A 49,481-nucleotide genomic window follows, 5' to 3' on the forward strand; every position below is an offset into this window, starting at 1 on the left:
GCAACTTGCTAAATAATGCTCGTTTACTGGGGGCAAACAAAAAGCAGTTGGCCAAACATGTTATTATTCCTTCCGCCTTAACATGGATATTATCAAGTCTCCACGCTAGTTTTGGCTTCGCCCTTGTGGGTGTTGTTGTCGGAGAATTTATCGGTTCGACAAAGGGGTTGGGATTTCTTATTGCTCAAGCCCAAGGTGCCTTTAATACAACCGGTGTTTTCGCTGGAATGGTGATTTTATCGATTACTTCCTTACTCGCCACATGGGGAGTCGGCAAACTAGAGAAACGGTTTGTTGCTTGGCGCTTTGTCCGCCAATAAGGAAATTTCTAAAGCTATAAAGCTTGTAGTTCCGTTTGTAAAACTTGAAAACTACTTTTAATTAAATGGGGGATTGTTAAATGTTAATGAAAAAATTTACACTATTAGGCACTTGTATTGTCCTTCTCCTTAGTCTATTTTTGGCTGGCTGCAGTAATACTGATAAAACAGCCGGAACTAAAAATACCGATGCTTCTTCTGAAAAGCTTCCAAAAGTGAAAATAATGGTGGGCGGCATGGAAAAGATCATTTACAGCCCAGCTAAATTAACGGAGAATTTAGGTTATTTTAAAGAAGAAGGACTTGACGTGGAGCTATCAAGTACAGCTTCTGGAGTCAATTCAGAGCAGGCCTTAATCGCTGGTGAGGTTCAAGGTGTGGTAGGCTATTATGATCACACCATCGATATTCAATCACAAGGAAAATATATTCAGACCGTCGTCCAATTTGGACTTGTTCCTGGTCAAAGATTAATGGTATCGAATAAGGTAAAGGATAAAATTAAAACGTTAGCCGACCTTAAAGGGAAAAATATTGGAGTTACTGGCCTAGGGGCATCAACAAACTTTTTAGCCAGTTATTTGGTGACAAAGGGAGGGAATAGTCCACAAGACTACGTTCCGGTACCAGTAGGATCGGGGAGCCCGTTAATTGCGGCAATGGAGCAGGGGACGATTCAATTAGCTGTTACCTCTCAGCCTACAATTGCCTTGTTAGAAGCAAAAGGCCTTGCCACTTCATTCAAGGATTTAGAAAGTCTCGATGGAACAAAGGAAACATTAGGCGGTACCTATCCAGCATCTAGTTTGTACATGAGCAGCGATTATGTAAAAAAGAATCCTGAAGTAGCGCAGCGTTTGGCGAACGCATTTGTAAAAACATTGAAATATATCAACACACACACTGCTGAAGAAATTGCTGATCAACTGCCAAAGGAGTATTATGCAGGAGACAAGGATTTATATTTGAAGGCGTTAGAGTCCAGTTTGTCGATGTTCTCTCCAGATGGAAAAATGCCTTCCGATGGACCGGATAAAGTGTACGAAATTTTAACAACGTTTAATCCAAAGCTAAAGGACGCCAACATCGATTTAAGCAAAACCTACACAAATAAATTCGTTGATAAAGTGAAATAAGAAAAAAGTGTCAGGCACCGTCCAAAAATTTGGAGGGTGCCTGACACTTTTTAGGTGAAATCTTTCGTTTGAAACAAAAAGTTGCATGCAGGCAAAAAATATTTACAAGTACAAGAAACCATGATACTATACTTGCATATATATAAATGAGCAAACTTCATTACTTAAAAAGTTGCACTAAGGAAACTGATTTAGTTTAATGCAATTTTTAAGGGGGGATGATTAATGAGTACTCAAACACAAACAAAACCTGTGTCAGAAGAGCAGGGTTGGTTAAAACAAAGCTCTAACAAAAGTTTAGAAGAAGTTAATAACACCGTGAGTGTTCCAAACAAAGGCGGATTTTGGCGTAAGCTATTGGCGTTTGCCGGGCCAGGGTCCTTAGTAGCGGTTGGCTACGTAGATCCAGGAAACTGGGCGACTTCGATTGCAGGTGGTGCCCGTTTTGGTTACACCCTGTTAATTGTCATTCTCCTTTCTAATTTAGTTGCCATGCTCTTGCAGGCGTTGTCAGCAAAACTTGGTATTGTGACGGGAAGGGACTTGGCACAGGCAACAAGAGATGCAACGGGAAAGAAAACGGGCTTTTTCCTTTGGATACTAACGGAACTTGCCATTATTGCAACCGACTTAGCAGAGGTTATCGGTTCAGCGATTGCCTTAAATTTATTGTTCGGTATTCCTTTATTATTAGGGATTGCGATTACTACCTTGGACGTATTGCTCCTGCTTTACTTACAAAAGAAAAGCTTTCGCATAATTGAATCGATTGTCATTGTGTTAATGGTAACAATTTTTGTCGTATTTGCCTTTGAGGTGATTGTCTCAAAACCAGAAATTTCGGCATTATTTGGGGGATTTGTTCCTAAAATGGAAATTGTCACAAACCCCAGCATGCTCTTTATCTCTCTTGGGATTTTAGGAGCAACGGTCATGCCGCATAATTTATATTTGCATTCTTCCATTGTTCAATCAAGACAATACAAAAGAACAATTGAAGGAAAAAGAGAGGCAATTAAATTTTCATTAATAGATTCCACATTTTCTTTAACAGGTGCTTTTTTCATCAATTCAGCAATCTTAATTCTTGGAGCAGCAGCTTTTTATGGAACAAATTTAGATGTATCAGAAATTGAAGCAGCTTATGCCTTATTAAGTCCAACATTAGGTGTAGGGATAGCGAGTACGTTATTTGCGGTTGCCTTACTTGCTTCTGGGCAAAATGCGACGATTACTGGAACAATTAGTGGGCAAATCGTCATGGAAGGATTTATTCATTTACGTATATCACCATGGCTTCGCCGCTTGATTACCCGGTTATTAGCAGTCGTTCCGGCCTTCGTTGTGACTTGGGTGGCGGGTTCTAAAGGAACTGGTGAACTACTGTTGTGGAGTCAAGTGGTTTTAAGCCTGGCACTCCCATTTGCCGTTATCCCTTTAGTGTTATTTACAAGTGATAAAAAGAAAATGGGGGAATTCGCCAATAAATTACCAGTAAAAATATTAGCATGGGTATGTACCGTGGTGATTGTGGCATTGAATATATTTTTAATTGGTTATATTATCGTTACCGGTCAAGAATTAGGGTAAATAGAAAAAAAGAAAGGCAAGACCGATTAACTCGGCTTGCCTTTCTTTTTTCTCTATGGTGATTGTGAAAAGAGGCTGCGGGGTTAACCGCGTCTTCCGCCTCTGCCGCCTCTTTTTGTTTCCGTGTTGCGCTTTAGGCTAGATAAATTTTCTTCACTTGCCTTTAAAAACTTAGCCATTTTATCCTCGAAATTTTCCTTCGGTTTGAAACTTCCTTTTGAACGGAAGTCTTTTGAACGGCTATCAGCTCTTCCTTGCCGCGGCGGGCGTTGTGAATAAGATGAGGGTTGTCCCTCTGGTCGATCTATTGCTTTTTTTATCGATAAGGCAGTTTTTCCGTCTTTCTCACTAATCACCTTTACCTCAATCAGATCGCCTACCTTGAGATGGTCATTAACATCTTTAACATAGCTATCTGCAACCTCACTGATATGGACAAGACCTGTGGAGCCTCCCGGTAATTCAACGAACGCTCCAAAATTAGTGATTCCTGTTACTTTTCCTTGTACTTTACTGCCGACTTCAACTGACATATTATTATTGTTCCCCCTCAATAAAGTTAACAACTTTAAATTATATCAAATTTTTTAAAAAAATCAATTCCTCATTTTTACTTTAAACTTAATTTGCATTACTATTTAATCTCTGTTATAGTAAGGGAGAATTATTTTTGTTTGTCGGTAGGATTATTAAGTTTTAAACTTTCTGTCTTGAAGAACTAAGCAAGGATAGTAACACAATGTGTGCCAAGCACACGAGGAGGAAACAACAATGGAACAAGGTAAAGTAAAATGGTTTAATGCAGAAAAAGGATTCGGATTCATCGAACGCGAAGCAGGAGACGATGTATTCGTACACTTCTCAGCTATCCAAAGCGAAGGTTTCAAATCTCTAGACGAAGGTCAAACAGTAACATTTGAAGTAGAACAAGGTCAACGTGGACCCCAAGCTACTAACGTTCGTAAAGCATAATAATAATAACCAATAGATAAAAAGACTCTCTTGCAGAGTCTTTTTTTGATTTATCTTCCATGGGTAAGAAAAGATGAGCAGGTACCAAAGTACCGCTCATCGGAGCTAACATTCATTCCTATTAATAGACCTTATCTCCGTTAAAGATGGAATTCTTAACGACGACATAATCGACATTACGGATGGATTCTAATTTGTTTCCTCCCGCATATGAAATAGAGGACTGCAAATCTTGTTCCATTTCAATCAGAGTATCGATTAATGAACCCCTGTACTCAACAAACATTTTTTTGCCTTCGACATTTTTCTTTTCACCCTTTTGAAATTCCGAAGCGGAACCAAAGTATTCTTTATAGAGTTTGCCATCTTTCTCAACGGTTTCTCCTGGCGATTCTTCATGACCAGCAAATAAGGAACCAATCATGACCATCGTGGCACCAAATCTGACGGATTTTGCGATATCCCCATGAGTCCGAATCCCGCCATCAGCAATAACAGGCTTACTAGCTGCCTTGGCACACCAACGCAGTGCCGCCAATTGCCAGCCGCCTGTTCCAAAGCCAGTTTTAATCTTGGTGATACATACCTTCCCCGGTCCAATACCCACTTTGGTCGCATCTGCACCAGCATGTTCTAATTCTCTTACTGCTTCTGGTGTTCCGACATTTCCAGCAATAACAAAGCTTTGCGGTAAATGCTTCTTAATATGCTTAATCATCTCAATCACAGCGTTGGAATGACCATGTGCGATATCAATGGTAATGAATTCCGGCGTAAGCTGTTCTTCCGCTAAGTGCTGGATAAATTGATATTCTTCCTCTTTCACACCAACACTAATCGAGGCGATTAATCCGCGGGATTTCATATCTTTAATAAAATCTTGGCGCTTCTCTGGTTCAAACCGATGCATCACATAAAAGTAGCCATTTTCGGCTAAATATACCGAAATCTTTTCGTCGATGATTGTCTGCATATTTGCAGGCACAACGGGTAATTTAAATTTATGGCCGCCTAAAGTAACAGTTGTATCACACTCAGATCGGCTATTTACTATACATTTTGCTGGAATCAACTGAATATCTTCGTAATCAAATACATTTTCCATAAAGAGCACCCCTAAACACGAATATTTAAGTTAATTATTATAAAAACGTTCGTACATTGGTAATGTACATTATTTTCTGCAGGATGTCAAAGAGAAAAGAGGGGAGGAGACAAAATAAAAAAGCCAAGTGGGCTTTTTTATTTTGATTGAAGAAAGTGAAAAGGGCTTAATTGTATTCTTTCACTATTTCTTTTGTACTTCTTACGGTATCAATCGGGCGGACCATTTTTTCGATTTGATTTCGTTTTGGTTCTAAAAATGGAGGGAGGGATAATTTTTCTCCAAGTGTTTCATACGGTTCATCTCCCATAAATCCGGGGCCGTCTGTCGCAAATTCAAATAAGATTTGCGGGGCAACTCTTACATATAATGATCCGAAGAAGAAACGGTCAATAAATCCAGAGGAACCAAACCCGAAGCCTTCAATCCGTTTTATCCATTCTTCCAAGACAGTACGGTCTTCAACACGGAAGGCTGCATGGTGAACGGTACCAAAACCTTGTTGGGAAGGAGGAAGAACTGTATTATATTCGACAACCACTTGGGCTCCATTACCGCCTTCACCCACTTCAAATAAATGAAAAGAACCTTCTTTTGCAATTTCTTTAAATAATAGAACTTTTTCCATCATTTCTTTAAAGTAATCAAAGTTTGCCACGCGAACAAAGATGGGTCCTAATCCAGTTATTGCAAATTCTAATGGAATCGGTCCATTTTGCCATGGCGTACCGCTCACAACCCCTTGATTGTTTTCATCTGAAATCAATTGGTATTGCTGGTCATCAAAATCAACAAAAGACAGCGTCTTTTTGCCAAAAAGTTCTTTGATACCTGTATGCTTAATTTCTAAACGGTCAAAGCGCTTTAGCCAATATTCGATGGCAGCATCACTTGGTACACGGAAAGAAGTTTTTGAAATCTCGTTCGTCCCATGGACACCTTTTGGAATGCCAGGAAAATCAAAGAAAGTCATATCAGTGCCAGGGCTGCCAGTATCATCGGCAAAAAATAAATGATAGGTCTGAATGTCATCTTGATTGACCGTTTTCTTTACTAAACGCATCCCTAAAACATACGTGAAAAATTGATAATTCTTTTCTGCGCTGCTGGTAATCGCTGTAACATGGTGAATTCCTTTTAATCCGTTCATTTTATCTCCTCCAATAATTCTCAATTTGTGTGTATCAATATGTTTCCATTTTAGCTGTTTTCCTACTCAGGAAAAAAGGCATCCTTAGAGGAATCAAACAGTTATATAATGAAAAATTGCATGATAACTGCCTTTAATTAAGATATCTCAAATTCAAGATAAATAATATCACGCTTTATTTTTGCTGTCAATGGATAGGGTAGGGACAAGGTGCGCGTCCCTATTCTTCGAGGATTGTCTGTATGTAAAAAGAAGGTATTGCAACCCCAATAATTTCTTTTGTTTCAACAGCAGGATCCTGTATTGTGGCGAAGATTACACCAATTACTTCTCCATGTTGATTTATAACTGGACTTCCACTATTTCCTTTATAGATGGGCGCATTTATCATCATAACCGGAGCATCGATGTCTTTTAACATGACTTTACCTACAATCGTGCCTTCATTTGCTATTTGGGTAAAGGCTAACGGGTTCCCAATAAAGGTAATTTTCTCGCCTACCTGCTTCTCCCACTCTTTTTCAACAGCAAGATGCAAAACTGGCAGGTTATTGGCCTCTATATCAACAATAGCAAGATCAAATTCCGGATGCTTTGTGATGACCTTACCTACAAAGGATTCTCCAGTATTTAAATGTACATTCACCCTATTTGTGTTTTCGACAACGTGTGCATTTGTTACGATTAATCCTTCGGAATCGACATTAAAGCCTGTTCCTTTTACTCCATTCCATTCAATGGTCACGACAGATTTCTTGTATTCACTTACTTCCGGTTTTTTCGAAAGTCTGTTTGACACCTCAATAAAACGGAAAGCGGGGAGATTAAAGACATCAAACCACATCCCTAATCCGCTTATTAACAGGGCAAAAACGAGCAGTGAACTAACTATTTTACCGATAACTATTTTCCGCTTTTTTCTTTGCGCTTTTTCTTTCTCCCATTCTTGGGGCTCTTCTCCTGCAAAAAAAACTTCCCAATCCATTTCTTCTTCCGACTGTTCTTGGTTATACTCTTTATTTTCCTTCTCCATTTATTACTCCTCTTTAGATGGTTGTATATTCCTATTATAACAATTTTTACAGATGGATTTAAATAAAGTGATTTAGACTGATTTTGGTTCCGTAAGCATTTAGGTTTGTTTCCTGTATTTCAATTGATACTATAGTAGTAATCTTTTTAATGAAAGGACAAATTCACATGGCAAACATTCATATACCTGTCTCTGTCTTAAATCTCGCCCCGGTACGGGAGGGACAGACTTCTAAGCAAGCCATTGAGGCAATGGTGGATCTTGCGCAGGCAGCAGAAAAAATGGGGTATCAACGATATTGGATTGCGGAGCATCATAATACTCCGACGCTCGTCAGTTCAGCAACGTCAATCTTAATTAAACATACATTAGAGCATACCAATCACATCCGTGTTGGATCGGGGGGGATTATGCTTCCTAACCATTCCCCGTTAGTGGTAGCTGAACAATTCGGAACGATGGCGACGATTTATCCGAATCGTGTGGACCTTGGTCTAGGCCGTGCACCTGGTACCGATATGATGACGGCAAATGCGCTAAGACGCTCGAAAAATGATTCTGTTTATACATTTCCAAATGATGTAAAGGCCTTGCTTACCTATTTTGGTCCGGAAGAACAGCAAGATTATGTGCGAGCCTATCCTGGTGTTGGCGCGAATATACCGATCTATATTCTCGGCTCTTCCACAGATTCCGCTTATTTGGCAGCTAGTCTGGGTCTTCCCTATGTATTTGCCTCCCATTTTGCCCCAAGATTCATGGAAGAAGCGATTTCGATTTATCGTGACCGCTTCAAGCCGTCAGAGTATTTAAACAAACCATATATGATGGTTTGTTTAAATGTCATTGCAGCGGAGACAGATGAAGAAGCCAACTGGTTATCAACAACGAAGCACCAATTTTTCCTGAATGTGGTCCGTGGTTCGCGGAATCCGTTACAGCCGCCCGTTGAAAACATGGATGAGCTTTGGAATCCGATGGAAAAAGAAATGGCCGCATCGATGTCAAGTGTGACGTTAATGGGAAGCCAAGAGACAGTCAGACAACAGTTGATCCGTTTTCAAGAAAAATATAACGTTGATGAAGTCATGGCAGTGTCCTATATTTACGATCCTAATAAACAAAAACGCTCGTATGAAATATTAAAAGCAGTGGTAGATGGGGAATGATGAAATAAAAATATACCAATGCTGAAGGAGAAAAAAGTGTCAGGCACCATCCAAAAATTGGATGGTGCCTTTGTTATTGTTATCCTAATATTAGCCATCACTATTCGTAGTTTATCGAACACCAAAACTATCAATCATAGTAAATTTTCATTCAAAATGCTAATGATTTGCTCGATAATTTTTTGTTGAAAAGGTGATTATGAACATTCGGTGACACATTCCATTTGGAGGTGTCCTTTCTAACGTTTTGGTATTAAGATATAGTCAAGAGTGTGATTTATATCACATATTAATCTAAAAATTGGTTTTCTAGAATAATAGAAAGGGGAATTACTATAAAATGAAATGGGCTTTATTGTCACTTCTTTTTACTATAGCCACTGTGCTAACGGGTTGTGAACCATTAAAGGTTTTGGATCCTAAAGGACCGCAGGCAGCCACACAAGCCAAGGACATTATGCTGTCAATCGGAATTATGTCGATTATTGTTCTGGCCGTTTTTGGTATCCTGATATTTATGCTGACAAAATATCGTGCATCGAAACAAAGTAAAGATTATGAGCCTCCCCATATTGAAGGGAGTTTGCTAGTTGAAACAATTTGTGTAGGAATTCCAGTACTAATTGTCATTTTCCTCTCAATTGTATCTGTTCAAAGTAACTATAAAGTTGAAGCGAAACCGGCGGGGTATGGTGATAAAGAACCATTAATAATTTACGCATCCTCCTCAAATTGGAAATGGCATTTTAGTTATCCGGAAGAAAACATTGAAACAGTTAATTATTTGTACATTCCAACAGACCGGCCAATTGAATTTAAGCTTTATTCCTATGGACCAATCACGAGTTTCTGGATTCCTCAGCTTGGAGGACAAAAATACGCGATGTCTGACATGGTCAACACGCTGCACTTAGCAGCAGATGTTCCAGGTGAATACATGGGGCGTAATGCGAACTTTAGCGGGAAGGGCTTTGCAGAAAATACGTTTAATGTAAAGGCTATGTCTGAGACTGAATTTGATAAATGGGTTAAAGAGGTTAAGAAAACCGCAAAACCTTTGACAGAAGACAAATTTACCGAATTACTTAAACCGGGTCATCTGGGGCAGTCCACGTACACTGGAACCCATTTAGGATTTTTGCCGCCGCCTGAAGGTGAACATGGTGGACACAACCATGGTTCAGGTCATTCTATGAACATGGAAAAAGATGAAAAAGCAAATGAAACTAGTTCAGAATCAGAACATCATCACCATTAATAGTTTTAATGTTTGAAACGATTGGAAAAAAATTCTCCTGAAAGGAGTCAAATTAGTATGGATTTCTTTGATCGCTTTGCCATCCCAAATCCAAGTCCTGTGATTTATGCCTCGATGGTTGCTATTGGTCTAACAGTTATCGCAATCATCGCCGGGGTAACTTATTTTAAAAAGTGGGGTTATCTATGGCAAGAATGGTTAACAACAGTTGACCATAAACGGATTGGGATTATGTATTTAATCTCTGCACTTTTAATGTTATTCCGCGGTGGGGTGGACGCAATTATGATGCGGGCACAGCTGGCTGTTCCGGATAACAAACTGCTAGATGCTCAGCACTATAATGAAATTTTCACTACACACGGAGTCGTCATGATTATCTTTATGGCGATGCCATTTATTATGGCATTAATGAACTTTGTTGTGCCATTACAAATAGGGGCGCGCGACGTAGCGTTCCCGCGTTTAAATGCCTTAAGTTTCTGGTTGTTTTTTATGGGTGCAATGCTCTTTAACATTTCTTTTGTTATCGGAGGCTCACCAGACGCCGGATGGACTTCGTATTTCCCGCTGGCAGGTACCGATTTTAGTGAATCGGTAGGGACGAATTATTATATGATTGCGATTCAAATTGCCGGTATTGGGACATTAATGACGGGGATCAATTTTATCACGACCATTCTAAAAATGAGAGCACCAGGGATGACATTGATGAAAATGCCGATGTTCACTTGGGCTTCATTAGTAACGAATGCGATCATCGTTTTTGCGTTCCCAGTATTAACCGTATTACTGGCAATGGGAACCATGGATCGATTATTTGGAATGCATTTCTTTACTACGACGAATGGCGGCATGGATATGCTTTGGGCGAACTTCTTCTGGGTTTGGGGACATCCCGAGGTGTATATCTTAATTTTACCGGCATTTGGGATTTACAGTGAGGTTATTTCAACCTTTGCTCGAAGAAACCTTTATGGTTATAAATCAATGGTCGGGTCAATGGTGATTATTTCACTTCTCTCATTCTTAGTTTGGACGCACCATTTCTTTACCATGGGTCAAGGGGCACTGACAAATAGTATCTTCTCGATTACCACTATGGCGATCGCTGTTCCGACAGGTGTAAAAATATTTAACTGGCTGTTTACACTTTGGAAAGGTAAAATTGAGATTACGACGCCAATGCTATATTCACTACTATTTATTCCGACCTTCACAATTGGCGGGGTAACAGGGGTTATGCTTGGTATGTCAGCTGCAGACTATCAATACCATAACACGATGTTCTTAGTTGCTCACTTCCACATGGTAATTATTCCTGGTGTTGTATTTGCGATGTTGGCTGGCCTTACGTACTATTGGCCAAAAATGTTTGGGTTTATGTTAAATGAAAAAATTGGTAAGTTGTCTGCATGGATTATTTCCATGAGTACCTTATTGGCATTTATCCCAATGTTTTTCTCTGGATTGGATGGGCAGGCACGCCGGATGTACACTTATTCCGAATCAACTGGATTTGGACCGTGGAATATGGTTTCGTTTATTGGTGCAGCAGGACTTGCTGTAGGGTTTGCGTTAATCGTATACAACATCTACTACAGCACTCGCTACGCTTCAAGGGATATTTCAGCAGATCCATGGGATGCACGTTCATTAGAATGGGCAACACATACTCCAGTCCCTTCATATAATTTTGCCATTTTGCCGCATGTGAAGTCATCTGAAGCATTATGGGATGCAAAGAAACATGGTCATGAATTGTTTCCAGGTGAATATGAAAAAATTCATATGCCAAATAATAGTGGTGTACCGTTTATCATGAGCTGTATTTTCTTTGTTTGGGGATTTTCCTTTGTATTCAGCTTATGGATACCACTTATTTTGACAACTATCGGAATCTTTGTATGTATGGGACTTCGTTCTTTTGAAAAAGATCATGGTCATTACATTTCCGTTGATGAAATCGAAGAGACAGAAAATAATTTGCGAGGTGCTTAACAAATGAAAATAGATAACTCGCTGCCACTTGAATATAGTACGGAAGAAAATAGTAATAAAATCTTGGGTTTTTGGATTTTCCTTGGAGCAGAAATTATGCTGTTTGCAACGCTTTTTTCAGCCTATTTCACATTAGTGGACCGTACAGGAACAGGTCCTTCAGGGGCAGAGATTTTCGAAATCACTCCCGTCCTAATTGAAACCATATTGCTGTTAACAAGTAGCTTTACCATTGGTCTTGGAATCCATGCGATGCGGATCGGGAATAAGAAAGCGATGCTAGCATTCTTTACAATTACATTGCTACTAGGTCTTGGATTTTTAAGTTTTGAAATCTTTGAGTTTGTTCATTATGTACACATTGGGGCAGGTCTGCAAACCAGTGCCTTCACTGCTGCACTATTAACGACATTAGGTACACATGGAGCGCACGTGACATTTGGCTTATTCTGGGGATTATTCATCATTTTGCAAGTGAAAAAGCGCGGGTTAACCCCTGAAACAGCGAATAAATCATTTATCTTTTCGCTTTACTGGCATTTCTTAGATGTCGTTTGGATCTTTATTTTCAGCTTCGTCTATCTGAAAGGAATGATGTAAACATGAAAGAATTATTCCCGATGAAGCAGGTGATGGGGTTTGTCTTTTCAATCCTCCTTACCACAATCGCAATGGCAGTATATTTTTTAGACATGAGCATAACAACTGGCATGACCATTCTCCTTGTGACAGCTTTCATTCAAGCTGCCGTACAGCTTGTTGTATTCATGCATGCTGGTGAAACGAAGGATAAGGGAGCTATATATACGAACGTCTATTACGGACTAATTATTGCTTTGGTCACCGTTTTCGGTACATTATTGTGCATGATTTGGGGTTATATTTAATAGAGCAACGAAAAAGGAGCGTCATTGTCATGACGCTCCTAATTTTTTTTAGTTGGTTCTAAATGAATGCCTTTATCTGATGTTTTCAGCATTTCTTCTGTTGCAACGAAAAACACGCCCATTAGAAAGATGAAAACGGCGCCCATAATAATCCCGATGGAAATACCAATTAAACTACTGGAACCGTTTGCAAATAAACTATAGAAAAAAGTTAACATTCCAATTGCTAGTAAAACACTTCCAGAAACCTTCACACTATTCAAGATTTTTGTATTTGATACCACATTTCTCATCCCCTTTCTATATATTATTCACTTTGTTCACAAAATTGTCAAAATTAATTTTTACGAATTATCAGAAAGAGAGTATATAAATGTTTGAGGATGCTTATCCTCATTTTTATGTACCTACAAACATGGGGGAATAAGCTAAGAAATTAGATTGATACTTTCGACAAAATCTGCAAGCGAACCCTCCTAAAGTATATTTCCTTTGTCCTAAATCTCCGAAGATTAATGGAAAAAAATACATTTTATACAATCCTTAAGTAGGTTATGCAGTTTTTCGCTGTCGAAAAAAGAAGATTGTCGAATTGATGATTTGCAATATAATGAAAATTAGAAAATAAAAAGGAGGTTTCTTTATGTCAATTAAAAAAGGAATTTTTGCAAGTGCACTTAGCTTATCGTTATGTGCATCTACGGTTTTTGCTAGTGGTGCAGGTGTAGGACATGCACAATCAGTTGAAAAGAAATACATAGTGGTTTTTAAAGATGAAGCTAAGCTGCCATCAGGTTATGAGGATTTACTAAAAAAAGCTGGCGGCCAGGTTCAAAATAGGCTGGAAAAACTAGGTGCTGTTGAGGTTTCCTCCAGTAATCCCAATTTTCTAAAGGAAGTTAATAAATCTTCAATCGTGTCCGAAGCTGGAGCAGAGAACAAAATTTATGCTGAGGCACCATCTGTTGAAGCAACGTTCTCCTATGAGGAAGCCACATCTGTTAAGCCAGATCTATATGAACAGAATCAATGGGATATTAAACAAGTAACCAATAATGGGGAATCATGGACCCTTCCTGGGGGGACTGGAAAGCCAGTTTCGGGGGAAGATATTGTCGTTGCGGTTATTGATACAGGCATTGACTATACCCACCCAGATTTAAAAGCAAATTATGCATATGGAAAATCATTTGTTCCAGGGTTTCCTGACCCTAAAGATGAGAATGGTCATGGAACACATGTGGCAGGTTCAATTGCCGCTAAGGGAAGAACACTGGGAGTAGGACCGGACCTTAAAGTAGCTTCTTACCGTGTTTTTGGCCCAAGCGGATCGGCATCAACCGCTGATATTGCTGAAGCTTTAATGACTGCTGCTGATGATAATGTCGATGTAGTCAATATGTCATTAGGCGGCTATGATTGGTTCCAAGATCCAGAGTATGCAACTAAAGATGTTGTAGCAGATGTACAAATGTTCAATCGCGCTATTAATTATGCCATCAAAAAAGGCGTTACGGTGGTTGGATCTGCGGGAAATAACGGTGTTGATATAAGCAGCCCAGGAAAACTTTCAGGTGATAATAAAGGTGCTACACACAGAAGCCCAAGCAATCAAAACATGATTAGGGTTTCCGCTGGCGGACAATTGAAGAATCTTGCATACTACTCAAACTATGGAGTTGGAAAAATTGATGTAATGGCTCCGGGTGGAGATTTAGGACCAAACTATAATCCACAAACTGGTGTAGGTAGAGATAATTCATACTTATGTTTGGCGACAATACCTGGCGGTTGGGGTTATAAAGCAGGAACTTCCATGGCATCTCCAAAAGTCGCAGCACTTGCAGGCGTCATTATTGCCCAGCACGGGAAGGATAAACTGAACCCAGCTCAAGTAAAACACATCATTTTGAAATCGGCTGAAGATGTATTCAAACCAGGATACGATGAAAAATCAGGCCAGGGATTAATTAATGCGGTTAGTGCATTGAAATAAATAGTAATAAACAAAGCTATCGGCAGTATTCCGGTAGCTTTGTTTTTTTTCCTCTGCAGAAGGATTGAAATTTACTATTCAAATGCGTTTTCTTTTGCCCACGACCCAATTCCCTGTTATCTTAGTAGAAAGAGTAAATTTCCCCTGGATGGCGATGATTCCAGCCTAACAAGTCAATACGAGGAGTGAGAGAATGATCAGCTTTGAAAACGTAACAAAGCGATACCAAGACGGCAACGCTGCGATTAAGTCCCTTGATCTGAAAATTAATGATGGGGAGTTTTTTGTGATTATTGGTCCTAGCGGCTGCGGAAAAACCACGCTGCTCAAAATGATGAACCGACTAATTGAATTAACTGACGGTACTATTTTTGTAGATGATAAAAAAATAAGTGACTATAACATCCACGAGCTTCGCTGGAACATGGGCTATGTCCTCCAGCAAATTGCGCTATTTCCCCATATGACGATTGCGGAAAATATTGCGGTAGTCCCAGAATTAAAAAAATGGAACAATGAGAAGATCCGGCAGCGAACCGATGAATTGCTGGAAATGGTGGGACTGTCGCCGGAAACATATCGGGGCCGGAAACCGAAAGAACTTTCTGGCGGCGAGCAGCAGCGAATAGGTGTGATCCGTGCACTTGCCTCGGATCCTGGAATTTTGTTAATGGACGAACCATTCAGTGCCCTTGACCCGATTAGCAGGGAAAAATTACAGGATGACATCCTTGAACTGCAGCGAAAAATTAATAAAACGATTGTTTTCGTTACCCATGATATGCAGGAAGCGATTAAGCTTGGGGACCGAATTTGCCTTATGAAGGATGGAGAAATCATTCAGGTTGGGACACCTAAAGAAATTATCGAGAACCCGGTCAATGATTTTGTACGAGATTTCGTCGGGACGCACTCAGCTGCTGTCCAGGAGAATATCCGCTTAGAAGACATCATCGAGCAGCTCATGACCAGCCATAGCGTGGCACCTTCCACTGTAATAATTCCAGTAACGGCGTCATTAAGAGAGGCACTTATGTTGTTAACTGAGTATGAACAATTGTCAGTAGAAAAAGAAGGTCAAATAATCGGTATAATCACAAGGCAAACAGCTTTACAATATATGGCGGAAGGTTTGCAGGAAGTAGGTCACGGCAATGGATAAATTTGCAGATGTTTTCAAAGAACGGCAATCGCAATTGTGGAGTGCCTTGCTCGAGCATATTGAACTTTCCCTGATTGCCTTATTTTTTGCCATCCTTATTGCGATTCCCCTCGGGATTTATTTGACAAAAAAGCAAAAGGTTGCCGAAGGGATGATTGGCATTACCGCCATTCTGCAAACAATCCCATCATTAGCCCTATTAGGTCTACTAATTCCTTTGTTTGGCATCGGAAAAGTGCCCGCCATCATTGCCTTAGTGATCTATGCACTGCTTCCCATTCTTAGAAATACATATACCGGTATCAAAGAGGTAGATTCCTCGCTTATCGAAGCAGCAAGAGCGATGGGGATGAACAGACGACAAAGACTAGTAAAAGTAGAACTCCCCCTCGCAACACCGGTGATAATGGCGGGAATACGAACGGCTATGGTGTTAATTGTCGGGACAGCAACATTGGCGGCACTGATTGGCGCTGGAGGATTAGGAGACATTATCCTTCTTGGGATTGACAGAAACAATTCAGCCCTTATTATTCTTGGTGCCATCCCAGCAGCTGCCCTCGCCATTTTGATTGACATTTGCTTGCGGCAATTTGAACGAATATCTTTCAAAAAGTCCTTGATTACTTTTGGTGTTGTTGGAGCAGCAGTAATCTTAATCATCGCAATTCCATCTATTGCAAACCCTGACCAGAAAAAAATTGTCATTGGCGGAAAACTGGGTTCAGAGCCGGAAATTTTGATTAATATGTATAAACTGCTAATCGAGGAAAATACAAATTTAACTGTTGAACTTAAACCTGGCCTAGGCAAAACTTCGTTTGTTTTCAATGCTTTAAAGTCTGGAAGTATTGATGTGTACCCTGAATTTACCGGAACGGCCATTTCGGAATTTTTAAAAGAAACGGCTGTAAGTACGGACAGAAGACAGGTGTATGACCAAGCACGGACTGGTATGTTAAAAAAGTATAATATGGAATTGTTGGAACCAATGAGTTACAACAACACGTATGCATTGGCGGTTCCACAGACGTTGGCTGATAGGGAAGCTTTAACGACGATGTCTGATTTGCAGAAAATGAGCGGCAACATCAAGGCCGGTTTTACTTTGGAGTTTGCCGATCGTGAGGATGGGTATCGCGGGATTCAAAACCTCTATGGTATCACATTTGCAAACGTCATTACGATGGAGCCGAAACTCCGTTACAATGCGATTAAATCCGGGGATATTGAGCTTGTGGATGCCTATTCAACAGATAGTGAATTAAGGCAATATAACCTTTTTGTTTTAGAGGATGATAAGCATCTTTTTCCTCCGTATCAAGGTGCACCACTATTAATGAAGGAAACAGTTGCTAAATATCCGGAAATTAAATCAGCTTTAAATAAGCTCGCTGGAAAAATAACGGACGATCAAATGCGCGAGATGAATTATCAAGTAAATGTCAACGGTAAAAGCGCCAAAGATGTTGCGAAGCAATTTTTACAAGAAGAGGGATTAATTAAATAACTATACTTATTCAAATAAAAGGTTAATTCCTTGCTTTCTACGTTAAATGATTTTAATCTAAGACAGAGAGTAAAAACACTTCAATGAAGCAGGAGCGAGAGAAAATGAAACAAGTCAAAACAGAACAAGAATATCGTGAGCAAATTACAAAGGATGAACTAACAGTGGGCATCTTTACCACCACATGGTGTCCGGACTGTAAACGGTTAGCGATGTTCATCGATGAAGTTATCGAAGAGAATCAAGACAAACAGTGGATAAAAGTTGACCGTGATGAGTTTCCGGAAATTTCTGAGGAACAAAATGTAATGGGGATTCCCTCATTATTAGTATTTAAAAATGGAGAAAAATTAGCTCATTTACATAGTGCTAACGCTAAAACACAAGACCAAGTCAGAGAATTCTTAAACAATTTTTAATTACATTTAAAAGTATTTCTTCAGAATTTTTGGAGATTATAATGGCGAGGTGATGGGATGTCCACGGCAAAAATCGGCGATGTGATTTCGTTTAATCGTGATGGAAAAACGCTCGAAGGTGTCGTTTCTGGCATTAGGGAAAATTCCGTTATAGTCCAATACGGTTATTCAAAAGCGAAAGATGAACCACTTACAACGATTGTTAACCATAAAAATTACAAAATAACCAAAAAATAACTTTGAACAATTGATGGTATCTCTATTACATAATTGTTCAACTTAAAAGGTTCCCCAGTGTCAGGCACTATCCATAAAATTGGATGGTGTCTTTCTTTTCAGCACTAAAATTCGCCGAGTTGTTAATGGATATGTTTTAATGAAATGGTGGTACAATGTAAAAAAATAAGACGGGGGCTATCAAATGTACAGCTTTAAGAACGATTATAGCGAAGGCGCACATCCTAGAATACTGAATGCTTTAGTGGAATCCAACTTCGAGCAGGAGGAGGGCTACGGGGAAGACCGATTTACCCGAAAAGCAGTTGAACTATTAAAGGAAAGAATCGGACGCGCTGATGTAGATATTCACCTTTTATCAGGCGGGACACAAACGAATCTTACCGCTATTTCAGCTTTCTTAAGACCTCATGAAGCGGCGATGGCTGCCAGTACCGGTCATATTCTGGGGCATGAAACGGGGGCAATCGAAGCAACAGGACATAAGATCCTTTCAATTGAAACAGAAGATGGGAAACTGACTCCTGCCCATTTGCGAGCTGTACTTGAGGCACATTCAGATGAACACATGGTGAAGCCGAAGCTTGTTTACATATCGAATTCCACAGAAATAGGTTCGATTTATAAGAAAAACGAACTGGTGCAATTAAGGAATTTCTGCGACGAAAACCAGCTAATTTTGTATATGGATGGTGCAAGACTAGGGTCAGCCCTTTGTTCGGCAGAAAATGACCTTATCTTGAGCGATATCGCGAGCCTTGTGGATGCGTTTTATATTGGCGGAACCAAAAATGGAGCACTCATAGGGGAAGCTTTAGTGATTTGTCGTGATTCTCTTCAAGAAGATTTTCGCTATCATTTAAAGCAAAAGGGTGCATTGCTTGCAAAAGGGAGACTGTTGGGGATTCAATTTCTTGAACTTTTCCGAGACAATCTATTCTTTGACTTGGCTGCGCATGCCAACAAGATGGCAGAAAAGCTTAGGACTGAATTAAGAAAAGCAAAAATTCCATTTCTGACCGAGTCTCCGTCAAACCAAATATTTCCAATTCTGCCGAATGGACTGATTACCGAACTTCAAGGGAAATATTCCTTTCATGTTTGGGAACAAGTTGATGCCGACCACTCGGCGATTCGCCTTGTAACCTCCTGGGCAACAAAAGAGGACAAGGTAGCTGCTTTTATTGAGGATTTGAAAAAGGTAATATGATATTGATCATATTATTGATTTCTTAGGGGGAAGCAAGATGAATAGGAAACCAATTATTGGCATAAGCGGTGCATATATTAATTATAACAAAAATAGCGAAGGGGTATATGTGCACCATGATTATCATCGAAGTGTTGCCGCAAATGGCGGTATACCCATTATCCTTCCTTTTATTAACCCGGACATGTCTTTGGAAACACTGCCAATGTGCGATGGAATTATCCTCAGTGGGGGAGAGGACGTCGATCCGGAATTTTTCAAGCAGGATCCACATCCCCATTTAGGTCAAGTCATTTTAGAGAGGGATTTGGTAGAGTTAGCCATTGTGGAATACGCTATAAAGAACAATATTCCTCTGCTTGCGATTTGCAGAGGTATTCAAATTTTGAATGTAGCCCTAGGTGGAACATTAATACAGGACATCCCGAGTCAAGTCAAAGTCTCCATCCAGCACACACAGAAAATAGATAGATACAGGGATTCCCATTGGGTAAGCATCGCCAAAGATAGCAAGCTATTTAAAATTATAGGTTCTGAACGAATACGAGTTAATAGTCTTCATCATCAAGCAATCGATACTGTAGCATCCGATTTACGAATCGTCGCAAAGTCATCCGATGGAATCATTGAAGCTGTAGAGTATATCAATCCGGCCACATTTATGATTGGAGTTCAGTGGCATCCTGAATCCATGGCAAGTACCAGCCAGGTCATGAATAATTTGTTTGCAGAATTTATTAAAAGCAGCTCAAAGGTTTCTGATTCGTAAAATTATTTGTGTCCGGGCTTCAAAAGAAAGCGTTTATTTATTTTTTTTCGGCAAAATGGTTTAAGATATGATTGGGAGTGATAGTATGCAGGATTTTATTTTTCAAAACAGTACGAAGATTATATTTGGCAAGGAAAAAGAGAAATTAGTCGGGCAAGAAGCCGTTGTTTACGGAAAAAAGCTTCTTCTGCATTACGGCGGTGGCCGCATTAAACAAAATGGCTTATATGACACGGTTGTGAAGTCATTGCAGGACCAGGGAATTGAAATAATTGAGTTAGGCGGAGTTCAGCCCAATCCTCGAGTAAGCCTAGTTCGAGAAGGTGTTGCCCTTTGTAAGGAGCATGATATCAACTTTATTCTCGCCATAGGCGGCGGGAGTGTGATTGATTCTGCCAAGGCGATTGCAGCCGGAACAAAGTATGACGGGGATGTATGGGACTTCTTTACCGGGAAAGCTGCAGTTACAGAGTGTTTGCCAATTGGAGTTGTGCTAACGATCCCTGCTGCTGGCAGTGAATCGAGTTCAGGTACTGTTATTACGAACGAGGATGGCTGGTATAAGAAATCTTCAGGACATAATACAATGAGGCCTCAGTTCGCCATCCTAAATCCGGAACTTTCATACACATTGCCTGCCTATCAAACTGCATGTGGGATTACCGATATGATGTCACATATTTTAGAAAGATACTTTACAAATGAAAAGAATGTGGATCTAACTGACCGTTTATGTGAAGCTGCTTTAAGAGCGATCATCCATAATGCCCATACGGTTTTAGACGAGCCAACCAATTATGATGCAAGAGCTGAGATTATGTGGTCTGGGACAATTGCTCATAATGATTTGTTAGGGACTGGAAGAATTGGTGATTGGGGCAGCCACGATATCGAGCATGAAATAAGCGGTATTTATGATATTGCACATGGCGCTGGTCTAGCCATTATTTTTCCAGCGTGGATGAAGTACGTTTATAAACATGACGTCAATCGTTTTGTGCAATTTGCTAACAGAGTATGGAATATCGAAATTGATATGAACAATTTGGAAAAAACCGCCTTGGCTGGCATTAAGAAAACAGAACAATTCTTTACGTCCATTGGCATGCCAATTACTCTTAAAGAGGCTGAGATTGGTGAAGAACACTTAGAAGAAATGGCTAAAAAGGCAACAGAAAACGGCCCGTTAGGCAACTTTATCAAGTTATCTGAGGCCGATGTCTATCAAATTTATCAATTAGCAAAATAAAGTACAAAAAGCCTCGTGTACAAATAAAATGTTGCGAGGCTTTTTGATGGAGAACCGCCGAAAACAACATGAAGATTCATCTTACGAAAAATTTATAATATTTTGTTGATTGATGATTAGTGCCCGCACACTCGTGACTTCAGTCGTGAGTTAGGGCAAATTTTTTTGAATTTAAAGGTGAATTACAGGACAAACGTTCGGTTTTCTGGTAAAATATTCTTATCAAATAGATTTCGGAGGTGAACCAAAAATGGCTAGAGAATCAACCAAACAAAAGAATGAAGAACTAGCGAAAGAAGGAAAAGTTCTACGTCATTATGGATTCAAACTCCGAATGAAACCAAATGAAAAACAAAAAGAACAAATTCATCAAACCGTTGGATGTTCACGTTTTACGTTTAACTTCTATCTCGGCGAACGAAAAGAAGTTTATCAATTAACTCATGAAACCTTAAATGTGGGAGAATTTAAAAAATCATTTAATGTTTTGAAAGAACATTCCATGTTTTCATGGTTAAAAAAGGTGGATAAATTTGCCTTGGAAACTGCGATGGAAGCAGTAGAAGATGCATTCCAACGCTTTTTCAAGGGTCAAAATGGATTTCCTAAATTTAAATCGAAGCATAAATCGGAACAATGTTACACAACGAAAGAAACGAATAGAAACATCAAATTAAATATCGAAAAACAAACGATTCAATTACCTAAATTGGGTCAAGTCAAAGTTCGTCTTTCTAAGAAACATCATCAGATGTTTCAATATAGGTTGAAAGGAAAAATTAAAACAGCCACAATTAAATATCATAGTAGTGGACAGTATACGGTTTCATTAAAAATGGAAGAAGTAATCGATTTACATGAAACAGTAGATTTTTCTACTGTTTCGGAAGATAAGATCATTGGTTTAGATTTAGGATTAAACCATTTTTACATCGATTCCAATGGCAAAAAAGTAGACAATCCAAAGTTTTTAAAAACTGAACTAAAGAAATTAGCCAAGTTACAACGACAGTTGAAAAATAAGAAGATTGGCAGTTCCAATTATAAAAAATTACAACAAAAAATAAGCAAATTACATCTACATATTGCAAACATGAGAAAGGACTTTTTACATCAAGAATCTCGTAAACTAGTGAATGAAAACCAAGTCATAGTTTTGGAAGATTTGAATGTAAAAGGAATGATTAAAAACAAAAGGTTGGCAAGAAGTATTGCCGATGTAAGCTGGTCCAAGTTCAAAACGTTTGTCTCTTATAAAGCTGCTTGGACAAACAAAAAGGTCATTCTCCTTGACCGTTTCTTTGCTTCTTCCAAGCAATGCAATGGTTGTAAAGAGAAAAATACCCTTTTATCTCTTTCTGACAGAGAATGGGTTTGTCCAAAATGTGGAACCACACATGACCGTGACATTAATGCAGCGAAGAACATTCAAGAAGAAGGAATTCGCATTTTACGAACACCTTTATTAGTCACATAGTTTCATCTTTACCGCAGGAACTGCGGGGTGTGCCTGTCAGTATCGAAGATACTGTTTGTCGAGCTTTTGGACAATGGAGAGAGTGTAAGACGCTTCACAGTGGAGTGCAGTTCTCAATGAAGCAGGAATCCCACTCGCTTGGTAGTCTTTAAAAGGGTTTTAGTGTCCGAAAGGACATTAGAATCCTGCGACTTTAGTCGTGGGAGGTTCAAAGTATAGTATAGTTATACTAGTAACTTAAAAATATTTAGAAGTGAGGGAATGAAATGCGTAAGGATTTTTACGTAAATAATCGTAATCGTTTATATGAGAAGCTTGAAGACAGTTCAATACTCGTTTTGTTTGCCGGAAAGGCCCCGCAAAAATCGGCAGATGAAGCTTACGGATTTGTGCCAAATCGAAATTTTTATTACATAACAGGAATTGATGAACCAAATCTTATATTGTTAGCCCTTAAAACAAATAATAAAGTAGAAGAATATCTTTTTATCGAAAAATCAGATCCAGTTTTGGAAAAATGGGTCGGTAAATCTGTTTCAAAAGAAGAGGCTGCGGAAGTTTCAGGAATCGGGCATATCCAATATATTGAACAATTTGAATCTTTGTTGTCACGAATTCTTTTTACAAACTCGCTTTCGAATGTCTATTTAGACTTGGAGAGAAGAGAACTGGATCAGATCACGACGAAAGCACAACAATTTGCAAGTAAAATCCAGGCAAATTATCCATACCTGCAAATGAAAAATGTTTATCCGGAAATTTGTGAACTGCGTGTATATAAGAAACCTGAAGAAATCGAAAAGATCAGGAAGGCAATTGAAATTACCTATAAAGGTATAAAAAACCTTATGAGCCATGCAAAAGCAGCAACGAAAGAATATCAACTTGAGGCTTATTTTGATTTTACACTTAAGTCAGAAGGTGTAAAACACTATGCTTTCCCAACAATTGTCGCTAGCGGTAAAAATGGAACGATTCTTCATTATGACAAAAATGATGCGACAATTGAGGAAGAGAGTCTTGTCCTGCTTGATTTAGGTGCCCAATACCACTATTACAATGCGGATATAAGCTATACCTTTCCTGCAAATGGGACATTTACTGAAAAACAAAAAACGTTCTACAACATCGTTTTAAAAGCACTAAGTGAAACGACAGAACTGATAAAACCGGGTGTCCCATTTGCAAAACTGAATGAGCATACAAAGAAGGTTTTAGCCGAAGAGTGCATGAAAGTTGGATTGATTAAGGAAGAAAGTGAAATCGGAAATTATTACTATCATGGTGTCAGCCACTTTCTTGGTCTAGATACACACGATGTCGGCAACTATAAGGATTTAATCTTACAACCTGGCATGGTGTTAACGGTTGAGCCAGGTTTATATATTGAGGAAGAAGGAATCGGAATCCGAATTGAAGATGATGTGTTAGTCACCGAAGACGGCCACGAAGTACTTTCCAAAGATATTATCCGTTCTGTTGAGGAAATTGAAGCATTTATGAACCAACAATAAAAATGGATGGTAGAGGTAGGGTGCGGAATTTAGTAATTCCGCACTCTGATCATTTTGGTCCTTCTGCTTTTGGGCAAGGTCTAGGTCAAATCATAATAGTGAATAACCAAACTTTTTCGGTTAACGCTATACATAATGAAAATTGATCAAAAGGAGGCATTATCATGGAGCCATATGAAATAACAAATATGATTGTAGATGATGATTTTGCAGTCGAGGAATATGTAACAGCGGAATTTACTCACAGTCATAAAAACTATAGTATTACTTTTAAAAAAGCAGACCTCGAAATCATCAATACCTGGGTATTCGAGGACGGCACCTCTATTCCGGCAAATTTATCAGCTGATTTAATTGAATTGATACGAGAAGATGTTAAAAAGAAAATCTAATCATTGTATTCCTATTGTGCATTTAAAGGAGTTCCAAAATGAATTCGAGAAATAAATGGAATAACAAACACAAAGAACGTATAAGTCATCTGGAAGAACCAAAACCGAATGCCAGATTAGAGAACCTTGCTTCTTATTTGAAGGGAGGACCAGCACTTGATCTTGCTTGTGGTCTTGGTGGAAACAGCCTGTTTTTGGCACGTTTAAACTTTCAAGTACAGGCAATCGATATATCTGACGTGGCTGTCAACTATCTTCAGGATATAGCAGCAAAGCAAAAGCTTGCAATTTACCCTCAGCTTTCTGATCTCACGGAAATAACCACCCTTAATTTACAAAAGAATTCTTTTAATTTGGTTGTCATCACGAATTACCTGGACCGGTCACTATTTCCATTAGTTAAGTCCATTATTAAAGAGGATGGATATTTCTTCATGGAAACCTTTTATATGTCACCAAAGCACGAAAATCTAGGAGTATCCAATCAATATAAACTAGAACCAGGGGAGCTGCTGGCCGAATTTGGAGATTGGAAAATTCTTTTTTATGAGGAAAATGAACAGGAGGGGCGGCAAACTATATTTTGTCAGAAATGTTAGAATTACCAAAAAGAGGGATTCCCCCATTCAAGCAGCTTGACAAACGTTGCAGTGATTAATTTTCATTCCAAATTTATAAAAATAGCATTGACGATTTAAAAGAGCCCAATCTTTTTCTGGATTGGGCTCTTTTCTATAGTTCAAAGTTTTTATAAAAAATTTTCAAAAAAATAATGGAAATTAATATCACTCTGTTATACAATTGTCGTAATATAATAAAACTGTTGTATAACAAAAAGTGCTATAAAAAAAGTAAAGGAGAAAAGAGCATGCTAAAAATCGACTCGATTGCACGTAGAATACTTGGTTGGAAGTTAAATAGATGGGATCGTTGGTATGATTATGAAAAGGGGGTTTTCATTCATGAGTCTGAATTTCAGCCAGAGCAAAACCTCGACCATGCAATGCTGATTGTTGAACGATTGGAACAATTAGGATTTACGTATTCAATTAAAGGGTTTTCCAAGGTTTGCTTTAATGACATTTGTTCAACAGGGGAGACGTTGGCACAAGCGATTACGAATGCCGCCTACTCCATCGTCGAACTAAGTTCAATTCCTGATCACACAAGAATATGGCAGAAATTATGTTAAAAAATAGTGCCAGGAACTATCCTGCTTTCGGATGGTTCCTGGCACTGTTTTTATTTCGCATAAAAGTTTTCGGTATAGTAAGGCTGTGATTGATCATTAAAGGCAACGCCTACTCCTAAATATTTATATCCATCCCGCAATATATTTTCTCGGTGGCCAAGTGAGTTCATTAAACCTTCATGGGCAAAGATGCTGCTAAATTGTCCATAAGCCAGGTTTTCCCCAGCCAAATGAAAGATAATATGATCCTCTTTCATGCGATCAAATGGTGATTGTCCTTTACGGTTTGTATGATCAAAATACTGATTGACTGCCATATCCGTGCTATGTTTTCGGGCTGTTTCTTTGACATGGTTATCCCATGTCAGGATTGGGAGCCCGTGTTCAACGCGTGAAGCATTCGTTAAATCAAATAACTGGTATTCAAATCCTTCTTTCAAAACCGGACTTGACTCGGTGTAAAGTTCACGTTTCTTTTGTTCCGTATCTTTATTGATTAATTGCATCGCTGTAACCGTATTGTTCTCGTGTTTATCGTAAAAAAAAGTTACATAAACACCATCAAGCAAGAACACATCATTGTCGCTATTTTCCTGTAGTTGATAGATTATCAACCCTTTTTGAATTTTGGTAAGAGGTTCCCCTAATGTTGCTCGAACGCTTTCTTTCGAGCTTCCTAACTTGATCCCATTGGCAGACGCAATTAAATCCTGGTTTGTGTAAAGGCCTGCTGCTTTATTTTTTTCATCATACATTACCATGAAAAAATCCCGGTAGTTGTCGTGGTAGGCATACCATTTAGCCCCATATTCGTTTAGGGATGCCCGGTTTGCCTGTCCTAAATTATGTTCTATATTTTCTTTAGTCTCACCAAGTTCAACATTATGAACAGAAAAAACTTGCCCGACTGGTGTTTTTAACGCTAATTTTTCTCTATCTTCCGGTTTTTCCTTTTGTTGTGGTTGCGGTAAATCTTTTAACTGAAGATCAAGCTGTCCCCATAATTGTTGAACTTTGTCAGATAAAGTACTGAAGGCAGCCACTATTTCCGGGTTATCTTTGACATCATTTATTTTAGATTCAACTTGATCAATTGTCGTTCCATAATCGGAGTTTTCTAACTTTTGTTTAATAAAAGGTCCAGAAACATATAGTATAAATAATAATGCTAGGATTGAAAAAAAACGCATCATAACCGTTTCCTCCATTTCTATTAGAATTGTAACCAATCTAGTTAAAATGTATAAGCAATTTGCTTATGATGAATATAAAATGAGCCGATGGAGTCATTTTTTTCGCGAAGAAAATTGGTTTATTATATGATGAAGGGGAAAAGAGGAGTCTATTATATATGGAAATAGGTGTACTATGCAAAAAATAATCATTATTGGAGCAGGAATTCTTGGTGCATCGACAGCATATCATCTTGCAAAACAAAATGCTGAGGTTATCTTAGTGGATCGTGAGGACATAGGACAGGCTACAGGCGCAGCAGCCGGGATTGTTTGTCCGTGGCTTTCGCAGCGGCGCAATCAAGCGTGGTATAGGTTAGCAAAAGGCGGGGCTCGTTACTATCCGGAATTAATGGCTCAATTGGAAGCAAACGGAGAACAAGATACAGGTTATAAGCAGGTTGGGGCGATAAGCCTTCATACTGATTTTCATAAACTAGAACAAATGGCGGAACGAGCGCGAAAACGCCGCGAGGATGCACCTGAAATTGGCGAGATTAAGATTTTAACTCCAATGGAAACAAAAGGACTATTTCCTCCGTTAGCAGAGGAATTTGGTTCGGTTTATATTAGCGGCGGTGCTCGCGTAAATGGAAGGGCATTGTGTCAAGCATTGATTCGGGCCTCCATAAAGCATGGGGTTACTTTTCTGAAAGGAAATGCATCCCTTGTTTTTAAACAAAATCGTGTGATTGGAATTAAACTTGAGGATAAAACAATGTTTGCTGATCAGGTGATTGTTACCGCAGGGGCATGGGCAAATGAACTTCTCCAGCCATTAAGTGTTGATTTTTTAATAAAACCGCAAAAAGCGCAAATCGTTCATCTTAATTTACCAGAAACTGATACTGGCACTTGGCCGGTTGTTATGCCGCCTAATAACCAGTATTTGCTCACACTTGACAATGGCCGTGTAATCGTTGGCTCCACACACGAAAATGAGGCAGGATTTGATTCTCGCGTAACCGCAGGCGGAGTGAATGAAATTTTAAGCAAAGCATTAGAAACAGTGCCCGGATTAGCCAATAGCACCTTTGTTGAAACACGGGTAGGTTTCCGGCCGGTTGCCCCAGGCTTTCTTCCAGTTGCAGGAGCTTTGCCAGATTATGACGGGATTTTTCTAGCAAATGGATTGGGCGCATCAGGTCTAACAAGTGGCCCTTATCTCGGTGCGGAACTAGCCAAACTAGTGTTAGGAAGAGAAACAGAAATTGACTTTAGCAGCTATGATGTGGCTGGAGCGCTAAGGGCTTAATGGGAACGCTGGATAAAAACCTTAAAAATATTCAAGCTGGTATAGTAGAATTAGGATAAAGAAACAAAGGCTTTAGTTTTGAAGGGAGCAGGAAATATGAGCGATAAAAATAGTTTGCTAGATGCGTTTAAACAAACAAAATATCAAGTGAATGGCCATGGCGCTAGAAATGTTCAGGTCCTAAAAGAGGTATTCAACGACTTGGATGGACAACTGGAAAGCGAAATGTATGGGAAGGGGAAAATCATCGAAGACTTTGAGGAAAAAATGGCCGCGTTTTTAGGGAAAGAGTCGGCAGTGTTTTTTCCGAGCGGGACGATGGCCCAGCAAATCGCCCTACGCATTTGGTGTGACCAAAAAGGGATAAGAAAGGTAGCCTACCACCCATTGAGCCATTTGGAGATTCATGAGGAAGATGGGTTAAAAGAATTGCATCAAATTGAATCGATCTTACTGGCAGATAAAAACAGAGTGATTGAATTCGAGGACGTGGCGGGTATGGAGGAAGAAGTCGCCTGCCTATTGCTGGAATTACCGCAACGGGAGATTGGCGGACAGCTGCCAGCATATAAAACGCTTGAAGCAATAGCCGCTTATTGTAAAGAAAAAGGCATCAAATTGCATTTGGACGGTGCACGACTGTTTGAAATTCTGCCGTTTTATGAAAAGTCTGCCGCGGACATTTGCAGTCTGTTTGATAGTGTCTACATATCTTTTTACAAAGGAATCGGCGGGATTGCCGGAGCCATTCTTGCCGGTGATCAAGCCTTTACAGAGAAATCAAAAGTATGGAAACGACGTCATGGGGGAGACTTAATCAGTCTTTATCCCTATTTCCTAAGCGCAGACTATTACTTTGAAAAACGGATTGGCAAAATGAAACAGTATCATGAAGGAGCTAAAGAACTCGCTCAATTCTATAATCAATGTTACGCTGTTTCAACCAAGCCGCAGGTACCAGTCTCAAATATGTTTCATGTCCATTTTGATGCACCAAAAGTGGAAATGGATTTAATTTTAACAGAAATCTGTCAAGAATCGGGCATTGGTTTATCCAGCAATGTAAGAGAAGCAACCAATTCAACCAGTTATTTTGAAGTGAGCGTTGGTGATTTGTATGCGAATCTTCCGCATAAACAATTAATCGAAGTGTTTAAACTGCTGGATGAGAAGATAAAAAAACGATAAAAGTGTCCGAAAGGTGGAGGTATAGCAATGAAAAAGCTGCATTCACTTTTTCATAAAAGAATTGGCATGCCAGAAAACGAAAAAATTACTTTTGAAAAATTAGCTGATGTTCTTGAAAAGACAGCACAAACGATCCCATTCGAAAATTTAACGATTATTGAAAACAAAACGCGTACTATCACAAAAGAAAACTTAAAAAACAAAATGTTGGAAAGAAATGAAGGGGGACTTTGTTACGAATTAAATCCGCTTTTCTATTTCTACCTAATAGAAAATGGTTTTAACGTAGACCTAGTTACCGGGGTTGTTTACAACCATGCTGCTCAAGACTATACAAAACTTGGAAGAACGCATGTGACGATTCTTATTAATCACCAGGATCAAACGTATTTAATTGATGCCGGATTTGGAAGTAATTTACCATTAAAGCCTGTTCCTTTATCTGGTGAAACCACTGTATCAAATAATGGTGAATTTAGAATTAAAAAAGTAAATAATGAACATGGAGATTATGTCCTGGAAATGAAATTGAAGCACAAAGATACAGATTGGAAAATAGGTTATGCTTTTGATTCTAAGAAACCTATTAAAGATGCAGCGAATTTGAATGAGATCCAAACGATTATCAAAGAACACCAGGATTCTTCATTTAACAAACATCCATTAATGACCCGGCTGACCAAAAGCGGAAATATCACCTTAACAAATAGCACATTTACACAATGGGCTGATGGAATAGTCTCCAAGGAGACAATTGATGACGTGAAATTCAAAGAACTGGCAAAACACCATTTTTGGGTGTAAAAAATTAAGAAAAAACACCAAAAGCTGCCAGGGACCAACCAGAAAATTGTTGAGTTGTTTGGAAAAAAATTAAAATAATTCATTCACATATTTTAACTTCCATCATATATTAACTTCTGTGTGAGAAATCTTAGGAAAGAAGGATGAATATGAATAACATTCAAATCAATATCACTGGGAAAAATGAGTACAAAGATGGAGAAAGTGGCTTTAAAATCATTGAATTTAATGTATCTGATCCAACCGAAAGTTTATTTGCGGTAGTCACTCCTGTCAAAAAACAATAAAAGAAAAAATCTCCAACATGTGAAACTATCTTTTTTGGCAAGTTACATAGAAAGATGGTTTTATTTTTTCAAAACTAAAAAGGGGTCAGTCTCTCGGTTTCGCATTGGGGACTGAGCCCTTTTCCTATAATGTTCATTGCTACTGGTTAAGACCCTGGAGTTTAGGTTTTGCAGTAAATGGAAGGATATGGCGGAAAAGGTACGCATATCAGTGATATGTTCTCGAGTTGGGATGAGATTCCTTTATACAGTAAAATACACCGGTTTTTCGACTTTGTGGGACCTATAAATCAATGGTAAGATGAAACCTACGTAAAAGAACAATTCGCCATATGAAAAGAACTGAAAGGAATGATTTGTTATCGATCATTTACAATTAAGTTATACGAGTGAAATGGAAAAAGCGATGCATGGTGCTCATGGAGTAGGTTATGAAGAGTATATAGACATCATTCAGTAAGAATGAGAGTCGAAAAAAGCCGTGAAAAGGATTATAATATGTGTCGCAGAATGGTTGCAGACTTAGACCGACTTGTTCATTATAATAATCGCTTAACCTCATGAATAAAAGGGTAATGAAGAGGGCCATGGGGTCAGTCCCCGGTGAACCAAAGCTCTGACGTACCGGGGGACTGACCAATTGGTTGGGGCCAAGCACCCGATTTTCCTTGTGAATTACTTTCTTAATTACATCAAACCACATCCCTAATCCATTCCTTCCTCTTGGTTAAAATCATTATTTTCTTTCTCCACTTTTTCCTATCAAAACATCGTTTATTTATTTTTAGAAAGTGATTATGGTACAAACAAACAAAGACCTGCCTTGAAAAAACAAATGTCTGACATAAAAGAATGAACCATTTGATTCAGTCCATAATAAATAACGAAAAGGAGGCTGGCGTATGGATCAAAAGTATAATACGGGCGATGATGCCACAGTGGAATTGAAGAAGGAACTAAGAAAAAGTCACCCTAGAAGCAACCCAAACATGAGTGAGGCAGAAATGAAGATGAAATATCAAGGGAAGAAAAGCTAGGCTCAGGCCAGTCATTCTATTAATTTGAGGTGAAACAAATGTCGGACAGAAATCCAATTGAATATACTGGAAAAGTTCTTGATCAAAGAAATAACCTTACGGGACCTGATGATTCAGGTAAGGCGTCATTTCCAGAACGCCCTAAACATGTAACTATTCAACAGCCCAATCGTAATAAGAGCAAATAGCTTGTTTGGTAAAAAGAAATCAGATTTTTTTCATCAGAATAAATCAGTCTTGAAGAGGGGGGAGGCAATAGCCCCCTCTTTTTCATGATGCCGTAAGCAATTCGTTTGTTTGTACAATTAGAGATAGTTAGTTAAGATAATGATAGGATTTTAGGTGAGGGTTGAACGGAGCAATAGTTAATCATGTGAAATTAATTTTGCCTCTGGCTGCAAACCAGCACATACATAAGTGGAGGGACTCTTAGTGGAAATAGGTATTAGCACATTTGTAGAGACAACGCCGGATGTTGAAACCGGTAAGATAATCAGTCATGCCCAACGAATACAGGAGGTTGTCAAGGAAATTGTATTAGCCGATCAAGTAGGTCTGGATATTTTTGGTGTGGGAGAGCACCATCGCGCAGATTATGCGGCATCTTCTCCTGCCATCGTACTGGCTGCAGCGGCTTCACAGACAAACAGGATTCGGCTAACAAGTGCCGTTACGGTGCTTTCTTCTGCCGATCCGGTACGGGTTTTTCAGGATTTTGCTACACTTGATGCCATCTCAAATGGACGCGCAGAAATCATGGCTGGCCGAGGTTCGTTTATCGAATCATTTCCGCTGTTTGGCTATGATTTAAAGGACTATGATCAGTTATTTGACGAGAAGCTGGAGTTGCTGTTAAAAATACGGGAGTCCGAGAAAGTAACTTGGAAAGGCGGGCATCGGCCAGCCATTGACAATCTCGGTGTGTACCCAAGACCGGTTCAGAATCCTTTGCCTGTCTGGATTGGCAGCGGTGGGAACCAGGATTCCGTTATCCGCGCTGGTCTCCTTGGACTACCGCTCGTTTTGGCGATTATTGGAGGCAGTCCATTGTATTTTGAGCCGCTTGTCCAACTTTATAAGAAGGCAGCCGCTCACGCAGGACATGACCTATCGAAGTTGCCAGTTGCCTCACATTCACACGGGTTCATCGCAGAGAGTACCGAAGCTGCAGCTGAAAAGTTTTTCCCTTCAACCCAGCAGGCCATGAATAAATTAGGACGCGAGCGTGGATGGGGAAAGTATGACCGCTCAAGCTTCGATGCTGCTCGCAGCTTTGAAGGTGCATTATATGTAGGGGATCCGAAAACGGTTGCTGATAAAATCATTCACTTGCGTAAGAATGTCGGGATTACACGCTTTATGCTCCATGTACCGGTGGGTACCATGCCACATGGTGATGTAATGAGAGCGATAGAATTATTAGGAAAAGAGGTTGCACCAATCGTTAGAAAAGAAATATCCAGATGGGAAGGGGAAAGCGAAGGGGAGTTGTAAAAACGGCAGGGTAAATGAAACAACTTTAATCGCAAGAATAAAGTGAGCCAACTCGCAATTGAATTTATCACTAAGCCAAGGACTAACCTGCCGGGTGTGGTTCTTTTTCTTTGTTTAAAGGAATTATCACTACAACCTACCTGTTCAATTTTCCGTCAAAACATTTCAAACAAACTGTGAACTTATCACTATTGCCATGTTAGTAACGTGAAGAATGGAATATAGTGTAATTATCAAGAACAAATAAATTTGAAGGGCGGAAAACAATATGTTTAACAAATTTTTAAGAGAAAAGAAAAGCTCTGCTGCTATCTTAACAATCATTCGTTTATATCTTGGCTATTCTTGGTTTACTGCAGGTCTTCATAAATTAACTGGCGGCTTCGATGCTGCAGGATTTCTAAAAGGAGTAACCGCAAATCCCGTTAAAGGACCAGATGGTGCTTTAGTTTATGGCTGGTATGTTGAATTCTTAAATAGCTTTGCTTTACCAAATGTGGATGTGTTCAACTTTATCGTCCCTTGGGGCGAAACGTTAATTGGCCTAGGCCTTCTACTAGGATGCCTAACTACAGCAGCGATGTTCTTTGGCTTAGTAATGAACTTTTCATTCTTCATGGCCGGTACCGTATCTCACAACCCAACGGATATTTTCTTAGGCTTCATCATCCTCACTGCTGGATATAACGCAGGCAGATTCGGCCTAGACCGCTGGGTGGTTCCTTTCATCCGCAAAACGGCTAAGACCCATAATAGGGAAAATAAACTAGTTGCTTAAATTGTAATAAAAAAAGACGATTCGGGCTCCGAATCGTCTTTTTTAATAGTCACTCAGTGTATGCAGGTGCCTGGCCCCCGGTGAACTAAACCTTTATTGCTCAAAAATTTCTCAAAATTAATAGCCAACTTCGACCGATGCAACAACTATGTACATGAGATCATTTTTGTCACCTTTATCCTCAAGGACAATCCCGCTGGTTGTCATCATTCCACCCTCCATTACTTCCACTGTAACTTTCCCATATGGCAAAGCTTCTTTTACAGCGTTAATATCGAGTTTTTCTTTATCACAAGGAACTGCAAGTTTTACATTCACTTTCATATTATCTAAACTATTTTCTGGGAGCACCGAACGAATACCTGGCATCGAATTAAAGTGAATGGCATTTTTTACAGCACGAACTGCTGCATGGGTAATATTTTGACCGTGAACGTCGATCCCCATCCCGGTTTCTATAAACATTAATTTTTCCATAATTAATTCAACCTTCTTTCAATTTCTATTTCGAATCTATTTTATCCTATTAATTTATCAATGTTAAATTATCGACATATTTACTATATTGAGTTGAGGTAGTGAATAGGGTAGGACATGTTTTTTGAGGGAGACAAAAAGGTTTAAGTGCGCCCTGTGAGATTTTGGTAAAGTGTTAGACATCCTTTTAACTAATTCATAAACGAATAGGCATTCCAGAAAACTAAAATCAGGTGCCAGTCTCCCAGCACTTTTACTTTGCAAAGTGGTGGGGGACTGGCCTTAGTTTGTAGAAAAGATCTTATGAGATTCCAGAATATTTGTTTCGGTTTTCCAATATCGCTAATCGAATTAGCTTTACTTTTATTTCTTTACTTAATGACAGCCATTCAGGTTTATTAATTTTCATGATATATCCCTCCATTAACTTTTTGATCGTTTAAAGAGAGCCATTTAAAAACATGTTTATACAGCTTTATCTAGAACTAAATTTTCATCTTCCTACTAATCGTTTACCCAATTATTTCAAATTAGTAAACCTATTATTCTTTTCTATTTTCTTTTATTATTCTACATATTTTTTATGAAATAGGTATGTATAGTTATAATTCATGAAAATGGTTAAAACCAGCAAAGTTGTGGTAAACATACAAAAAGATAGGAGATGAATCGGATGGGTGAACAAAAACAAAGTTATTATGTTAATATTCAATCGCATGATATTCTTAGAGACCCTTTCGAAGGAGAATGGGGTGTTAAAATTGAAGCTACAGAATCCCAACTAGCTGTTCTTGAACGACTTTTTGATCAAAATGACGAAACGGACTGGGAAAGCTTTTTTCGTGCACAATTTCCTTTTCTTGAATACCATCATCAGCCTCAAAATATGGAATATGACCAGCAAATGCTGCTGATCTATACCATGCTATTTTACCTAGGAGATGAAAAAGCCCGTGCACATATAAGAGAAATGGGAATCTTAAATGAAGATATTGTAAACCATCAAAAGGACAGATTTTAAACTTGCTGCACCTTGAGATGAGATAATAATTTTGAAATTGCAATTGGTTTATTTACCTACACAAAGGGTATTACCTTTGCTATCACCCAACTATAGGAGGTACCCCAAGGATGAAAAGTGAAAAATACCCGACTAAATTACCTGCTCAAGTACAAAAACAACAACCTGGAACCGAGAAGGAAATGACGCCAGCACCAGAGACTATGAATTCAGAATACAAAGGGAGCGACAAACTAAAAGGTAAGAACGTGATCATAACCGGCGGAGATAGTGGCATAGGACGAGCTGTATCGATTGCATTTGCCAAAGAAGGAGCCAATATAGCGATTATTTACTTAAATGAAAGTCATGATGCGGAAGAAACGAAACACTTGGTCGAGGAAGAACGTGTAAAATGCCTGTTATTGTCCGGTGATATTGCTGATGAATCCTTTTGTCAGGAAGCTGTTCAACAAACTGTCGATGAATTTGGCGGGCTTGATATATTGGTGAATAACGCTGGGGAACAACACCCTCAAGAAAGCATTCTTGACATTTCCATGGAGCAGCTGGAGCGGACCTTCCGAACTAATGTTTTCTCGATGTTCCATCTAACAAAAGCTGCTTTACCGCATCTTAAGGAAGGCAGCGCCATCATTAATACAACATCAATTACAGCCTATAAAGGTAATCCAAAGTTAATCGACTATTCTTCCACAAAAGGTGCCATCACGTCCTTTACCCGCTCCCTTGCAATTCAGTTGGTAGAGAAGGGAATCAGGGTTAACGGAGTCGCTCCTGGACCTATTTGGACCCCGCTTATTCCATCTACTTTTTCGGAAGAAGAAGTAAGTAAATTTGGACAAAATTCCCCAATGAAGCGGCCAGGACAGCCGGAAGAACTCGCGCCTGCTTATGTGTATCTCGCATCCAATATAGATTCCTCCTACGTAACAGGACAAGTTCTGCATGTTAATGGCGGAACCATCGTAAATGGCTAAATTCATTGGTATAGGAGAACCAGAGCAAGGATACTGGTTAGGCATGGTTTGGGATGGAACAGAAACTACTATAGTATTTAATACCTTCCATGAAAAGGTTTCAATCCGCACGTGGCTATGGGGCCAGTCCCTCGGTAACCTAGAGCTTTAACTCACCAGGGGACTGACCCCATTTTCCGGTGCCATGGATTATCGCTTTGATTTGGATAGATTGATATTATCCTGAATATAGTGATCTTTTAAATACCTTAACCACATAACTTTAGTTTTTGGATATTTATCGCTATGAAAAATGGAAAACTAAACATACTACCTTTCCTTGAATGAGTATGAATTTGAATGCGGTAAATGAATAAAAGGAACTATTCATAAGAATAAATCGGCACCATCCATAAAGGTCTATTAAGAGAAATCCTTTTTACTATACACTTTTTGAAAGGCATTATTACATATTGCATAGATTATGAAGGCGCCTAAACTTATTGTTAGAAAAATAGATATTGGAAAAATGTATGCCGCGCCAATTATTAGTCCCAGAACTAATAGGCAAATTAATGTTAGGGGTAAAAAGGCAATAGAAAGAAAAAAGGAGGCTTTGATTAACCGGATTACATTCGATTTATATTGTACCATCACTGGAAATATAAAGATGGATGTAAAAGCAACTAAACCGCCTGCTGTGTATAAGATGGTTAAAAAAATGTTCTTCATTGTAGGAGGCAGTTGTTTTGTATACAAAAAGTCTATGTACAAAATCACGATACAGAGTGCCCACATAAGGCTAAGTAATATACTTTGTTTAAAATTTTCTTTGAAATAGCGGAAAAATATGGAGAAAAGGCGTGTATTTTTTTTAGTATGCCATTCCCTAACCACAGCAAATAACCCAGCAGTTGCAGGAAAAATAGTTATAATCGGTAAACACATGAGTAACCATAGTAAACTTAAAAGGAAAAAGTTTGAAAGTGTATTAAGAGTTTGATATAAGCTGCTATTAAGAAAGTTCATTTTAATCACCTACATTTCCTTATGATTTAGAATTTTCCGTCAAATATAAATTATCATACTTTTAAATAAAAGAGAAGAATATATAAAAGATGTCACTAATATATTTGGGAAAATCATAATTGACATTGTCTATCTTGTCCTTTAAGCTAATCTTAAAATGAAAACGTTTTTATAAATTAGGTGAAACTATGAAAATGACAATTAAAGATGTAGCAAATGAGGCTGGTGTTTCAATTGCAACTGTCTCAAGAGTTTTAAATAACAAAGATCGCGTTAAGAATTCAACCCGGAAGAAAATTGAAGAGGCTATACAAAAGTTGGATTTTAGACCTGATCAAATTGCAAGGACAATGATAAAAAAGGAAACCAAAACAATCGGCTTATTAGTTCCAAATTTAAAAAATGAATTTTGGGCAGGAGTAGCTACAGCAATACAGGATGAGTTGTGGGAGAAAGGGTTCACCACATTACTTTGTGCCACCACAACATTTGAAGATTCTGCCGAAAGAGAAGAAGCATTTATTAGAAATTTTATTCAAAGAAGAGTAGATGGAGTTATTTATGCTACTTTGTCCGGTTATCATTCGACAGGATACCATCCGGCAATTAAGGAACTAATTGATTCTAATATTCCAGTTGTAGCGTTTGACCAAGATATTCCAGATATAAGCAAGGTTAGAGGAGCACATTTACAGGGTGCTCTTATAGCAGTTGAACATCTTATAAGGTTAGGACATAACAAAATCGCCTATTTAGGCGGCCCGTTATTCAGTCCAGACCGCGAATTAGGGTTCAGAAATGCACATACTCTCAATGGATTGACTGTAAATGAAGCTATCATTAAACGTGGCACCCCTACGCATGAATTTGGCAGCACAGCCATGCTTGAATTACTGAAATCTATGGAAAAGTTTACAGCCGTATTTTGTGCCAATGATATGATTGCACTTGGTGCAATGCAGTGTCTGATAAATGCTGGGGTGAGGATCCCAGAGGACGTGGCGGTTGTCGGATATGATGATATTCAAATGGCTCACTTAACAAAGCCCGCTCTGACCACTATACAACAGCCAATTAGAGAAATGGGTTCATCGGTTGTTAATCTATTATTAAACTTAATAGAGGATAATAATAGGCCAGCACAAAAACTCATATTTGATATGAAATTGATTGTTAGAGAAAGCTGCGGGGGGATGCCAATGTCCAAAGTGAAAAATGAAGTTTGTTAGAGGTTTCTAACAAACTTCATTTTTTTTATTAATCATGATTGTCCCCTCTATGGATATTCAAAAAGTTTAGAGGAGATAAAAGGGGATAAATAGTTGCTTAACCATTTTCCTCTTTTAACCATAAAAATACTAATGGTTTATAAAATTCAGAATATTATTGACTTCTATAAGATTCAATAATAGAATATCATTATAAAAAAGTGAAAACGTTTACATTCTCTAATAGAGTGCACGTACAATGGATCTTGTAAAAACAATGTCATGCGAATAAAAATGTAAACGTTTTTACAAATGATTTACACTATAAGTTTAGACTCTTAAATGATTAAACAGAAATTCACAAAGGAGTGTATGTAACTTGAAATTAGGAGTTTTTTCTGTTTTGTTCGGAAATAAGCCTTTCGATGAAGCACTTGATTTTATCGTTTCTAAAGGGTTGAAAGCAATTGAAATCGGAACTGGGGGCTATCCAGGAAATGCCTATTGTAATCCCGAGGAGCTATTGGCAGATGAAAGTAAATTAAAGGCTTTTCAGGAAGCCATAGCAAACCGCGGTTTAGAAATAAGTGCATTGAGTTGTCACGGGAACCCATTGCATCCTAATTTAAATGTCTGCAAACAACATCATGAGGATTTTCAAAATACCGTTCGACTAGCTCAAAAATTAGGTGTTAAAACGGTGATTACCTTCTCTGGATGTCCAGGCGAGTCAGATCACTCAGAAAATCCTGTATGGGTGACATGTCCTTGGCCGGAAGATTTCGGAAAGGTTTTGGATTGGCAATGGGAAGAGAAAGTTATCCCTTATTGGAAGGAGCAGAGTCGTTTCTTAGAAGAACATGATGTAAGAGTGGCGATAGAGCCGCATCCTGGATTTGTAGTGTACAACACAGAGACCCTTTTGCGTTTGAGAAGGGAGTGTGGAGAGAATATCGGTGTAAATTTTGATCCAAGCCATTTATTCTGGCAGGGCATGGATCCGATAGTAGGTATCAAAGAATTCGCGAAGGTGAACGCCTTGTATCATTTCCATGCAAAGGATACTTGTATCGACGAACAGAATACTGCAGCTAACGGTGTTTTGGATACAAAGAGCTATCTAGACGAGAATAATCGATCTTGGATTTTTCGTACAGTGGGATATGGCCATGGGGAAGAAATATGGAGAAAGATTATTAGTACACTTCAACTTGTGGGCTATGAAGGTGCGGTCAGCATAGAGCATGAAGACAGTTTAATGTCCACTGAAGAAGGTTTCAACAAGGCAGCTGCCTTTTTAAATCATATTCTGATTAATGAAAGGATTGGTGAAGTCTGGTGGACGTAAATAAGAAAAAGGTAAGGATTGGGATGGTTGGATACAAGTTTATGGGACGGGCACATAGTAATGCATACAGGAATCTATCATTCTACTTTAACACAGAAGTGGAGCCTGTAATGCAAGCCATAGCTGGCCGGAATGAGGCGGGAGTAAAAAAGGCAGCTGAGAAGATGGGCTGGGCAACCTATGAAACAGACTGGCGGCGATTAATTGAACGTGATGATATAGATTTAATTGATATTGTTACACCGAACAATGCTCATGTGGAAATTGCCATTGCTGCAGCGGAGGCAGGAAAACATATTCTCTGTGAAAAACCGCTGGCATTGACCGTGGAACAGGCTGATCGCATGCTGAAGGCTGTTCAAAAATCAGGAGTAGTCCATATGATTTGTCATAATTATCGCTTTGTACCAGCCGTACAGTTTGCTAAAAAGTTAATACAAGAAGGAAGATTAGGAAAAATTCATCATATCCGTGCTACATATTTACAAGATTGGATTCTTGACCCGAATTTCCCATTGGTGTGGAGATTACAAAAAGAGGTCACAGGTTCAGGTGCTCATGGAGATATTTTAGCACATAGTATAGATTTAGCCCGTTTTCTTGTAGGGGAATTCAAGGAAGTTGTTGGAATGATGGATACATTTATAAAGAAACGTCCAATTGTGGAAACAAGCGGGGGACTTAGCGCAAAGGCAGATGCTAATCATTTAGAATTAGGGAAGGTTACGGTAGATGACACTTCTGCTTTTATGGCCCGATTTGAGGATGGAGCTGTTGGGATATTCGAAGCTACAAGGTTAGCTGGCGGCAATCGAAATGGAAACCGTTTTGAAATAAATGGGGAAAAAGGGTCGATTCGCTGGGATATGGAAAATATGAATCTACTTCAGGTTTATTTTACGGATGATGAAGCAGGCCTTCAAGGTTTTCGAACCATCAATTGCACGGAAGAACTTCACCCCTATGCAGGAGCTTACTGGCCTTCTGGTCATATTATTGGCTATGAACATACTTTCATTAATTTAATGGTGGAACTAATGAATGGAATTGCAAAAGGTTACAGCCCGGTTCCTAACTTTAAAGATGGTGTAATAAACCAGGCGGTACTGGCAGCTGTTGAGCAATCAGCAAATACGAAAAAATGGGTGGAAATTTCTGATATTTATAAACATAAAGGTAATCTAATCAATCTATAGGGGAGGAATTTGAAAATGAAAATATCCTGTCACCTAATTACGTGGGGAGAAAATTTACTTAAGGGATTGGAGGAAGCTTCACTCCTTGGCTACCGGGCCTGTGAAACGTTTACTCACATTGCCTTACAATACGAAAATAAAATAGAAGAATTTAACCATTTATTAGCTAGTAATCAATTTGAACTTTCTGCCCTCTATGGCGGGGGACGATTCAGTGAGAAGTCGTTTCAAAAGGAAGTCATTGATTACAATACAAGAGTCGCGAAGTTTCTTGCAGCAAACGGCAGTGATCGGATTGTGTTTGGACCACAAGGGCCTCGAAATCTTGGCGGTACAACACTTGAAGAATTAAAAATTGCGGCTGAAACCATTAATGAGGCAGCTAAACATTGTTATGATTTAGGCGTTAAGGCATGTGTCCACCCACATTTAGGGACAGAAATTGAAAGTGAATATGAGCTGGATACAATAATGGAATTAACGAACCCAGAATATGTCTATTTTTGCCCAGATACGGCTCATTTAACTAGGGCTGGTATGGATCCAGTAAAGGTAATGAGACGTTATAAGGATCGTATTGCTTATTTGCATTTAAAAGATGTTACACCTGAGGATCCAGATGCCAAAATATTCCCTATTTTATCAGGCAATGAAGCGATGCCAATTTTTTGTGAATTAGGTCTTGGGACCATCCAATTTGAAGGTATCATAGATTTCCTTAAAGAGATTCATTACGATGGCTGGGTAACTGTGGAAATAGATCAATCAACTAGTACTCCGATTAACTCTTTGAAAATTTGCAGAGATTTTGTGGAACAAAATTTATTGCTTCCCATTAAATAATTACCTAATAAAATGGAAAGGTTTCCATTAAACCATGAGAAGAAATGTGACAAGATTAGTGGATATATTACTTTTAAAAGAAAAATGAGATTTTTTTCAGTTGATTTATGAAAAGAATTAAAAATTGTATTCAAAAAATTCTAAATATATTGACATCAGACGTGAATCAAAGTAGTATTGCAAATGTAAAAACGTTTACATTTCAAGAAATAAGGTGTTAGAAAATGAAATGTACAATAAAGGATGTAGCAAAAGAAGCTAGGGTTTCAATAGCAACTGTATCAAGAGTTATTAATAATCAAGATAAAGTAAAAAGCTCTACCAGAAGAAAAGTAGAAGCAGCTATTAAAAAGTTGCAATTTAATCCGAATCAGATCGCAAGAACATTGATTAACGGAGAGACCAAATCAGTAGGGTTAATCGTACCTCACTTGTCAAATGATTATTGGTCTCAAGTTGCGGAAGTAATTCAAGAAGAACTATGGCAGTTAGGATATACAGTAATGCTTTGTACAACATCTGTTGTAGAAAATCCTGTTGAAAGAGAAATAGCCTTTTTGAAAAACTTTATTAATAGAAATGTAGATGGGATTATTTTTGGTACACTAAGAGATTTTAGCAGTTTTAATCATCCGGATATTAAAGAAATATTGGAAACAAAAGAAGTTTCAATTGTTGCATTTGATCAAAGAATTCCAGGCATTAGCTCAGTCAATGGAGACCATATGGATGGAGCGCAAATAGCTGTAAAACATTTGATAGAATTAGGTCACAAACAAATAGCTTATATTGGCGGTACCCTTTTAAATCCTGATAGAGAATTAGGCTATAGAAATGCCCATGTGATAAAAAATCTAGCAGTCAACGAATCTATTATTAAACGAGGAAGTGCTACTTTTGATTTTGGTTATACATCTATGGTAGAACTTCTCACCTCAAATGAGGAATTTACCGCGTTATTCTGTGGGAATGATCTTATCGCTGTTGGAGCTTTACAAGCAATAGAAAGCAAGGGGTTGAAAGTTCCGGAGGATGTAGCAATCGTTGGCTATGATGATATAAATATTTCCACGATGATTAAACCGGCATTAACGACGATCAGGCAGCCAATAAAAGAAATGGCTAAATCAGCTGTTGAATTATTGGTTGAAATGATTGAGACTCGTGAAACAATTGAAATCGCTCCAAAAAATTTGATGTTTCAAATGGAGTTGATAATTAGAGAGAGTGCTGGATTATTATTAAAGAAGCAATTAAAAAAGGTTTAATAATTTCTTTTATTTACAAATTGTTTCTGAAAGATATGAATGGCAGGAGATGAAAGTGATGAAGGCTGCAGCTTTGGTCAAACCCGGAAGTTTTTCAGTGTTCGACGTAGATATTCCGATTCCAAAACCAAATGAAGTTTTAATAAGAGTTCAAGCTTGCGGGGTTTGCTCTTCCGAGTTAGGTCTTTGGAAAAATAATAATATGAAAATAGATTATCCTCTCTTTATTGGCCATGAGGTTAGTGGAATTGTGGATGAGGTTGGAGATGAAGTTACACAATTTTCACCCGGTGACCGTGTTACTGTTTTTACAGAAAAAGGAGGTTATTCAGAGTATGTAGCTGTTCCAGAGAAGGCAGTAATCAAAATTGCCGACCATGTTCCTTTTGAATTAGCTTTGGGTGAACCAATTGCCTGTGCTATGAATGGGACTAAAAGATCTGGGGTCCAAGTAGGAGATACTGTAGTAATGATTGGTCTCGGATTTATGGGCAGCCTTATTTTACAAGGAATAAAACTAAAAGGGGCTTCTAAAATCATTGCAATTGATCCGAGGGAAGAGTCACATGTTCTTGCAGCGAAACTAGGAGTAGATGTGGTATTAAATTCAAATGAGGAAGAACTCGAGAAAAGGGTTTTAGAACTAACTGGCGGTCTCGGTGCAGATGTCGTAATAGAGAGCACAGGTTATCAGGAGCCGTTGAATTTAGCGACTAAGCTCGTGAAAGTTCGTGGAAGAATTGTAATATTTGGATACCATCAGGGTGGACCAAGAACGATTGATTTGCAAACATGGAATTGGAAAGGCTTAGACATCGTTAATGCCCATGAAAGAGACCCTGATGTTTATATTGAGGGAATGCACACGGGAATAAAACTATTAAATAATCATCAACTCAAGATGGAACCACTAGTTACACATTTTTTTACAATTGATCAGATAAACGACGCTTTTGAAACGGCAGCCCAAAAACCACAAGGCTTCATAAAAGCTGTCATAAGAAATGATTAATGGAGGTGGAATGAACTATGATCCAACCCATGAAATTAGAAATAGTTTCATCCGAGTTAATCAATGGCTGGATAAGGAAGTAAGTAGTCGTTGATGGGTGGTAGACTCCAGTGAATTTAATTAACTATTTAGGAAAGGGTGAAACGTTATTTTGACGAAAATAAGAGTCGGTGTGATTGGATTAGGAGAAGTATCACAAATTATTCATTTACCCATTTTAAGAGCATTATCAAATCAATTTGAAATAGCTGCTCTATGCGATATTTCACCACAATTACTTGATGTTCTGGGAGAAGTGTATCAGGTACATAACCTATACACAGATGCATTCGAATTAATTAAGCAAAATGATTTAGATTTAGTAATGGTTTTAAACAGTGATGAGTACCATACGGAATGTGTTCTTTCTGCCATTAAAAACAAAAAACATGTATTTGTAGAGAAACCAGTTTGTTTAAATTTAGCTGAAGCGGATGCCATAATCAAAGCTCGTGATGAAGCGAATGTACAAGTAATGGTAGGGTACATGAGACGTTATGCTCCAGCGTTTACACAAGCCGTAGAAGAAGTCAAAAAATTAGATCAAATTAATTACGTAAGAGTTCGAGATATTATTGGTGAAAATAGACTTATGATCGAACAATCTAGTAAAGTTTATCGCTTTAATGACATTCCTGAAAAAGCCATTACAGAAAAATATAATCGTGGAAAAGAAATGGTAAAAGAAGCTTTAGGTGATGTTCCAGATGAATTATATAATACCTACCGTTTACTTTGTGGTTTAAGCAGTCACGATCTATCAGCAATGAGAGAACTAATAGGCGTACCAAAACGAGTGGTTTCTGCTGTGCAATGGAGTAGTTTTATAACTGCTGTTTTTGAATATGATGGCTTTTATACAGTCTTTGAGACAGGAGTGGATAAGCAAAGACGGTTTGATGCTCATATTGAAGTGTATAGTCCTGCAAAATCACTTAGGGTACAATACGACACCCCATATATTAGACATTTACCAACCAATCTTCATATTAATGAAACGATCGATGAAGAATTTAATCAAACTATCGTTCGACCTACATATAAAGATCCATACACCCATGAATTAGAATATCTCTATGATGTTGTGACAAAAGGAATAAAACCAAAAACATCAATGGAAGACTATAAAGAAGATTTAAAATTATTTAAGGAAATCATAGAAGTTTTAAAAACTAGTTACGTAACAAATTAAAATGGCGAGGGGCCTAAAATAAAATGCCAGACAGTTTTGGGTGCCCTTTTCTTCTGTTAGTACAAACTTGAAAGCTGTGCGAATTTGAGGTTAGGTGGACCTATTTTCTCAAATGAGAAGGACCCTTGGAAACTAGCTAAATTATATTAAGAATATGGATTTTCTGCAGCCTATTGCCAGTTTTGTGTTTAGAAAGAGGAAATTCAAAGATAGGAGGGTTATTCCTTTGGAGATAGTTACTAATAAAGCGGTTAAGGAAAGAAAAGTAATCAGGTCTCATACCACCTTAAGGAAAATGAAAAAACATTGGCAATTCTATATATTAATTATTCCGCCAATGTTATATATTATTATTTTTAAATATTTACCACTTGTTGGGTTACAAATTGCCTTTAGGGATTTCAATGTGGTAGGCGGTATATGGGGTAGTGAATGGGTAGGGCTGGACCACTTTATAAGATTTTTTGATTCACCGCAATTTTGGTCGATTTTAGGTAATACATTGAAAATTAGTGTTGTTACGTTAATTTTCACCTTTCCAGCACCAATCATTTTGGCATTGTTATTAAATGAAGTACGTGCCGGAATGTTTAAAAAGATTAGCCAAACGATTACCTTTGCACCACACTTTATTTCAGTAGTCGTTATGGCTGGTATGATTCTCTTATTTCTTGATCCCACAGTCGGAATCTTACCAAAAATCTTTCAATTATTTGGATTTGATCCTGTCAATTATTTGGCAAGTGTAACAAATTTTAAATTTGTATATGCTTTGTCAGAGGTGTGGCAACATACAGGTTATTCGTCCATCCTTTATCTAGCTGCTCTTGCTGGTGTTAATCCCGAATTATATGAGGCAGCCAAAGTGGATGGAGCTTCAAAGTTGCAAAAGATTTTGCATGTAGATATTCCTGGGATTCTTCCAGCCATTGTTATCCTTTTAATATTGGCAATTGGAGAGTTAACAAGTGTTGGATTTGAAAAAGTATTATTACTACAAAATCCGGTAAACTTACCTGGTTCCGAGGTTATTCCAACATATGTTTATCAAATTGGTCTTATAAATGCTAGTTATAGTTATGGAACAGCGATTGGTATTTTTAACTCTGCTATTAATTTCATATTACTGTTTGTAGTGAATTGGATTGCCAGAAAAACTTCAGACAACAGCTTATGGTAATTCCAGTTTTTAAAGGAGGATTAGCTTGAGGAATACAAATGCTATTAGAGAACCTTTAGGAGATCGGATATTAACAATTTTTATTTACGCAACCTTATTTGTTATTTTGATTGTTGTCCTTTACCCGCTGCTAAATATACTAGCATCATCATTTAGTAGTGCTGGAGCAGTCATAAAGGGAGAAGTAACCATTTTCCCGAAAGAACCGACTCTTTTGGCGTATAAAACGGTGTTTGAAAACAGCCAGGTTGTAACAGGCTTTGCTAATACTATTTTTTATACTGTTGTCGGGACGATTATTCAACTTATATTAACCATCCTGATTGCTTTTCCACTATCAAGAAAAGAATTTGTGGGCAGAAACCTAATCATGATGCTGATTGTATTTACCATGTTTTTTGAAGGCGGCCTTATCCCAACCTATATGATTGTTAAAAACTTGGGATTAGTTGATACCAGGTGGGCATTAATCATTCCTAAGGCGCTCGGTGTCTGGCAGGTTATTATTGCCGTAACCTTTTTTAAAACTACCATTCCAAATGAACTTTATGAAAGCGCTCAACTGGATGGATGCAGCGATGTTGGATTTATTTGGCGAATCGTAATGCCATTGGCAAAGCCGATTATTGCTGTCTTGGTACTAATGTATGCAGTAGGGAATTGGAATTCATATTTTGATGCATTAATTTACTTGAATTCACCGGATCTCTATCCATTGCAATTAGTACTGCGAAATATCTTAGTTTTGAATCAAGTGAATACGCTCTCACCTCAAGTTGCATATAAAATGGCACAATTGCAAGGTTTAAGTGACATCATGAAATATGCACTGATTGTCATATCTAGTTTACCAATTCTATTATTCTATCCTTTCGTCCAGAAACATTTTGTAAAGGGAATGATGATTGGATCTGTAAAAGAGTAGATTCCTTACCTTTTACTTTTTTTAAAGGGTTCATTAGGGGGCGATGCTATTGATTTATTAAGTAGGTTTTAGTAATCATAATCCTACCTATTTTTTATCATATGTAAAATAGTCCAAAAAGGGGAGCGATAAAATATGAAAAAGGGACTGGGGAAAGTTTTCGTTGTGATCTTAGCGTTGCTTACTGTGTTGGCAGGATGTACGTCGGATAAAACAAATGGGGATAAAAATGCAGATGGGAAAACCATAGTCACTGCATTTTCAGCTATAAGACCGAGTATAACTGATTTTAACGATAATGAGTTGACGAGGAAAATTGAGAAAAAACTGGATATTGATATTAAATTTCAAACCACTCCTGATGATGGTGCGAGACAAAAGCAAAGTTTATTATTAGCCAGTGGTGATTATCCTGCTGCATTTATCGGTGGAGATTTTAGTGGGATTGAACAATTGAAATATGGAAAACAGGGTGTTTTTATCCCTTTAAACGATTTGATTGATAAGTATGGACCAAATATTAAAGCAGCATTTAAACAGCAGCCTTGGATTGAAAAGGCAATTACAATGCCAGATGGCAAAATCTACGGGTTACCAGGTATGATGGGGTGCTATCATTGTACCTATCCAATCAAAATGTGGATTAATAAAGACTGGTTAAAGAACTTAAATTTGGAAATGCCGCAAACACCAGAGGAATTAGAAAAGGTTTTAACAGCATTTAAAAATAATGATCCAAATGGTAATGGAAAAAAAGATGAAGTACCACTTAGTGGAATACCAAATGACCAAGAAATGAACCCTATTAATTTTATCATGAACGCCTTTATTTACACCAATCATGGTAACTATATTAAGGTAAATGATGGGAAGTTAAGTTTTGTGGCCAATCAACCGGAGTGGAAACAAGGTCTTGAGTATATGCGTAACCTTTATTCTAAGGGACTATTTGATCCGCAAACGTTTACACAGCAAGATGAAGGGGTTAAACAACTAGCAAACAAAGGTGATAAACCACTATTAGGAACTTTCGCAGGACTTTGGTCCGGGGCTGTATTGAACATAGAAGGTGATTCAGACCGTTGGACAAAGTATGAAGCCATTCCGCCGCTTAAAGGTCCAAGCGGAATACAAGAAACAGTGTACAATGGGAATTCAGCTAGTTCAGCTAAATTTGTCATTACAGACAAAGCAACAAAAGAACAGCAAATTGCTGCTATAAAAATTGCAGACTACGTTTACTCACAAGAAGGCGCTTTAGATGAAATGTTTGGTATAAAAGGGACTGGCTGGTTTGAACCTAAGGAAGGAGATTTGGGAGTGGATGGAAAACCTGCTATTTTCCGAAGAGGTGAACTTGATCCAGAAAAACCTTCTAATATTCTTTGGGATAATGATTTTACTTACTTAACAGAAGACCTTTATCACGGCCAAGCAGCCTCACAGGATATTAATATCTTAGATGGATATGAAAGATATCTCTATTTACAAACAAAAGAAAAGTATGATGGTCACCGTCCAGCGGAAACACTATTAAATGACGTGGTTGACCCTGAGAAGGCACAAAGAATTGCAGAAATAAAAGCAGATCTCCTAAGCTTCGTTCAAGGAAGTGCAGTTCAATTTATTATCGGCGAGAAAAATTTAGAAAAAGATTGGGATGCATATGTAAAAGCGTTCAATAAACTGGGTGTGGATGAATACCTTGCAGCTTACCAAGAAACCTATGATGCTATTGACAAATAATAGATAGTCTAACCTGTAATCGAGAAAATGAATGATTTATATTCGTAAGGGTGTGCCATTTTCGGTACACCCTTTTTACTATACTTCAGATTGTAAGGCAATACAAAAAGCTGAATGCACAGTAAGCCCGTAATCAAATAACGCATATAAACGAGTCGGCACCTCCGGTACGATAGACGTATCAATCAAAGGAGGTGCCATCTTTATGCCAACCA

The 49,481-nt window shown here is 38.4% G+C and carries 53 protein-coding genes (1 of these 53 only partly in view); 45 read left to right on the forward strand and 8 right to left on the reverse strand.

What is annotated here, in order from left to right; genetic code table 11:
• The 3 genes from ACIQCO_RS20845 to ACIQCO_RS20855 all read left to right on the forward strand — a co-directional run.
• On the forward strand, window positions 1-320 hold the 3' end of the coding sequence (locus ACIQCO_RS20845) for an ABC transporter permease (protein ID WP_400432030.1). It extends 532 nt beyond the left edge of the window; the window shows 320 of its 852 coding nt (coding positions 533-852); its start codon lies beyond the left edge, outside the window; it ends in the stop codon at window positions 318-320.
• A gap of 80 nt (window positions 321-400) precedes the next feature.
• The gene (locus ACIQCO_RS20850) at window positions 401-1,456 is read left to right on the forward strand and encodes an ABC transporter substrate-binding protein (protein WP_400432033.1); all 1,056 of its coding nucleotides are present in this window, start codon (window positions 401-403) and stop codon (window positions 1,454-1,456) included.
• 225 nt (window positions 1,457-1,681) lie between these two features.
• The gene (locus ACIQCO_RS20855) at window positions 1,682-3,046 is read left to right on the forward strand and encodes an Nramp family divalent metal transporter (RefSeq protein WP_400432036.1); all 1,365 of its coding nucleotides are present in this window, start codon (window positions 1,682-1,684) and stop codon (window positions 3,044-3,046) included.
• Between the two features lie 83 nt (window positions 3,047-3,129).
• On the opposite strand, the gene ACIQCO_RS20860 is transcribed toward ACIQCO_RS20855, so the two are convergent.
• Window positions 3,130-3,579: a S1 domain-containing RNA-binding protein gene (locus ACIQCO_RS20860; RefSeq protein ID WP_400432039.1), complete on the reverse strand. Its 450-nt coding sequence runs from the start codon at window positions 3,577-3,579 to the stop codon at window positions 3,130-3,132.
• Between the two features lie 238 nt (window positions 3,580-3,817).
• Here ACIQCO_RS20860 and ACIQCO_RS20865 point away from each other — a divergent pair, with 238 nt between their 5' ends.
• Complete coding sequence (locus tag ACIQCO_RS20865) at window positions 3,818-4,018, forward strand: cold-shock protein (protein ID WP_024028776.1); 201 nt, start codon at window positions 3,818-3,820, stop codon at window positions 4,016-4,018.
• A gap of 121 nt (window positions 4,019-4,139) precedes the next feature.
• Here ACIQCO_RS20865 and guaC read toward each other — a convergent pair whose 3' ends face one another.
• The 3 genes from guaC to ACIQCO_RS20880 form a co-directional block, all read right to left on the reverse strand.
• Window positions 4,140-5,123: a GMP reductase gene (guaC, locus tag ACIQCO_RS20870; protein ID WP_400432043.1), complete on the reverse strand. Its 984-nt coding sequence runs from the start codon at window positions 5,121-5,123 to the stop codon at window positions 4,140-4,142.
• A gap of 166 nt (window positions 5,124-5,289) precedes the next feature.
• The gene (locus tag ACIQCO_RS20875) at window positions 5,290-6,273 is read right to left on the reverse strand and encodes a ring-cleaving dioxygenase (protein ID WP_400432046.1); all 984 of its coding nucleotides are present in this window, start codon (window positions 6,271-6,273) and stop codon (window positions 5,290-5,292) included.
• 220 nt (window positions 6,274-6,493) lie between these two features.
• On the reverse strand, window positions 6,494-7,306 hold the full coding sequence (locus tag ACIQCO_RS20880; RefSeq protein WP_400432049.1) for a S1C family serine protease: 813 nt from the start codon (window positions 7,304-7,306) through the stop codon (window positions 6,494-6,496).
• Between the two features lie 167 nt (window positions 7,307-7,473).
• Between ACIQCO_RS20880 and ACIQCO_RS20885 the strand changes: the two genes are divergently transcribed.
• The 5 genes from ACIQCO_RS20885 to qoxD all read left to right on the forward strand — a co-directional run bounded on the left by ACIQCO_RS20885 (window position 7,474) and on the right by qoxD (window position 12,621).
• Window positions 7,474-8,475: an LLM class flavin-dependent oxidoreductase gene (locus ACIQCO_RS20885; RefSeq protein WP_400432053.1), complete on the forward strand. Its 1,002-nt coding sequence runs from the start codon at window positions 7,474-7,476 to the stop codon at window positions 8,473-8,475.
• A gap of 340 nt (window positions 8,476-8,815) precedes the next feature.
• Window positions 8,816-9,733, forward strand: a complete 918-nt coding sequence (gene qoxA / locus ACIQCO_RS20890; protein WP_400432056.1) for a cytochrome aa3 quinol oxidase subunit II — start codon at window positions 8,816-8,818, stop codon at window positions 9,731-9,733.
• A 57-nt stretch (window positions 9,734-9,790) separates the two neighbouring features.
• A complete protein-coding gene (gene qoxB, locus ACIQCO_RS20895; protein WP_400432059.1) occupies window positions 9,791-11,734 on the forward strand; it encodes a cytochrome aa3 quinol oxidase subunit I in 1,944 nt (647 codons plus the stop codon).
• A 3-nt stretch (window positions 11,735-11,737) separates the two neighbouring features.
• Entirely contained in the window at window positions 11,738-12,334 is a 597-nt protein-coding gene (gene qoxC / locus ACIQCO_RS20900) for a cytochrome aa3 quinol oxidase subunit III (RefSeq protein ID WP_400432062.1), read from the forward strand.
• A gap of 2 nt (window positions 12,335-12,336) precedes the next feature.
• Window positions 12,337-12,621, forward strand: a complete 285-nt coding sequence (gene qoxD / locus ACIQCO_RS20905; RefSeq protein ID WP_400432065.1) for a cytochrome aa3 quinol oxidase subunit IV — start codon at window positions 12,337-12,339, stop codon at window positions 12,619-12,621.
• A 38-nt stretch (window positions 12,622-12,659) separates the two neighbouring features.
• Here qoxD and ACIQCO_RS20910 read toward each other — a convergent pair whose 3' ends face one another.
• Window positions 12,660-12,905 carry a hypothetical protein gene (locus tag ACIQCO_RS20910; RefSeq protein ID WP_400432068.1) on the reverse strand — a complete coding sequence of 82 codons (246 nt, stop codon included), beginning with the start codon at window positions 12,903-12,905 and terminating at the stop codon, window positions 12,660-12,662.
• Window positions 12,906-13,264: 359 nt separating this feature from the next.
• Between ACIQCO_RS20910 and ACIQCO_RS20915 the strand changes: the two genes are divergently transcribed.
• The 13 genes from ACIQCO_RS20915 to ACIQCO_RS20975 all read left to right on the forward strand — a co-directional run bounded on the left by ACIQCO_RS20915 (window position 13,265) and on the right by ACIQCO_RS20975 (window position 25,748).
• Window positions 13,265-14,617 (forward strand): S8 family peptidase, encoded by a 1,353-nt coding sequence (locus ACIQCO_RS20915; RefSeq protein WP_400432071.1) that lies wholly within the window; start codon window positions 13,265-13,267, stop codon window positions 14,615-14,617.
• A gap of 193 nt (window positions 14,618-14,810) precedes the next feature.
• The gene (locus ACIQCO_RS20920) at window positions 14,811-15,779 is read left to right on the forward strand and encodes an ABC transporter ATP-binding protein (protein ID WP_400432074.1); all 969 of its coding nucleotides are present in this window, start codon (window positions 14,811-14,813) and stop codon (window positions 15,777-15,779) included.
• The gene (gene opuFB / locus ACIQCO_RS20925; protein WP_400432077.1) at window positions 15,772-17,289 is read left to right on the forward strand and encodes an osmoprotectant update ABC transporter permease/substrate-binding subunit OpuFB; all 1,518 of its coding nucleotides are present in this window, start codon (window positions 15,772-15,774) and stop codon (window positions 17,287-17,289) included. The genes ACIQCO_RS20920 and opuFB overlap by 8 nt, the downstream gene beginning before the upstream one ends.
• Before the next feature lie 83 nt (window positions 17,290-17,372).
• Window positions 17,373-17,708: a thioredoxin family protein gene (locus ACIQCO_RS20930; RefSeq protein ID WP_400432080.1), complete on the forward strand. Its 336-nt coding sequence runs from the start codon at window positions 17,373-17,375 to the stop codon at window positions 17,706-17,708.
• 57 nt (window positions 17,709-17,765) lie between these two features.
• Window positions 17,766-17,945, forward strand: a complete 180-nt coding sequence (locus tag ACIQCO_RS20935) for a DUF2187 family protein (RefSeq protein WP_400432083.1) — start codon at window positions 17,766-17,768, stop codon at window positions 17,943-17,945.
• A 184-nt stretch (window positions 17,946-18,129) separates the two neighbouring features.
• Window positions 18,130-19,155 carry a threonine aldolase family protein gene (locus tag ACIQCO_RS20940; RefSeq protein ID WP_400432086.1) on the forward strand — a complete coding sequence of 342 codons (1,026 nt, stop codon included), beginning with the start codon at window positions 18,130-18,132 and terminating at the stop codon, window positions 19,153-19,155.
• A gap of 37 nt (window positions 19,156-19,192) precedes the next feature.
• Entirely contained in the window at window positions 19,193-19,924 is a 732-nt protein-coding gene (locus ACIQCO_RS20945) for a gamma-glutamyl-gamma-aminobutyrate hydrolase family protein (protein ID WP_400432089.1), read from the forward strand.
• Window positions 19,925-20,009: 85 nt separating this feature from the next.
• Window positions 20,010-21,173, forward strand: a complete 1,164-nt coding sequence (locus ACIQCO_RS20950; protein ID WP_400432092.1) for an iron-containing alcohol dehydrogenase — start codon at window positions 20,010-20,012, stop codon at window positions 21,171-21,173.
• Window positions 21,174-21,423: 250 nt separating this feature from the next.
• The gene (locus ACIQCO_RS20955; RefSeq protein ID WP_400432095.1) at window positions 21,424-22,650 is read left to right on the forward strand and encodes an RNA-guided endonuclease TnpB family protein; all 1,227 of its coding nucleotides are present in this window, start codon (window positions 21,424-21,426) and stop codon (window positions 22,648-22,650) included.
• A gap of 266 nt (window positions 22,651-22,916) precedes the next feature.
• Complete coding sequence (locus ACIQCO_RS20960; protein WP_400432098.1) at window positions 22,917-24,164, forward strand: aminopeptidase P family protein; 1,248 nt, start codon at window positions 22,917-22,919, stop codon at window positions 24,162-24,164.
• A gap of 164 nt (window positions 24,165-24,328) precedes the next feature.
• The gene (locus ACIQCO_RS20965) at window positions 24,329-24,556 is read left to right on the forward strand and encodes a hypothetical protein (protein ID WP_400432101.1); all 228 of its coding nucleotides are present in this window, start codon (window positions 24,329-24,331) and stop codon (window positions 24,554-24,556) included.
• A gap of 38 nt (window positions 24,557-24,594) precedes the next feature.
• Complete coding sequence (locus ACIQCO_RS20970; RefSeq protein WP_400432104.1) at window positions 24,595-25,155, forward strand: methyltransferase domain-containing protein; 561 nt, start codon at window positions 24,595-24,597, stop codon at window positions 25,153-25,155.
• A gap of 269 nt (window positions 25,156-25,424) precedes the next feature.
• Complete coding sequence (locus ACIQCO_RS20975; protein ID WP_400432107.1) at window positions 25,425-25,748, forward strand: BC1872 family protein; 324 nt, start codon at window positions 25,425-25,427, stop codon at window positions 25,746-25,748.
• A 50-nt stretch (window positions 25,749-25,798) separates the two neighbouring features.
• Here the strand turns inward: ACIQCO_RS20975 and ACIQCO_RS20980 are convergent, their stop codons facing one another.
• Window positions 25,799-26,941 (reverse strand): CAP domain-containing protein, encoded by a 1,143-nt coding sequence (locus ACIQCO_RS20980; protein WP_400432110.1) that lies wholly within the window; start codon window positions 26,939-26,941, stop codon window positions 25,799-25,801.
• A 175-nt stretch (window positions 26,942-27,116) separates the two neighbouring features.
• Here ACIQCO_RS20980 and ACIQCO_RS20985 point away from each other — a divergent pair, with 175 nt between their 5' ends.
• From ACIQCO_RS20985 to ACIQCO_RS21020, 10 genes are all read left to right on the forward strand, one after another.
• On the forward strand, window positions 27,117-28,235 hold the full coding sequence (locus tag ACIQCO_RS20985) for an NAD(P)/FAD-dependent oxidoreductase (RefSeq protein WP_400432113.1): 1,119 nt from the start codon (window positions 27,117-27,119) through the stop codon (window positions 28,233-28,235).
• 96 nt (window positions 28,236-28,331) lie between these two features.
• A complete protein-coding gene (locus ACIQCO_RS20990; RefSeq protein ID WP_400432116.1) occupies window positions 28,332-29,423 on the forward strand; it encodes a threonine aldolase family protein in 1,092 nt (363 codons plus the stop codon).
• A 27-nt stretch (window positions 29,424-29,450) separates the two neighbouring features.
• A complete protein-coding gene (locus ACIQCO_RS20995) occupies window positions 29,451-30,227 on the forward strand; it encodes an arylamine N-acetyltransferase family protein (protein WP_400432119.1) in 777 nt (258 codons plus the stop codon).
• A gap of 149 nt (window positions 30,228-30,376) precedes the next feature.
• Complete coding sequence (locus ACIQCO_RS21000; RefSeq protein ID WP_400432122.1) at window positions 30,377-30,514, forward strand: hypothetical protein; 138 nt, start codon at window positions 30,377-30,379, stop codon at window positions 30,512-30,514.
• Between the two features lie 406 nt (window positions 30,515-30,920).
• Window positions 30,921-30,974, forward strand: a complete 54-nt coding sequence (locus ACIQCO_RS28215; protein WP_483874173.1) for a hypothetical protein — start codon at window positions 30,921-30,923, stop codon at window positions 30,972-30,974.
• A gap of 2 nt (window positions 30,975-30,976) precedes the next feature.
• A complete protein-coding gene (locus tag ACIQCO_RS28220) occupies window positions 30,977-31,078 on the forward strand; it encodes a YuzK family famiily protein (RefSeq protein ID WP_483874172.1) in 102 nt (33 codons plus the stop codon).
• A gap of 338 nt (window positions 31,079-31,416) precedes the next feature.
• A complete protein-coding gene (locus tag ACIQCO_RS21005; RefSeq protein WP_400432125.1) occupies window positions 31,417-31,551 on the forward strand; it encodes a hypothetical protein in 135 nt (44 codons plus the stop codon).
• A gap of 38 nt (window positions 31,552-31,589) precedes the next feature.
• The gene (locus tag ACIQCO_RS21010) at window positions 31,590-31,739 is read left to right on the forward strand and encodes a hypothetical protein (protein WP_400432128.1); all 150 of its coding nucleotides are present in this window, start codon (window positions 31,590-31,592) and stop codon (window positions 31,737-31,739) included.
• A 244-nt stretch (window positions 31,740-31,983) separates the two neighbouring features.
• The gene (locus ACIQCO_RS21015; protein WP_400432131.1) at window positions 31,984-33,045 is read left to right on the forward strand and encodes an LLM class flavin-dependent oxidoreductase; all 1,062 of its coding nucleotides are present in this window, start codon (window positions 31,984-31,986) and stop codon (window positions 33,043-33,045) included.
• Window positions 33,046-33,313: 268 nt separating this feature from the next.
• On the forward strand, window positions 33,314-33,823 hold the full coding sequence (locus tag ACIQCO_RS21020; RefSeq protein WP_400432134.1) for a DoxX family membrane protein: 510 nt from the start codon (window positions 33,314-33,316) through the stop codon (window positions 33,821-33,823).
• 117 nt (window positions 33,824-33,940) lie between these two features.
• Here the strand turns inward: ACIQCO_RS21020 and ACIQCO_RS21025 are convergent, their stop codons facing one another.
• Window positions 33,941-34,300 (reverse strand): Lin0512 family protein, encoded by a 360-nt coding sequence (locus ACIQCO_RS21025; RefSeq protein ID WP_400432137.1) that lies wholly within the window; start codon window positions 34,298-34,300, stop codon window positions 33,941-33,943.
• A 673-nt stretch (window positions 34,301-34,973) separates the two neighbouring features.
• Between ACIQCO_RS21025 and ACIQCO_RS21030 the strand changes: the two genes are divergently transcribed.
• From ACIQCO_RS21030 to ACIQCO_RS21040, 3 genes are all read left to right on the forward strand, one after another.
• Window positions 34,974-35,321 (forward strand): hydrolase, encoded by a 348-nt coding sequence (locus ACIQCO_RS21030; RefSeq protein WP_400432139.1) that lies wholly within the window; start codon window positions 34,974-34,976, stop codon window positions 35,319-35,321.
• Window positions 35,322-35,431: 110 nt separating this feature from the next.
• Entirely contained in the window at window positions 35,432-36,301 is an 870-nt protein-coding gene (locus ACIQCO_RS21035) for an SDR family oxidoreductase (protein WP_400432142.1), read from the forward strand.
• The gene (locus ACIQCO_RS21040) at window positions 36,294-36,452 is read left to right on the forward strand and encodes a hypothetical protein (RefSeq protein ID WP_400432145.1); all 159 of its coding nucleotides are present in this window, start codon (window positions 36,294-36,296) and stop codon (window positions 36,450-36,452) included. Before ACIQCO_RS21035 ends, ACIQCO_RS21040 begins: the two co-directional genes overlap by 8 nt.
• Before the next feature lie 251 nt (window positions 36,453-36,703).
• Here ACIQCO_RS21040 and ACIQCO_RS21045 read toward each other — a convergent pair whose 3' ends face one another.
• Window positions 36,704-37,309 carry a YesL family protein gene (locus ACIQCO_RS21045; protein WP_400432176.1) on the reverse strand — a complete coding sequence of 202 codons (606 nt, stop codon included), beginning with the start codon at window positions 37,307-37,309 and terminating at the stop codon, window positions 36,704-36,706.
• A 194-nt stretch (window positions 37,310-37,503) separates the two neighbouring features.
• Here ACIQCO_RS21045 and ACIQCO_RS21050 point away from each other — a divergent pair, with 194 nt between their 5' ends.
• The 10 genes from ACIQCO_RS21050 to ACIQCO_RS21095 all read left to right on the forward strand — a co-directional run bounded on the left by ACIQCO_RS21050 (window position 37,504) and on the right by ACIQCO_RS21095 (window position 49,266).
• Window positions 37,504-38,538: a LacI family DNA-binding transcriptional regulator gene (locus ACIQCO_RS21050; RefSeq protein ID WP_400432148.1), complete on the forward strand. Its 1,035-nt coding sequence runs from the start codon at window positions 37,504-37,506 to the stop codon at window positions 38,536-38,538.
• A gap of 358 nt (window positions 38,539-38,896) precedes the next feature.
• Window positions 38,897-39,865, forward strand: coding sequence for a sugar phosphate isomerase/epimerase family protein (locus ACIQCO_RS21055; protein ID WP_400432151.1), 969 nt, complete (start codon window positions 38,897-38,899; stop codon window positions 39,863-39,865).
• A gap of 23 nt (window positions 39,866-39,888) precedes the next feature.
• A complete protein-coding gene (locus ACIQCO_RS21060) occupies window positions 39,889-41,061 on the forward strand; it encodes a Gfo/Idh/MocA family protein (protein ID WP_400432179.1) in 1,173 nt (390 codons plus the stop codon).
• A 15-nt stretch (window positions 41,062-41,076) separates the two neighbouring features.
• On the forward strand, window positions 41,077-41,904 hold the full coding sequence (locus tag ACIQCO_RS21065) for a sugar phosphate isomerase/epimerase family protein (RefSeq protein ID WP_400432154.1): 828 nt from the start codon (window positions 41,077-41,079) through the stop codon (window positions 41,902-41,904).
• A 224-nt stretch (window positions 41,905-42,128) separates the two neighbouring features.
• Window positions 42,129-43,172, forward strand: coding sequence for a LacI family DNA-binding transcriptional regulator (locus ACIQCO_RS21070; protein WP_400432157.1), 1,044 nt, complete (start codon window positions 42,129-42,131; stop codon window positions 43,170-43,172).
• A gap of 58 nt (window positions 43,173-43,230) precedes the next feature.
• The gene (locus ACIQCO_RS21075; RefSeq protein ID WP_400432160.1) at window positions 43,231-44,184 is read left to right on the forward strand and encodes an MDR/zinc-dependent alcohol dehydrogenase-like family protein; all 954 of its coding nucleotides are present in this window, start codon (window positions 43,231-43,233) and stop codon (window positions 44,182-44,184) included.
• Window positions 44,185-44,335: 151 nt separating this feature from the next.
• The gene (locus ACIQCO_RS21080; protein ID WP_400432162.1) at window positions 44,336-45,415 is read left to right on the forward strand and encodes a Gfo/Idh/MocA family protein; all 1,080 of its coding nucleotides are present in this window, start codon (window positions 44,336-44,338) and stop codon (window positions 45,413-45,415) included.
• A gap of 226 nt (window positions 45,416-45,641) precedes the next feature.
• Window positions 45,642-46,595 carry an ABC transporter permease gene (locus ACIQCO_RS21085; protein WP_400432165.1) on the forward strand — a complete coding sequence of 318 codons (954 nt, stop codon included), beginning with the start codon at window positions 45,642-45,644 and terminating at the stop codon, window positions 46,593-46,595.
• Window positions 46,596-46,620: 25 nt separating this feature from the next.
• The gene (locus ACIQCO_RS21090; protein WP_400432168.1) at window positions 46,621-47,520 is read left to right on the forward strand and encodes a carbohydrate ABC transporter permease; all 900 of its coding nucleotides are present in this window, start codon (window positions 46,621-46,623) and stop codon (window positions 47,518-47,520) included.
• 135 nt (window positions 47,521-47,655) lie between these two features.
• Complete coding sequence (locus tag ACIQCO_RS21095; protein ID WP_400432171.1) at window positions 47,656-49,266, forward strand: extracellular solute-binding protein; 1,611 nt, start codon at window positions 47,656-47,658, stop codon at window positions 49,264-49,266.
• Window positions 49,267-49,481: the final 215 nt, after the last annotated feature.

Origin of the sequence: Neobacillus sp. NPDC093127, from assembly GCF_044754175.1 — a bacterium.
In the GTDB taxonomy this organism is placed as follows: domain Bacteria; phylum Bacillota; class Bacilli; order Bacillales; family Cytobacillaceae; genus Neobacillus.

Coding starts and splice junctions, on each gene's coding strand:
- ACIQCO_RS20920 (WP_400432074.1), top strand. CDS start 14,811: ATGATCAGCTTTGAAAACGTAACAAAGCGATACCAAGACGGCAACGCT.
- ACIQCO_RS21040 (WP_400432145.1), top strand. CDS start 36,294: ATGGCTAAATTCATTGGTATAGGAGAACCAGAGCAAGGATACTGGTTA.
- ACIQCO_RS20875 (WP_400432046.1), bottom strand. CDS start 6,273: ATGAACGGATTAAAAGGAATTCACCATGTTACAGCGATTACCAGCAGC.
- qoxD (WP_400432065.1), top strand. CDS start 12,337: ATGAAAGAATTATTCCCGATGAAGCAGGTGATGGGGTTTGTCTTTTCA.
- ACIQCO_RS21045 (WP_400432176.1), bottom strand. CDS start 37,309: ATGAACTTTCTTAATAGCAGCTTATATCAAACTCTTAATACACTTTCA.
- ACIQCO_RS21020 (WP_400432134.1), top strand. CDS start 33,314: ATGTTTAACAAATTTTTAAGAGAAAAGAAAAGCTCTGCTGCTATCTTA.
- guaC (WP_400432043.1), bottom strand. CDS start 5,123: ATGGAAAATGTATTTGATTACGAAGATATTCAGTTGATTCCAGCAAAA.
- ACIQCO_RS28220 (WP_483874172.1), top strand. CDS start 30,977: ATGAGAGTCGAAAAAAGCCGTGAAAAGGATTATAATATGTGTCGCAGA.
- ACIQCO_RS21075 (WP_400432160.1), top strand. CDS start 43,231: ATGAAGGCTGCAGCTTTGGTCAAACCCGGAAGTTTTTCAGTGTTCGAC.
- qoxC (WP_400432062.1), top strand. CDS start 11,738: ATGAAAATAGATAACTCGCTGCCACTTGAATATAGTACGGAAGAAAAT.
- ACIQCO_RS20935 (WP_400432083.1), top strand. CDS start 17,766: ATGTCCACGGCAAAAATCGGCGATGTGATTTCGTTTAATCGTGATGGA.
- ACIQCO_RS20950 (WP_400432092.1), top strand. CDS start 20,010: ATGCAGGATTTTATTTTTCAAAACAGTACGAAGATTATATTTGGCAAG.
- ACIQCO_RS20980 (WP_400432110.1), bottom strand. CDS start 26,941: ATGATGCGTTTTTTTTCAATCCTAGCATTATTATTTATACTATATGTT.
- ACIQCO_RS20985 (WP_400432113.1), top strand. CDS start 27,117: ATGCAAAAAATAATCATTATTGGAGCAGGAATTCTTGGTGCATCGACA.
- ACIQCO_RS21050 (WP_400432148.1), top strand. CDS start 37,504: ATGACAATTAAAGATGTAGCAAATGAGGCTGGTGTTTCAATTGCAACT.
- ACIQCO_RS21035 (WP_400432142.1), top strand. CDS start 35,432: ATGAAAAGTGAAAAATACCCGACTAAATTACCTGCTCAAGTACAAAAA.
- ACIQCO_RS20855 (WP_400432036.1), top strand. CDS start 1,682: ATGAGTACTCAAACACAAACAAAACCTGTGTCAGAAGAGCAGGGTTGG.
- qoxA (WP_400432056.1), top strand. CDS start 8,816: ATGAAATGGGCTTTATTGTCACTTCTTTTTACTATAGCCACTGTGCTA.
- qoxB (WP_400432059.1), top strand. CDS start 9,791: ATGGATTTCTTTGATCGCTTTGCCATCCCAAATCCAAGTCCTGTGATT.
- ACIQCO_RS20885 (WP_400432053.1), top strand. CDS start 7,474: ATGGCAAACATTCATATACCTGTCTCTGTCTTAAATCTCGCCCCGGTA.
- ACIQCO_RS21065 (WP_400432154.1), top strand. CDS start 41,077: ATGAAAATATCCTGTCACCTAATTACGTGGGGAGAAAATTTACTTAAG.
- ACIQCO_RS20860 (WP_400432039.1), bottom strand. CDS start 3,579: ATGTCAGTTGAAGTCGGCAGTAAAGTACAAGGAAAAGTAACAGGAATC.
- ACIQCO_RS21005 (WP_400432125.1), top strand. CDS start 31,417: ATGGATCAAAAGTATAATACGGGCGATGATGCCACAGTGGAATTGAAG.
- ACIQCO_RS20940 (WP_400432086.1), top strand. CDS start 18,130: ATGTACAGCTTTAAGAACGATTATAGCGAAGGCGCACATCCTAGAATA.
- ACIQCO_RS20960 (WP_400432098.1), top strand. CDS start 22,917: ATGCGTAAGGATTTTTACGTAAATAATCGTAATCGTTTATATGAGAAG.
- ACIQCO_RS20930 (WP_400432080.1), top strand. CDS start 17,373: ATGAAGCAGGAGCGAGAGAAAATGAAACAAGTCAAAACAGAACAAGAA.
- ACIQCO_RS20965 (WP_400432101.1), top strand. CDS start 24,329: ATGGAGCCATATGAAATAACAAATATGATTGTAGATGATGATTTTGCA.
- ACIQCO_RS20850 (WP_400432033.1), top strand. CDS start 401: ATGTTAATGAAAAAATTTACACTATTAGGCACTTGTATTGTCCTTCTC.
- ACIQCO_RS20970 (WP_400432104.1), top strand. CDS start 24,595: ATGAATTCGAGAAATAAATGGAATAACAAACACAAAGAACGTATAAGT.
- ACIQCO_RS20955 (WP_400432095.1), top strand. CDS start 21,424: ATGGCTAGAGAATCAACCAAACAAAAGAATGAAGAACTAGCGAAAGAA.
- ACIQCO_RS21030 (WP_400432139.1), top strand. CDS start 34,974: ATGGGTGAACAAAAACAAAGTTATTATGTTAATATTCAATCGCATGAT.
- ACIQCO_RS21070 (WP_400432157.1), top strand. CDS start 42,129: ATGAAATGTACAATAAAGGATGTAGCAAAAGAAGCTAGGGTTTCAATA.
- ACIQCO_RS21000 (WP_400432122.1), top strand. CDS start 30,377: ATGAATAACATTCAAATCAATATCACTGGGAAAAATGAGTACAAAGAT.
- ACIQCO_RS20990 (WP_400432116.1), top strand. CDS start 28,332: ATGAGCGATAAAAATAGTTTGCTAGATGCGTTTAAACAAACAAAATAT.
- ACIQCO_RS20975 (WP_400432107.1), top strand. CDS start 25,425: ATGCTAAAAATCGACTCGATTGCACGTAGAATACTTGGTTGGAAGTTA.
- ACIQCO_RS20915 (WP_400432071.1), top strand. CDS start 13,265: ATGTCAATTAAAAAAGGAATTTTTGCAAGTGCACTTAGCTTATCGTTA.
- ACIQCO_RS20865 (WP_024028776.1), top strand. CDS start 3,818: ATGGAACAAGGTAAAGTAAAATGGTTTAATGCAGAAAAAGGATTCGGA.
- ACIQCO_RS20995 (WP_400432119.1), top strand. CDS start 29,451: ATGAAAAAGCTGCATTCACTTTTTCATAAAAGAATTGGCATGCCAGAA.
- ACIQCO_RS20880 (WP_400432049.1), bottom strand. CDS start 7,306: ATGGAGAAGGAAAATAAAGAGTATAACCAAGAACAGTCGGAAGAAGAA.
- ACIQCO_RS21010 (WP_400432128.1), top strand. CDS start 31,590: ATGTCGGACAGAAATCCAATTGAATATACTGGAAAAGTTCTTGATCAA.
- opuFB (WP_400432077.1), top strand. CDS start 15,772: ATGGATAAATTTGCAGATGTTTTCAAAGAACGGCAATCGCAATTGTGG.
- ACIQCO_RS21025 (WP_400432137.1), bottom strand. CDS start 34,300: ATGGAAAAATTAATGTTTATAGAAACCGGGATGGGGATCGACGTTCAC.
- ACIQCO_RS21095 (WP_400432171.1), top strand. CDS start 47,656: ATGAAAAAGGGACTGGGGAAAGTTTTCGTTGTGATCTTAGCGTTGCTT.
- ACIQCO_RS20945 (WP_400432089.1), top strand. CDS start 19,193: ATGAATAGGAAACCAATTATTGGCATAAGCGGTGCATATATTAATTAT.
- ACIQCO_RS21060 (WP_400432179.1), top strand. CDS start 39,889: ATGGTTGGATACAAGTTTATGGGACGGGCACATAGTAATGCATACAGG.